Genomic DNA, 57,671 nt, shown 5'->3' on the forward strand with positions numbered 1-57,671 from the left:
GGATTTTCCTCTCCGAAGTCGGGAAAATAAATACGCACCATGCCCCATAGCGCGTAACGGGTAAATAATAAATCGGTCTGTGACCGCCACTAAAAGATTAATGTTATGAACGAAGAAAAAAGAGAACCCCGCAAACGGGGAAAGGGGGGCAGACCCCCGAAGAACGACCCGGCAAAGCACCGGCTGACGGTGAACCTGACGGACACCCAGCACGCCGGATTCCTTGCCATGTTCGAGCAGTCAGGCGTGAGTTCGCTGTCTGCTTTTATCTGTGCCCGCATCTTTGGCGATGAGTTCCGGGTAGTAAAAACGGACGCATCGGCAGTCGAATTTACTGCAAAACTGACCGCATTGCACAGCCAGTTTCGGAGCGTGGGAGTGAATTACAACCAAATCGTAAAGGAGTTGCACGCCAATTTCGGGGAGAAAAAAGCGTTGGCGTTGCTCTATAAATTAGAAAAAGCGACCGTAGAACTGGCGGGAATCGGGCGAGAAGTGATGCAGTTATGCGAGCAGTTTAAGGCGAAATACCTCTAAAAGATGGTCGCAAAAATCTCTCATGGAAGCAACCTCTACGGCGCACTTTCCTACAATCAGGAGAAAGTGGACGAGGGTTTAGGCAAGGTTTTAGGTACAAATCTGATACTTGAACCTGCCGATGGCGTGTTCAGTATGGGGGCAAGCATGGCAGATTTTGAACGCCTGATGCCCGCACATATCACAACTAAAAATCCCGCAATCCACATTTCACTGAATCCGCACCCGGACGATAAGCTGACCGATGAACAGCTATCGGAGATCGGGCGTGAGTATATGGAACGCTTGGGATATGGGGCGCAGCCTTACATGATTTTCAAACATGAGGACATCGACAGGCAGCATATCCACATTGTCGGCTCACGGGTGCAGCCCAACGGCAGGCCCGTTCCCGACAAAATGGAGAAACGGCGCAGCGCGGTTATTGTGGAAGATTTGGAGCGGAAATATAACCTGATTCCCGCTAAAGGTCAGAAGCAGGGCGAGGCGTGGCAGCTTGCTCCGGTAAACGTTAGCCAGGGGAATCTAAAGAAACAGCTGGCGAACGTTCTAAAACCGCTTTCGGGGATGTACCGTTTCCAAACGCTCGGAGAATACCGCGCCCTGCTTTCCTTATACAATATAGGAGTAGAGGAAATCAAAGGAGAAAACAAAGGCAAGCCTTACCGGGGATTGGTTTACTCGGCATTGGACGATAAGGGCAACCGTGTCGGTAAACCTCTAAAATCCTCCCTGTTCGGTAAGGCTCTCGGTATTGAAGCGTTGGAAGCGAAGTTTGGCACATCGAAAGAAACGATTAAAGCTGACGGCATAGCGGGGCAAACCCGTGCTACTGTTTCCGCGTCCCTCGAAAGCTCCCGCACAGAAAGCGAGTTCCGAGCGGCTTTGCGGGAAAAAGGTATCGACCTTGTTCTCCGGCGCAACAATGAGGGACGCATATTCGGGGCTACGTTTATCGACCACAACCAGCGGGTGGTTCTCAATGGTTCACGGCTCGGCAAGGAGTTTTCGGCGAACGTCCTGAACGAACGTTTTGCAGATAATTCGCCACAACAAGAACAGCGCGAGGATCTGCAAACACAATCGCCAAAGCAGACTGATAATGTGCAACAAAAAGAACAACCTGCTACCGGCAAGCAACAGCAACCACAAGCCGAACATTCTACCGTAGAGGATGCAGCAGGCAGCCTGTTATCTGTCCTTACTCCCGAAGCCGGAGGACAGGACAACAACCAGCCGACCATAAAACGCAGGAAAAAGAAAAAGCGCAGGTATGGCAGGCAGTTATAAAATGAAGTATTAACAATTTAATTTTTACAATTATGCAGAATGAAGATGATTTGAGAGGTCTGGCTAAGGTCATGGACTTTATGCGTGCACTCTCCATTTTATTTGTAGTGATAAATGTGTACTGGTTCTGTTATGAGGCAGTACATGAGTGGGGAATCAATATCGGGGTAGTCGATAAAATCCTGATGAATTTTAATCGTACCGCAGGACTGTTTACAAATATCCTGTGGACAAAAATCTTTGCGGTCGTGTTCCTTGCCCTTTCTTGTCTGGGAACTAAGGGTGTGAAAGAGGAAAAGATTACATGGGGTAAAATCTATGTATGCCTCGGTATCGGCTTCCCCTTGTTCTTTTTGAACTGGTGGCTGTTGGCATTGCCGCTACCTTCGGTCGCCAATGCAGGGCTGTATATCTTTACCATTTCGGTAGGCTACATATTGCTCCTGATGGCGGGAACATGGATAAGCCGATTACTCAAAAACAATATGATGGACGATGTTTTCAATACGGAAAACGAATCGTTCATGCAGGAAACCAAACTCATGGTAAACGATTATTCCATCAACCTGCCTACGAAATTTTGGTATAAGAAGAAGCAGTGGAAAGGTTGGATTAACGTTGTAAATCCTTTCCGGGCAGCTATTGTATTGGGTACGCCCGGCTCCGGCAAGTCCTATGCCGTAGTAAACCAGTTTATAAAACAGCAAATCGAGAAGGGTTATACAGGCTATATTTATGACTTCAAGTTTCCCGACCTCTCGACTATTGCCTATAACCACCTGTTAAACAATAGGGACGGTTACGAGAAAACGCCGACTTTCTACGTGATAAACTTTGATGATCCCAGCCGTAGCCACCGTTGTAATCCGATTAATCCTTCTTTCATGGATGATATTTCGGATGCTTACGAATCGGCATATACGATTATGCTCAACTTGAACCGGACGTGGGTACAAAAACAGGGCGATTTTTTTGTCGAATCGCCGATTATTCTGTTCGCGGCTATTATTTGGTACTTGCGGATTTACGAGGACGGAAAGTATTGCACGTTTCCCCATGCGATAGAGTTTTTGAACAAAAGCTACGAGGATATTTTTCCGATTTTAACTTCATATCCTGATCTCGAAAACTACCTTTCTCCTTTCATGGATGCATGGAAATCTGGTGCGGCTGACCAGTTACAGGGGCAGATAGCTTCGGCGAAGATTCCGCTTTCCCGTATGATTTCCCCACAGCTATATTGGGTGATGAGCGGCGATGAATTTACGCTGGATATTAATAACCCGGACGACCCGAAAATGTTAGTCGTTGGTAACAATCCCGACCGCCAGAATATCTACGGCGCGGCACTCGGATTGTATAACTCCCGCATTGTGAAGCTGATTAATAAAAAGGGGCAGCTTAAATCTTCGGTTATCATAGACGAGTTGCCGACTATTTATTTCAAAGGCTTGGATAACCTGATAGCCACTGCACGAAGCAACAAAGTTGCTGTGCTGCTCGGCTTTCAGGACTTTTCGCAGCTAAAGCGCGATTATGGCGATAAGGAAGCGGCGGTCGTGATGAACACCGTAGGAAATATCTTTTCCGGGCAGGTAGTCGGCGATACGGCGAAAACCTTGTCCGATCGTTTCGGGAAAGTATTACAGAAACGCCAGTCAATGACGATTAACCGGAACGATAAATCGACTTCCATTTCTACGCAGATGGATAGTTTGATACCACCATCCAAAATATCTAATCTGACACAGGGTATGTTCGTGGGTGCAATAGCAGATAATTTCGATGAACGGATAGAGCAAAAGATTTTTCATTGTGAAATCGTAGTCGATAACGAGCGGGTAGCCGCCGAAACGAAAGTGTACAAAAAAATCCCCGTTATTACCAACTTCGTAGATGAAAACGGAGTTGACCGCATGAAGGAAATGATTAAGGAGAATTACGACCGCATCAAAGCGGAAGCCAAACAGATTGTGGCTGATGAGTTGGAGCGGATTCGGAATGATGAGAATCTAAGGCATTTGTTGCCGAAGGAGGAATAGTATAATTGGAGCCGCAAAATGAAATGCGGCTCCGAATCATAGTTTGTTTTTCTTCAATTTTGACTTACGAGTTTCAAATGAAAGTGAGATAGCTTCAAGTCCATTTGTTTTCTGATAGTCAAACTGAAATCCTATTCTAATATTATTTACAATACAATAGTGTCGGTCAATTCTTTTTGATAAAATTTTTCCACCATTCAATATTTCAAATACTTGATTAAGTTTTTTTATATAATCCTTTGAAAGACTTTCTTTATTCTTCTCAACACGAGGTATTTCTATCCCATTTATGGTAAGGGAACCTTTAAATATACAATGAGGTATACTTTCTGGTCCAACAAATGATGGTTTTGGTGTGAAAATTAGTTCCATATAAGAGCCTTTTCCATGGAAAAATTCTATGGTCATGCCAAGTCTATCATAGATATAAGTGCCATTATATAATAAATACCCCTGTCTGTTATTAACTTCTCTATCAGGAATACCTATCACCTTTATCAGTTTATTCTCTGTGATACTATTTTTAATTTCAATCCCATTTATAGAAAACGATTCTGATTCTATCTTAATATTCAGTTCTTCCATACTGATCCTTTTATTGTTTACACAAGTCGGATGCAATTTTGATAAATTGCATTTACTAATATTTCTAATTTAGAAAAGTCATACCCTATTTTATCCTGTATCTTTTTGAATGGTTTAACATAGTTCTCTTTATTTTCAAGAGAGCCTTGATAATCATTATAATCTTTGAGATAATTTGTCCATCTTATTCGGTGAGAGGAACTTTCTGTTTTTGTAAAATCTAAAAAACACTCTATGGCAACCGCTCGTCCATTGATATTTTGCTGAGATTCTCCAGAAACACCTACCGTTGTGAAGTTCTCGAAATATTCACAGTCTGGAAGTTTCATTACTCCCATATTTTTAGGTAGTTTCAATTTTCGCACTTTCTTAAAGTTACTAACACCTTCTAAATCATTATCAAAAATAACTAATACTTTGTTTTGAATTTTAATACTCGACAATCCCTGACAAAAACGGAATAGATTTCCCGTACCACTAAATGGATAATTATCTTCCATATCAATGAAAGTAAAAAAATCGGCAATATCAGGCTTCAGTATTTCTAATGCTTTTTTTATGATAAATGTATCGGAACTACCTTCTGTTACTATTAAGAATTTATCACTATCATCTATTCCTATACACATAGAATCTTCGTCCACATATCCACCTTCTATTACGTCTGCTGTCCTCCATTCCAAATCTAAGTCTAAATTTTGGGGATTTTCCATTAATAAACGTAGAAGAAACTTAACATCAAAATTTTCAAAAAAATGGTCAGAATCAAAAGCGAAATCATCAGAGTATGGCTTTCTTAATGGCTCAAATAATTTGTGATTAAGAATGTGTTCGATTGCGTATTTTCTCACTGCATCATCAAGATTTTCCCTATAATCTTTAATAGAAATATTTGAGAAAATATTTAATAATTCTTCATATGTTAGAGATACAGCAGAATAATCTTCAAAGTAATCTATTAAATATTTTTGATAGATATTTCGCAAGTTATGAATAGAATAACCCAATAACTCCAATCTATCTTTTATCTTACTCATTTTTCTGGAATATCCCGGCTTATATTCTATTATATCATAAGCATAATAATAAGGAATATCTTTTTCATCAGCTGGTAGAAATAAATTTGAATAATCGTTGAAATACCAATTTTTGCCCCAATCAACTTCCATTTCTCCTATTCCTAATGTTATCATTGATCCCATAACACTATTCTTTTTCAGGAATTATTGTAGCTAAATCATCCTCAATATCTACTCCATAAGCTGCCGATATTTGAGCAACCATATTACCAAAGGTTCCGCGCAATTCTCCTAATGCAGAACCAAATACCCAACTTGAAAAATTGCCATTATACCTTGCTTCGTCTAAAAAACGATCATCTTTGGAACTAAACCTATTCAAGAATTTTCGGCAGGCGATTCGCATTGCTTTCAAGTACGAATACAGGTTTGAATCACTATCTATCTGTTGCATTTCAGATGTAAGATATTCTCTAATTCTACAAACAGATTCTACACAATGTCTGGGTACTTCTAAATCCGAGGGATTATATAAAACCCGTTTATCTTCCAAAAAGCGAATTACTCTATGTGCAATTTTACGGTCTGATTCAGGCGGATTCCAAGATATTCCGAAAAAGGGGCAACTAATACCTGTTAATCGTTCCTTAATATCATTAAATGATAACATATTACTCAATTTTAGTCTTTGATTACCACAAAGATACTTTAATTAAGTGGCTTTTTTAAGAAATTTGAAACCATAATTTTTCACATTTCTAATTCAATACAATTCTCTACTGAAAATTTATGTTCTAAATGACAAAGGCGGGAGGAAAAAACATCCTGATTTTCAACTTCACCCCAGACAACCCCGGACACAAGCATCCACCATCTTAAAACCTTGCATTCAATTCATTAGATAGGCTTACTTTCGTTCTGCATTAATGTTAATGCAGAATAAAAACATATTTATTATGGACGAAAGTAAAGTAAAAAATGAAGAGCCTAAAGTCTTACTGACACAGGGCGAAGATGGCAAATTGAAAGTCATCGCAGGGGAACAGGACGGCAAGGTGAAAACCGTCGATCCCAAGAAAGAGAATGCCGACCAGTTTATGAAGATCGACACCAACGGCAATGCGTTGGAGAACTTCTTTAAGAAATTTGCGGCACAGTTCAAGCATCCCTCACATACGGGTGTTTATGCTGTCGGGCTGTCAGCCGCAGATAAAATAGCGGCTTTCCTCGACAAAATTATCCGTATCGACCACACCGACAAAGTGCTTGACCCGTACCGTATCAAATTCGACGGTAATATGAAGGTACAGATACAGGTAGAACTTACAGGTAAGTTTCAACCCTTAGACCTGAATAAGCTCGACTGGAAAGAGGTTGAGAAATTAGGTCTTTCCGGCGATAAATTGCAGGATGCCCTCAAAGCGATGGTTTACGGGCATAAGTCGCCCGGATTGGTCGAAATCAAGCCTGTGATCGACGGGCAGGAGCTTCCCATGCAAGCCCGCTTATCGTTGGAGAAACAGGAAGACAGTATCAAAATCATTACCCACCCCAAGCAGGAACAGCCCGATTTTGAAAAACCCTTTATGGGCGTAGCCTTTACCGAACAGGATAAAGAACAATTCCAAAAGACAGGACACGGCGGACGTGTGTTCGACCTTGAACCCGTAGCCGGAGGCGAAAAAGTTCCCTCGCTTATCTCCCTTGACAAAATGACAAATCGTTTTGAGGCGGTGGCATTGAAGGATATTTATATCCCGCAGACCTTGAAAAACGCTCCACTTTCCCCCGAACAGCAACAGGGATTGAAAGAGGGTAAAGCCGTTTGGATAGAGGGCATGGACAAGAAAGTCAAACAAGGCGAACAGCCCGAAAAAATTTCCCGTTTCGTGCAGTTCAACGCCGCAAACAAAAACTTCGATTTTAAGTTCAGCGATGAGCAACGCCAGCAGTTCAACCAAAACCGCCAAGCCAAGCAGGGCGAGAAAGCGGGAGAGGAACAGGAACAGAAGATACCCAAAGCCCGCAAACTCGGTGAGATATGGGTTTACTCCAAACAGGGCGGCGTACAGTTAAGCCGGGAGGATTTTACCAAGCTGTGTAACAAAGAGCCTGTCTTTGTCGAAGGTATGCAGGCGCAAAAGTCCAAGCAACAACAGCCGGATGCTTCGGGAGCGCAGAAAGTGGAAGCCACCGACCAGAAAGGGCAAAAGTACAATGCGTGGGTGTGGATTGACGAAGACAGGGGTAAAGTTCGCCATAGCAGCAAGCATCCCGATCAGGTACGGGCTATTGAAGCAAAGCAAGCGGTAGCCGGGCAGAATGTGAAACCCGCCGCCGAAAGCAAAACACAGGTAGCGGTCAATAACGAGGGTAAGACCAACGAAGCGACCAAGCATTCTACCGAGCCGCTAAAGAAAGGTCAATCGCAGCCTACCGAGAAGCAGGCGGAGAAAAAGGAGCAAAAGCAACAACAATCTCCCGCCGCCCCGAAGAAAGGGAAAGGGCGAAAAATGTAATCCGATTTATCAACCACTAAAAAATCAATGTTGAAATGAAAATTATAATTGCGGAAAAACCGTCTGTGGCTAAAAGTATAGCAGCCATAGTCGGCGCAAACAACAAACAAGACGGCTATATAGAGGGCGGCGGATATGCCGTTACATGGGCTTTCGGACATTTGGTAGGGCTTGCCATGCCGGAGCATTACGGTATTGCAGGATTCAGGCGGGAAAACCTGCCGATACTCCCCAATGAATTTAAGCTGTTGCCCCGTCAGGTAAAAGAGGGTAAGGAGTATAAGAACGACCCCGGCGTAATGAAACAACTTAAAGTAATCAGGGAGTTGTTTAATCGCGGGGACAGTATCATCGTGGCAACCGATGCCGGGCGGGAAGGGGAACTCATATTCCGCTATATATTTGAATATATAGGATGCACCCTTCCGTTTGAAAGGCTTTGGATAAGCTCACTTACCGACCGTGCTATCCGTGACGGTTTCCAAACCCTTCGTCCGGGTAGCGATTACGATAACCTCTATGCTTCGGCAAAAGCACGCAGTACCGCTGACTGGCTCGTAGGTATCAATGCAAGTCAGTCACTTTCTATCTCCGCCGGATATGGTGTCTGGTCGCTCGGCAGGGTGCAGACCCCGACACTGGCGATTATTTGCAGCCGTTACCTTGAAAACAAGGACTTCAAACCGCAGATCTATTTCCGTTTGAAGCTGCATACGGCAAAAAATGCTGTCGCATTTCCCGCTCTCTCGGTAGATAAGTTCGTTACCCGAACCATTGCCGAAGAAGTTACTGCACAGGTAAAGGCTGCCGGAACGGTTACCGTTACAAGCGTGGAGAGCAAAGAGGTTAAACAAGAACCACCTTTGCTGTACGACCTTACCACGCTTCAAAAAGAAGCCAACAGTAAATACGGATTTTCGGCAGATAAAACGCTGACAATAGCACAAGCGTTATACGAAGCAAAGAAAATCAGCTACCCAAGAACAGGAAGCCGCTATATTTCCGAAGATGTACTGGAGGAAATACCACACCTGATCGCTATGCTCCGCTCACATCCGCTTTTCGGGGCATATATCGACAGCAGGTTCGACACTACGCTTAATACCCGTAGTGTGAACGACAGTAAAGTAACCGACCACCATGCGCTGATTATTACGGAAGATCCCGCTTCGGGATTATCCAAAGATGAACAGCTTATTTATGATATGGTTGCCGGGCGTATGCTTGAAGCCTTCGGCGAGGGTTGCATCAAAGAGAACACCACCGTTTCGCTTGATGCGGGCAGCGTACACTTTTCCTGCAAAGGAAGCGTTACGCTCGTCTCCGGTTGGAGGTCAGTGTTTAATTTCAAAGACGAGCCAAACGACGAGGACAATACGGCAGTTCTGCCCGCCCTCGTTGAAGGTGATAGCCTATCTGTTCGCGATTGCGAAATTCAGGAGAAGCAGACCAAGCCCCGACCGCTTCATACGGAAAGTTCATTACTTGCGGAGATGGAGAGTGCAGGTAAGGAAGTAGAGAACGAAGAAGAACGCGAAGCGATGAAGGATTGCGGTATCGGAACACCCGCTACTCGCGCAGCCATTATTGAAACGCTATTTTCCCGTGAATATATCGTAAGGGAAAAGAAATCCCTTGTTCCGACCAACAAAGGGCTGATAGTCTATCTGGCTGTAAAAGATAAAAAGATAGCCGACGTTGCCATGACAGGGCAATGGGAGCAAGCCCTGAATAAGATTGCTGCGGGCGAAATGGAGGCATCTACATTTCATAAAGCAATAGAAGTTTATGCTTCACAAATAACGTCTGAATTGCTGGATATGACTTTCGACAGGCAGGATAACCGACAATCATGCCCCTGTCCGAAATGCAAGAGCGGGAATGTGGTTATCTACCGGAAAGTCGCCAAATGTCAAAATGAATGCTGCGAACTTACCGTGTGGCGTTCCATTGCTAAAAAGGAATTGACGGACGGGCAGCTGACAGACCTTTTAATGAACGGCAAAACCGCTCTTATAAAAGGTTTCCAAAGCAGTAAGACCGGAAATACATTCGATGCAGTGGTCAAATTCGATGCGGACTATAAAACCGTCTTTGAGTTTCCGCAAAATAAAGGCGGTAGCAAAAAACGACGGAGTAAGTAAAATCTTCACTATCTTTGCCACTGAAAGACTTTGTTTTACGATTCGGAATAGTCGTTTAACATTGATCTTTTAGTGGTGGGCATCCGGGGCAAGGCTTCGGATGCCTTTTTTTCGTCCATACCGTAAGGCTCGCATAACAAGTATAGCGGCATTGTTTCCCCAATACGCAGGGTGTTTTATTCCCAATCCTTATTATTAAAGGTTCTTCTTCGTCTATCAATAACGGCAACCGTTCATCTTCCTTATCGGTTATGAAAGATCACTTTCCCAATAAGCACCTTCATTCATAGGCGTAAGCATTAAAAATCCGGCATCTTACATTTTCCACCTTAACACATACGGCATCTGCCCCGGTGGGTTATTTTCTATCATGGTGCAAAGGTGCTTACGGAATCTTAACGGGAAGTAAAGCAAAAGCCTTGCAGGTTCCCGAAAAAATCTCCACACCATATAAGTTCAGGGTAGTATTTTATCCGTGAATACTTGACATCCCTAATTCCTACACCGGAAATGCACCTGAATAAAAAATCAACCCGGCAGATGCCGATTAAAAAGTTAAGGTTATGGAAAATATATCAGAAGCACGGATTTATGTAGGTACTTACGCTAAGTATAATGAAGGTTCAATTTTCGGTAAGTGGTTAGACCTTTCAGATTATTCCGATAAAGATGAATTTTACGAGACTTGCCGCGAGTTACACAAAGACGAGGAAGACCCGGAATTGATGTTTCAGGATTGGGAATATATACCCTCCGGTCTTATAGGGGAAAGCTGGCTGTCCGATAATATATTTGAAGTTATCGAAGCCATAGAGGATATGGACGATGATAAAAGAGCGGCATTCGAGGTTTGGCTTAACCACGAAAGCTACGACCTTAGTTCTAAAGATATAAATGACCTGATTTCCTCTTTCGAGGATGACTTTCAGGGCGCATACAAGGATGAAGAAGATTATGCGTATGAAGTCGTTGAAGAGTGCTACGACCTACCGGAATTTGCAAAAACTTATTTCGACTATGAAAAGTTCGCCCGCGATTTGTTTATGACCGACTACTGGTTCGATGACGGTTACGTTTTCCGTCATTCATAATACTTGCCGAAAACGGTTTAAAGGTGGAGCAATCCGCCTTTTTTAGTGTCTGTCACTATCAATCTGGAGATTGTCAAAGTGTATTCTCTAATTCTGGATAAAGATCATTAAATACCTCGTCAAAATCATATTTTTGTATTGGCATTTCTGAGTAAAATTGTTCTACTTTCCTTTGAAAAGTATTTTTTGTGTCAAGTTGGATTAGTTTATCCCAAAGTCCAAATCGCTTAAATGCTAATTCTATATATTCCCAATACTCGCTGTAATATTGAATTGCATTGTTTGCAAAAGCAACCCATTTATTCCCTTTATAGTTAAATGTTATCAATTCGCCTTGACGTGCAGACTCTATAATGAAAATCAATTTTGAAAATCGGAACACATCAGGAACAAGATTTCTATCATTTAAATTATTGTAGATTTTATAAATATAAAAATCGACAACCGATATTTCTTTTTTTTCGTGAAGTTCCGAAAGGGTTAGATTGTCATTTTCTGTTAGTTTGTAACCAGCTTGAAATAAAGATAGTGTTGGTAAGTATTTATGAATATTCTTATTGACAAATATTGCCTGCAATGGTGTTCTTCCGATATTATCAGCCGTATTTATATCAAATTCAATTTCTTTTGCTTTTAGAATAAATTCAAGAAAAGAAACGTCTTTTTGTTCAGCTTCGTCTATCCATTTGATTAAAGGCGGTTTCCCATCAGTTACTTTTCCTTTTAAATTCAAGTTTTTATTCAAAACGTCAATTTCGAAATCGCTCATTTCTTCAAGCTCGTCTGAAATGATATTGAAGACTTGAACATTCCGTTTTCGGAAGTCAGCAATTTTAGCAATTATATTTTTTACCTTTTTTTCTGCTTTTTCAAGTCTTTTTTGTTCCAGTCTTTTTCTTTCACATTCTTTAATTTCTTCAGCTTTTTTCTTTTGTCGAGCCTCAATTTTTGCTTTATTATCTCCAAAATTGTAGAAAAACGCTTGAAAAACATCGCTGTCAAATTTTAACTCATCTAACGAAACAGATTTTTTGAGCCATTTCGTAAGAAGTTTATTGTCATCAGTCAAAAATGGAAACTTGTATTCACATTCAAGTTTTAGCATTTCTGATTTCTCATCAAGTTTGAAAAAGTTTTCATACTTAGTTAGATATTTTATATCTCGTTCTAATGTTCCTTGATTATGTATGTCAAAATTGTCAAGTATCCAAATTAAATACATCCCGTGTTTCTTGTAGAACTCATAACGACTTAATATGTAGCCAAGTGATAAATCTGAGAGTTGAATTTCAAATACAAGTTCCTTATCTCGAAATTTACAATAAACATCAGGTTTTCTTTTGCCATCTTCTTTGACAATAAACCTGTTATCAATAGAAACAGTACTTACATCAACGTCGGGTACGCTTTTTAAAAGCTCTCCAATTTTGTTTTTAAGTTCTTTGTGTCTATCACTTTCTTTGGATTTTAATATTTTCGTAAATTTTTCGTGTTCTTGCGGTGTTAGTTTTCCATCAGCTAAAATACAATAACCGTGTCCCGGTTTATGTTTGAAATGCAATCTGTCATATTTACTTCCCGAAACCATTAAATCCTGCTCACATTCACAACAGGAAAGGATAAGGTTTTTCTCATGGTATTTTTTTCTTATCTCAAAGGCATCTTTAGTTATATCAAACACTTCGTCAGCATCAAGTATTTCTCCTGATGTCTTGTCAAATGCGATTTTTATTGAGCGGTCATAACGTGCCATAACTATAATTCAATTCACTATTTACAAAAATAGCAAATAATTGAAAACCAATAGTTATTCATCGTCATCTTTAATTACAAGCCCTGTACTGTTTCACAACAGTATGGGGCTTAACAATGGATAAATCAGAAAAGCTAACCGGATGGTTCAGGTTCTTTCTCGCTGTTATTATCACCTTCGGAAAAATGCTCGCGGATGAATTTTTCTACATTTTTCTCTGTGTAAAATATTTTGTGATGAATGGTTATATAAGTCAGTTCACCCGCCGAGCGATAACGTTGCAATGTCCGCTTACTGACGTTCAGCAGTTGGCACAAATCCTGATTATCCAAAAGCCGTTCGCCGTTCAATACATTATGTCGTCCGCTCATTATATCCATAAATTTATCCAATCGGTCGAAGCGACCCATGAAGCGTTCAAACCACTCTCGCATGAAATTTCTTAATTCGTCGTCCTCACTCATGGCTTGCCTCCTTTTGCTTGCTTTTTTACACAGGAATATATCCGGTCGATCTTCTGCACCAGCTTTTTATATGCTTCCGATTCTATGATTACTACTTTCATGTCTGCAACTATTTGATTCTCTGCAAAGTTCAGCTGTTTTTGCATCGTTGATAACGGGGTCGGTACGATTTTGTTTGAATATTTTTTGTAAATAATTTATTTACAGCAATTTAAAAAGTAATTTTTCCCCAAAATCAAGAAGAAAAAAAACGTGAAAAGGTCGGTATTTTTACGATATAAGCGATTTATATAATAAAATACCCGATTTTGACCTGAATTAGCATCAAAATCGGGTATCTGGGGAATAAATACCGACCCCGGTATTGTTACTCCCGACCCATACGCCGAAGTAAAGCCTTTTTCAATTTGTCAATATATGGTGTAGGGGATAATCGTATCTTCAAATCGTCCAGAACCCGCGAAAGATTACTGTCCAACTGGATATTGAATACATTTTGTATGTAATTGTGAAGTTGAGTAAGCGGTACATCGCCAAATGCACTATCGCTATCCCAAGATAAGATTTGTTCCTGCAATTCGGCTTTTGATCCTTTCCATGTCAGTTTGATGGCAGGGAAACCGAATGAACTCATTATTTTATTGTTGTTGTCATTTAATGCTTCTATTTCCCGCATTAGATAATCGGAAAGCATATCATTCGCTAAAATTTTAGCTACTTTAAAATCGCAGTTTGTTGTAAAATTAGGGTCAAATTCATAAGAGAACGTTTCCATATATTGCTCTGTATCTGTTTGCCCCCGCAAAAAATAAAGAGAATCGAAATGAGAAGAACCTGATCGGTAATAGCGAATAAAATCGAGCCGCTTACTATTATACTTATTTATGCCATTTAATAAATCGTTTAAATATTCCCGCTGTCTGTCTATTCCGGTAGGCCGATCCAATTCGACATTAAATAGTTTGCGGTAATAGATCAGGCGGAAACACAGTCTGGGCTTAATTTCCTTAAAGAATAAGATTTCTTCTTCCTCGTTCTGAAAATTATATGATAAGATAAATGTTTTTAATTGAGTGTATGCCTCTCTAAGTACACGGGACGCTTCTAATGACTTTGTCATTGAACTAATTTCCGAGTATTCTATTTTCTCAATTTCTGCATCAACCTCTTTTTTAAGACGGGAAGTAAATCGCAGCATATTTCTATTTTAAATTGTGAGGTTTCATGCAAATTTATTTTTTATGTACTGGGACTACAATAACAGGTATTAAAGAATGTAAGGTTATATGTTGGGTTGTACTTCCCATTGCCCAAAGGCTAAATCCACTCTTGCCATGTATTCCTACCACTATCAAATCGGCCTCCCATAATTCAGATGTTTTGAGAACATCCTGTTTTGGTAAGCCTTCGGGCATGAATTTAATTGTATCTTGTTTTTGATTACTCAAACGGATTAACTGATCTAAAGTATCTTGGGCTTCTTTTTTTAATACTATTAATGCCTCATTGGGCATAATTCCGGCATCGGGATTGCCTACTGCTTTCGATTTATCCACAACAAAAACCAGTGCTGACTCTGCTTTTAGTTGTTTGGCCAATTCAAATCCTTTCTGTGCAACAAGTAGCGAATTTTCGCTACTATCCACTGCGATTAGTATTTTCTTGTAATTCATATTCCTTTTCTTAGGCTAAAATATTAAAACCTGTATTTCGCTTTTTACAATTATAACCTCTGTATCTGATAATTGATCCCTGTGTTTTTGCAGGAAAGCCATTATTTTATCTTCATTGTCGGTCAATTCTATACATTGCGGATGATTCAAAGGTGTAACTTCCGCATGTCCCCATTGAATATTCTTATGATGCGATAAGTAACCTGCCGGGATATTGAAGCAAATAGCTTGCTTTATTCCTTCCTGCTTCGCTTCCTTTATCATAAAATGTGAAAAATTGTGATGGAATAGTTTCTTGAAAAAGGACAATCCTTTAACCTTTTTTCCATGCTCAAAATAAAAGCGTATTGTTATATCCTCTGTCATTTTCTGTTTTATTTAAGTGTCTGACCTTTTCTTTTTCCGTAAATAAGATGCTTGGGGCTTCCCACAATTTGCGAGGCATAAATACCTGTATGTCCCGAAAACATATATGATAGCACACAAGCTAAACCGATGTAAATACCACTTTGAGCACCGAATAATTCAATACCCATTAGCGTACAGGCTATCGGAGTGTTTGTCGCTCCCGAAAATACAGCTACAAATCCCATCCCCGCCAGTAATGCCATTGGTAGAGGTATGATGCCAAACAAGGCACTTCCTAAAGTTGCCCCGATAAAGAACAATGGCGTTACTTCACCGCCTTTAAATCCCATACCAATAGTAAATGTTGTTAGTAATATTTTCAATAAAAAACCGTACCATTCCTGCTGAACAGTAAATGATTCTATAATAGTCGGTATTCCCAGACCAATATATTTGGTTGTTCCCAATCCCCATACGGCAATCGCTATAACGACTCCACCAAAGAAAGGACGCAAGGGTGCATACTTAACTTTATCTTTTGCCAGTTTCGACCAGAAATGTACCATATGCGAAAAAAGCATCGCTGTCAATCCACATAGCAAACCTACGGCTATAGCTAATAAAATATTTGCAACACTCAATTCGGGAACATCGGGAATACTGTAATGTGCGTGAGCCACTCCCCAAGCATGGCAGACAAGGTGTGCGAAAGCTGCGGCAAGGAAACTCGGCAATATAGCTTCATAACGTATCCTGCCAATAATGATTACCTCTAAAGCAAAGACTGCACCTGCCAATGGTGTACCGAAAACAGAAGCAAATCCGGCACTGATCCCGACTATCACCATAATTTTATGGTCTCGTTGCCTCATCTTGAATATACGGGAAAACTGATCGGCGATAGCACCTCCCATCTGTACGGCGGTTCCTTCACGCCCTGCCGATCCTCCGAAAAGGTGTGTTATAACCGTACCTATATAAATGAGTGGAGCCATTTTGAACGGGATAATATCACGAGGCGAGTGTATTTCTTCTATCAGATAATTATTTCCTTTAGCCACACTGCTACCCCAATAATGATACATCAATCCGATAAGTAGTCCTGCTACCGGCAACAAGGCAATTATCCATACATGGCTTTCCCGGTAATTTGTTACTAATTCGAGCGATACCAACAGCAACGCTGACGCAGAGCCAATGAGTGCTCCTGCGACAAGTGTTATTGCCAGCCATTTCACTAAGTAGAACAATAATGGAATTTGCTCTACTTTTATCATCAACCTTTTATATCGGTTTGTTCTGTGCATATTATTATTTACATAAAGAAAGTGGACTAATTTTTCAGGTTAGCCCACCTTACAATAAAAAGAATCCTTTAACTTTTCTTTCCCTGATTGGCTACGGCATCCATAAGTTCCTTTATCTTTTCCTTATCTCCGAGAAAATAATCTTTTACCAGTTTCATGTCATCGTCGAACTCAAAAACATAGGAGATGCCTGTCGGCATATTCAGCGATACAATTTCATCATCGGGAATATCTTTCAGATATTTGATAATACCTCGCAAACTGTTACCATGCGCTACAACCAAAATCTGTTCATGCTGTATCAAAGAAGGGAAAATCACTTCTTTCCAATACGGCAATGTCCTTTCTACATTATCTTTCAGCGATTCGGTCAATGGTAAATATACTTTAGGCACATCCTTATAACGTACATCGAGGTAAGGAGAACGAGGATTATCGGAAGCTATAGCTTCAGCCGGAATATCATAGCTGCGCCTCCATTTCATCACCTGCTCTTCCCCAAACCTTTCGGCTGTTTCCGTTTTATTCAATCCTTGCAGTATGCCGTAATGCTTTTCGTTCAACCGCCACGTTTTCAATACGGGAATCCAGTCCAGATCCATTTGGTCAAGAATGAGGTTTGCTGTTTTGATCGTTCTTTTCAGAACTGATGTATAAGCGATTGTGAAATGGAAGCCTTCGCTTTTAAGCAGCTTACCTGCTTCAATAGCTTCTTCAACGCCTTTTTCGGTTAAATCAACATCCGTCCAGCCTGTGAAGCGGTTTTCTTTGTTCCACAGGCTTTCTCCATGTCGGACTAGGATAATCTTCTTGTTACTCATATCCGGTTGTTATCTGTTCTTAAATGTTTTAATTCCGGCAAATACCGAGTTTTCGGCCAATTCATGTTCGATTCGCATAAATTGATTAAACTTTTCGATACGTTCGCCACGGCATCCGCTACCAGTCTTTATATGACCGGCATTCAGCCCTACGGTTAGGTCGGCAATAAAAGTATCTACTGTTTCTCCGCTGCGGTGGGAGATAAAAGTATTATACCCATTCTTGTTAGCCAGCTCCATTGTTTCCAATGTTTCTGTCACGGTTCCTATCTGGTTCAGTTTGATAAGAATAGAATTGGCAACCCCTTTATCAATGCCTTCCTGTAATATCTTCTTATTGGTACAAAATATATCATCGCCTACCAACTCAACTTTATTACCTAAATCTTTCGTAAGAGCCTGCCAGCCGTTCCAGTCGTTTTCTGCAAGACCATCTTCGAGCAACACAATAGGATATTGCCTTATCCAGTTTTCCCACATCTTTATCATATCATCGCTGCTAAGGAACTTACCTGTGCTTTTGAACAGTTTATATTTACCGTCTTCCCACAATTCACTGGTAGCAGGATCGAGGCAGATACTAACATCTTCACCGGGCTTATACCCTGCTTTTACAATAGCTTCAAGTATAACTTCGACAGCTTCTTCATTTGATTTCAGGTCGGGAGCGAAACCTCCTTCATCGCCAACTCCAGTACTCAACCCTTTTTTATTCAGAACAGATTTCAGGCTATGGAATACTTCTTCACCCATACGGATAGATTCGCGAAACGTAGGTGCATTATGTGGAGCAATCATAAATTCCTGAAAGTCCACATTATTATCGGCGTGTTTCCCTCCGTTAATCACATTCATACAGGGTACAGGAAGCAGATAGGCATTGCTACCACCTAAATATTGATAAAGAGGCGTTTTTGTACTTAATGCTTTAGCCCGGGCATATGCCATAGACACGGCAAGGATGGCATTGGCTCCGAGTTTCGATTTGTTTGGCGTACCGTCGAGGTTAATCATCAGATAATCCAATTCACGCTGACTATGAAAACATTTGCCTGTGATTTCTTTGGCAATAATGGTATTTACATTCTCTACGGCTTTGAGTACGCCTTTTCCGCCATAGCGGTTTTTATCGCCATCGCGCAGTTCTGTTGCTTCGCGTTCGCCTGTAGATGCTCCGCTGGGAACCATTGCCCGTGCCTGTGTACCGTCCTCCAATGTAATATTGGCTTCTACTGTGGGATTACCCCTTGAATCGAGAATCTCTAAAGCTTCTACTTTTGTAATTTTCATAACTTGAAATTATTTATTGTTAAACATTCAGGAATAAACAGAGAAAGCCCATGCAAAAACTTGCATGAGCGATTATATTTCCGATATACTTTCTAATTTGGATTGTTCCGCTAATACTGTGGTATATAAATACAAAATCCCTGCTCATAATCATTGTTGATTAAGTTAAGCAGGAACTATCAGCTATTCTAAATTAGCGGTTTATAACAGGGAAGTCCCATTCCCTTTGTGATATAACAGTACAAAAGTAAAAAATGTTTTTGATATAGAGTTGGAAAATCAAATTTTCTTTTCTGAACCAATGATATTTATCTAAGACTTATAATTGCCTTTGGTATTCAACCACTAATACTTTATAATTATAGGTTTTACTTTCTATCAATTTCCACTTTGACTCTTTAGGTTGTTTGGGAAATAAGGGTATGCCCTCACCGAGAATCACAGGAATATAACAAATTCGCATTTCATCTATCAGATCGGCTTCCAAGAGTATAGCGGTTAATTTACCTCCGCCAAACAACCAGATATTCTTCCCTTCGCCGTTGCGTAATTCCCTGATGCGGTCGATTACGTTGTCCGTGATGAAATCCACATTGTCAACAGTTCTCTCTGTCCATCCGCGAGTTACAACGTATATCTGCTGGTCTTTATAATGTCCAATAATATCCATATTCAACACTTCCCGGTAGGAACGTCCACCCATAATGATTGTATCGACCGAGGCCGTAAATTCGTTATAACCATAATTCATTTCTTCCGTTATGGGATAATCTTCGAGCCATTCAGTAGAGCCTTCAGCTTCGGCGATATAGCCGTCGATGGATGCAGCTATGTAAAGGATAATCTTTTTCATACTTTTTAATTTTACGCGTTATTAAATCTCTGCTTAATTCGCTGATAACACGCAAAAAAAAGAAGCGTGGCAATTACACTGCTCCGACGTAGAGGTACTGGTATACCCAAAGAAGAAAACAGGCAATGCCACGCTATACTTTCGCATAGCATGAACACTGCGCATCTGTCTCTTCTTTTTGAAAATTACCAGTTTTCTACATCGAGACGTTCAGCGAACGTTATGTTATATATGCCAGAAGCAACTTAATATATGCTCCTGTTTTTTAATTTCTTATGTGCGCAAAGATAATGATTCCAGCCAAATTATAGGTAATTTGAGGTGCAATTTGTTCTTATACTATTATTTATGAGTACGTTGTTATGATAAAGGTTTTGAAGTGTAGTACAAAAATCCGATAAAAACAATAGGATTCAATAAAAATGCGTATATTTGTACTAGGTTATTTGAGAGATGAAAACCAGCACATTCTAATCGTGCAGATTTAGTTTCTAAATCGTTACCTATTTCTTTTTTTTGCACTATATCTATTTGATATATAATCTACTCCACATTAGTGCAACATCTGTAAAGGCTGAAAAGATAAACGTTCTGCGAGCCAACTCTTGTCGTTCGTAGGGCATTGGAGTATCCATGATCTTTTTCAGCTCATTTCGGGTAATATGCCGTAATTTAGGAGGATTTTTCTTCTCATACTCCACATCCTCAATCGGACTACTTCTTAACACTTCCTGATCAACTGCAATATAAACCAACCTGTTCAGCCAGCATAGACAGTGATTCACATGGGTTGTAGCATAGCCTAAATCCTTTTTCAGAAAACTTTTGAACGATTCTCCAAACTCTTCTGTAATATCTGAAAAGGCAATATCATCCATCCCCTGCGAAAGGACAAAATCACGCAGATTGCTCTGGGTTGTTTTTGATTGTCGGTAGGTGGATGTTGAATTAATCTCCAGTGAGCGTTTTCTTAGTCGTTCACGCTCCACTTCACCTGCCTGTAAAAGAGACGTGGACACACTATTTACTCCTAAAATTATATTTTTGAGTAATTCTGCACTGATAACACCTTGCTCTTTAAGTGTTTCTTCATAGGTCTGTTCGATACGTTCCCGAAGTTTATCTAATTTATGATTAGTTGCTCCGTCTCGCACTTTTCCTTTTTTGCTGTTCCACTCCTTCGGTTCACAATAGATTCCGGTTGTCAGAACGGTCTGTTTATTATCAACCGTGATACGGCACAAAATAGGAGTAGTACCATCGGACTTTATTTTATTGCGGTTGATGTAGAATAATATTTTAAATGTACTACGCATGATTGTTGATATTATAGGGTTAATACTAAATCTTTTGTTGTTTCAATATACTTATCCATATCCTCAAAGAGCTTCTTAGGAGTCACACGGGCATAAATTTGTGTTGTTTTTATGTCGCTGTGACCGAGCATTTTTGATACTGTTTCGATGGGTACACCTGCTTCGAGTGTAATCAGACTGGCAAAGGAATGACGGCTCATGTGATAGTGGAGACGCCCTTTGACATCTGCAAGAATGCGTATGCCCTGCATATTTCTTTTAATCGTTCCGTTATGTATCATAGGGAAAAGTGTTTCCCTATTATCGTCCCGATATTTATCAATAAGGGCAATGGCTTCCGGTAACAATTTGATACGGGCAAGTTGTCCGTTTTTGCCCCGCTTGTATTTGAGCCACCATGCACCATCATCATCCGTTGATAAATCATCTTTGGTAACGGATACCGTATCAATGTAGGCAGTACCCGTGTAACAGGAAAACAGAAACATATCGCGTGTAATAATATGTGATCGGCGACGTTCAGGAATTTCTAAATCCCGAATTTTCTCAAAATCTTCCCGACTGAGGGTTTTAGGTGTACTTTCTTTTTGTTTAGGTAGCTTATAATAAGCAAAATAGTTTTTATCCGAGTTACCTTCTTTGAAAGCTATCTTGCAAACTTTTTTTAGGATTGCCAGATAGTGTCGTAAGGTATCAAGTGCAAGTCCTTTATCCTCCAATACAAAAGATTGGAAGTCTCGGATAAACTGTTCGCTTAACTGACCGAAAGCCAAATCGGAAGCATTAAACTTTTCCTTGATAAATTCTGCTACAACTCGTTTGGTATAGAGATGATTGGGAAGTGTTCTGGGAGAACGATCAACGCCAATACGCTCTTTAACGCTTTCGATATGTTTATCGAATTGTTGTAATAAAGTTGTTTGAGCAGACATTGCTCCTTGAAATAAGTTCTTGATGGCTTGGGCATCGAAAGGTTGTTTCCGGTCAATGAATGTGTCGTAGGCTTCGTTGATGGAAAGCATCAACTTATCCAACTGAGCGTTGGTCGTTATGGCTTCTTTACTTTTTCCATTCAACCGACTTTCACGCGGATTCCATAGCGAAAATGTACAAGAAAGTTTACAACTGAATTGTACCATCGACTTGCCGACAGTGATACGTCCCATTATCGGAGTTTTACCCGATTTGTCGGGACTACTCTTTTTGAGGTAGAGTAATACCTTGAATTTTTCTGTTTTCATACACTTATATTTTTATTATCCTTTGCCGTTGTTTTGCAACGGCAAAGTTACTTGTTATATAAGTGCTCTTTAGTGCGTAATTATAAGCAAATCAGAACATAAGAAGTTCATTTGTTCGCATCTTGTTACCTGTTTTAATTTAGTAACTGAGAGGTTAACGACTTAGTAACTGAAGTCTGTCTAAGATTTGCTTAGATTCCAATTTTACGAACTTCCTAAATCTAAGCAAATATGCTAATTTCAAGACTGTTACCTATTGAAGTGTTGCGATTTGCGTATATCCCTTTTCTTGTGTTTTTTTCATTGTGCTAGGCACACTGCTGCTACTTTAAATCTTAGTTTAGGGATACCTATTGAAACTGTATCAAAATTATTAGGCCATACTAAGATCAGTACGACTCAAATTTACGCCAGAATAATTGACCAAGCTAAGAAGGATGCTGTCAGTAAGCAGAATGGTATATTTGATTAGCGGTTAAAATATTCTTATCAACGACGATGTTTTATCGATTTGTATTATTCTAAACTGGTTTTACCTAAGAAGATACCTACGACTAGCCCCTTAGTCAGTCCTAGTTCTTTAACCATTGTTGAAAAAGATGTTCCCGTTGTATATACATCATCTATCAGGTAAATGTATTTACCCATAAGTTTATCCCTGTCGATTTCGAGATGATCAATATTAATTTTCGTTTTCGTACCTGATTGTAACTTATGACCGATCATTTTTATAACATCATAACCGTTTGGTATTCCTGTATACCAGGAAAGAAGTTTACAGAATTCAGCATATCTCCAATAAGATTCAACAGGGTCAGAGGCATGTATGGGTATGATGAGGTGATTTTTCGTCCGCATATTTTCCGGGAACTGTAAATTCATAGCAAATGCCAATCGTTTGACTGCGTCATGGCTTGTCCAGCCATATTTCATTTTATAAATCAGGTTCCTGGCCCTTTTTTCATGATCTGACCGAAGATGTCTTGTGGATTTCCGGTAATAGTCATATAAGTAATAACATTTGTATCCGTCTTTTTCAAAATGCGTTAAAGATACATTATCCGGGAAATAACTGTCGTCGTATGATAATGGTGCCCAGGTATTGTCTAGTATGTGCTCAATTTCGCGGCTGCGTTCAAATGAAGGACATTGCCAGAAGAGAGCTGTAAATCGTTGGGTTCGGTAATAACCCTTTCCGGTAACAATCCCGGACTGATCTATGCGGGTTTTACTAAGCAACCAGTCAAATTGTTTGGATAACTTCTCTATATCTTGTGGTTTAGAGCAATAATAGCCAAAGCTGCCATCATCATAAAAACTTATAACCAGTTCTGTCATTTTACGAACTGATTCTTTAATATTATCCAGTACAGAAAAAGCATTCCCTTCAACTGCTGATATTAAAAAACTTCCCAATCGTCTATCTTGTTGCATTTTATTTAATGTAGAATGGCAATATAATGACAATTATTTATGCAAGCAAAATAGTTAAAGAAAAAGATAATCAGTACTTGCAGAATATTATAAACAGATGTTGAACTTTATTCACTCTTTTTTTGTATTCAGGTATGAATAATGGGCAAATTAAAAAGTTAACAACTTTATTTAAATAAACAGTTAAAATAAAATATGTTTTATAATGGAACAGGTTTTAGAACGTGCAGGAATCTCCTGTTCAACATTATGGCAAGTCGAAAAAGGGCAGCCTTCTGTCTCCTTTGGGATATACACTCAGGTTTTATTTGTTCTGGGCTTGGAAAAAGATATTCTTAAACTTGCTGGAAATGAAATATTAGGAAGGAAATTGCAGGATACAGAGCTTCTTTTAGGTAGAAGTTCCACAAAAATTAAGATATGGAAATATATATGTTTAAGCAGATTGGGTAGGTTTAGAGCACCCGTATTTTATGGGAGCCATGACTGTAAGGCATATAAAAGGAAGGGAGGTCTTTGCCTTCCAGTACGATGGTAGGTGGTGAAAATCAGGTAAAGCCAGGGATCTGGAACCGGATCTGTCACTTTTTTCAGGTTTTCAGCATCTGGGTGAGGAGAAGACGAATTTCAGTAAATTTCTTAATTCTCTCCCAGGTAAATATACTTAAAAACGGCTGTAATCCAAAGGATTCGGTTCTTTTTACTGGCTGATTTTTTTATAAATATCCGGCATGAATAACCATCATACCGGATTTAAAAGTAAGTTTTTCAATTTAGATTTTTAAATGGATAACATTAGATTATATAATTATTAAAAATTATTCTGCATTTTATGACTATATCTCTTTGTTTTCTTATCCTTAAGTACTGATATCTGACTCTTTAACAGTATCAATTTTATTTATGATTTTCTCTTTTTGCTTTTTTATCTTCTGAAACTTTACATTGTATGAGTCAGTGTATTTACGACTTATATCATTCGTTTCCTGTGGGAAATGCAGGCGGGAAAACTCGATCAACAGTAATGATTTTGAATTTGAGTCCACCGATTTTACCAAATGTTTGATAATGAAATCACGTTGTATAATTATCTTTAGCTGATCAGTTAAAGTCTTTGATAATTTGTATTTCATATCATCGGTAAGGAACTTTTGATTCGTATCTTCAATACCGAATAATGCATAGTTTTTTATGCTGAGGCTATCAAGCATCAGAAATAGCAAAGCTTGTTCTTCAAACGCAGAAAAACCGCTGATAGGCAGCATACAGGTTTGTATAAGCTGGCTCAGGTCTTTAATTACTCCCAGTGCCGCCTGCTTTTTATTTTCCGCATCTTCCTGATCCAATGTTTTTAAGGGATCTCTGACCATATCATTATTAACTGCTATATAACCTAATTTAGGGTTGTTATTACCGATATAGACAACTTTCTTAAGTTCACCCAGGTCTACTTTTTCCTGAATTTCATCCATTTGCTGATTATAATCCAGAACCTCTATTTTGTGATTATCGAGTGCTATTTTAAATTCCTCTTCCGAGTTAAATTCCTCCATTATAGGCTTTTGAGGCTCTTCGGGAAAATCTTTTGCGATTGAAGTTATTATTTTTATGCCCTGCTCTTCTAATTTTTCACTCATTCTGTCATCAAGTTTATCGTATGGAGCGATACAAACTTCAACATCTTCATATTTTTCAGCAACTACTTTGCAGAAGCCAAGTGTGAAATCAGTTCTTTTATGTCTCAGACATTCGGAATTTGTGCATCTGCCATTCTCTGCATTGGTGAATAAACTATAAGTGCCTGTATTAAACTGGCAGGAAGCACATTCTTTTTTATCGAATTTATATTTAGACAGATCGGATGTATAGGTGCTTTCTATCCGGCGTGCAAGTTCCTTAACTCCCAAATCCCTCCAGTTAGATGTGTCATCATTCAGGAAATGTTCTTTAAATATATTTTCCTGAGATTTGAGATCGTATTTTGAGATTTCAAGACTACTACTCAAAGATATATCCATGTTATCCAGAAGAGTCTTAAAATCATCAGTGAGATGTTGCAGGCGTAGTCTGCTTTTGATATAGCTATCTGTTTTACCAAATGTGGTCGCCAAATTCTCTATCGCATAGTTGCCAGTCAGAATAAATTTTTGGAATGCATTGGATTCTTCCATTGGTGAAAGGTTCTTACGCAGCAGATTTTCTGCTAGGCACATCTCCATTACCTGTATATCGGATAATTCCTTAATATAGGCAGGTATTTTCTCTTCCCCATTCTTTATAAAAGCCAGGCAGCGTCGCTCCCCGCAAACAATCTCATAATAATCAGCTTTTGGTCTCAAGGTAATGGATTGCAGCAATCCACTCTTTTTTATACTCAGGGCGAGCTCCTGTATTTCCTCTTCCCTGATATTCTTACGGTGGTTTTCGGGGTTCGGTTTGATACTGGCTAATGGAACAAGGTATATTTTTTCATTTTCATCCGGTTCCATATCCTTTAATTGAGGCTGTTGGATTTCTTCTGCTTTCATTTCGTCTATCGATTTATTCATTTCAAGTGAGTTTTTAAATTCTTCGGACAATTCCAGGAAATAGACCTGACTTTTACATTTTGAGAAATGCGGCTCTTCACAGACTTCTCCGGTATAAAGGCTTTTAAAACGAGCAAATAGCTTCACTACTGATGCCTGGTGCTTCTTTACCATATAATCTGTCGGGAGTAACAATATAGCTTTGCCGTTAGTTGCCAACGCTGTTGATAACCACTCAAAGAACTGAGGTAGGTATTTATGTTCGTGCGGAGGATTGGCAACGATCAATTCCCAACGCCTTTCACTTACGGCTTCCCTGAAGTCCATCCGGAAGAAGTTGGATTCCGGATAGATGATTTTACATAGTTCTACCATTTCTCCGTCACCGTCAAAACCTTCTACATTAAACCCTTTTTCCAGCAGGGCTTTGGTTAATTGTCCCGTTCCGCAACAGGCATCCAATACCTCCAGGTTAGCCGGATTAAAGTTCTCAGCCAAAACAGCAATTTGTTCGGCTGTCTTATTAGTCGACAGGTATTGACTACCTAACACGCCTCTTTTTCTCTGGCGTTCGATCATCGTATCATATACCCAATCATCCCCCGGGTAAACAAAAGGAAGTTCTCCGAATTGTTTCCAATATTGGGCTATTTCGAGCATTGTATCCGGGTATGATTCGTCTTTATTCTTAAAATAAGAGTTATTCAACGAATACTTCTTTGCTACTTTTTCAAAATTCTTATTCATAATTACAGCATTTTTGATGTTAATGGTTTAGTCCATTCCCCATCCTTGTATAGATTATATTCTACATAGTTCTCGTAAAAAGCATAGCTGATGATACCCAGTTGTATCATAGGGGTTTCTAACCTCTCTACCACTTCCTTTACTTTCGTTTCCGGAAATACTTTCTCTGAAAAGAAGCCGATTTCCATCCATCCGATATTCTCATCCACATAAAAGCATTTTAGCTTTTCGTTTATTAGAGAATTGATTTTTTCCATTTCAACCTTATTCTTTATTCCTCCTATAAATAGGATATTTGTACAATTTAAATCCATGTTATTTATCCGTTTTTAATCAAATTCTTATAAAATTTCCGCACTCGTTTTACCTGTATATTATTCAGGTATGAGTGCCAGTACCTCTTCTTCCTGCTCCAGTTAAATCCGATAAAGCGCAGATGGCTTCTGATATGCGCCGGTGGTTTCTCCCTGAAAGAAAGGTTCAACTCTCTATTTTGCCTGTTTATCAATAGTTTCAGGAAGTTTTCGTTTTCAAGCAGGTGACAGGCGGTTCTTGCCATGTACTTTAACTCTTCATACATATTTCAAAAATGGCAAGTCCCGTATGGTTGTCATACAGGGCTTATGTTATTAATTAATCTTTTTGGGGTATCAGTCTATCACAGCAACTTCTTCGACAGTCTTTACCGGAGTGTTTGTTTGTACTTTCTTTCGCCGGCTGGGTGATATTTATTTCATCCGGTAACTCAAAACCGGTCTTATCTATTGTGTAATTAACCACTTTAACCACATCGCTAAGCACATCCATCAGAAAGTCTACTTCTGAGTTTAGTTCTTCTATCCAATACTTCAGGTAAGCGGCATTTTCCTGACTTATATTCGTTTCAATTCCCATAAAATAACCGAGCAGTGCAGATGACAGCTCTGCAATAAGCTCTTCTTTTGCATATCCGGGTGTGCATCTCTCACCCATTTTTCTTTTCAGCCTTTCCTGATGGCCTGTAGAATGTGACATCTCATGCAATAGCGTACCATAAAAGCTTTCTCCGGACGCAAACTGTCTTTTGACCGGGAGCCATATATGATCTTCTGTCAGGTTATAAAATGCCCTGTTTTGTATTTGCAGGTTTATCGGACAATCCCAGCTTTGTTCTTCGATTAATCTATCCAGTAAAGGAAAATCAAACATTTCCGCTTCATTTAGCTTCACTTTCTTCTGGTAATGATCCAGCAGCTTCGCCCAGTCTTCGGGATATTTCTCCGGATAATCCGTTAAATCCAGATTAAAGACATTGTAGTATTTGGCTATGGGGTATCTTCCATACTGATCCTGCTCAAAATCGGGCAGCATGTTATACTCTTTCTCACTTATCCTTTCTTTTGTATCCCTGTGCAGGTACATATAATTAAAATGATATACCGGAAATGCACCCTCCCGCACTTTTAGACCCAATTCCATAGCCTGGTTATAAGTCATAAATACCGGGGTCCGGAACGGATTAAATATCATATGTATCAGGATCATAATGGTATTTCCTCCGCTATACCTGCGTCCTGATATATTACGCGGGTAAAAATTCTTTCTTCTGACTGGTATCCATGGTTTAGTCCAGTCATTACTTATCTCCTTAATACGCTGTATCATCAGTTCGGTAAACTTTACAGCAGCTTTTTCAATACCTTTATACTTTCTTTTCATGATTATTTTTATTTAAAATTTGGTAATTCTCCGATATATTGCCAGATAGCGAAAGTGCTTTGTCCCCATTCTTTAAAAGCAATACAGCCTTGGGTATAATCGCTCCAGCCAGAGTGTTTTTTCGTAAAATGTTCCTCAAATCCATCGCTGAAAAACAAAAAAAGAATTGTTTCCAATTCCTTCCGCTCTATATTATATTCTGCATCCCAGTAGACAATAAATATGTCATTATCATCTTCGATTTTAATAAAAAGATAGTCATCATCCCTGATCTTAATCTTACAGGTATCAGCATCAAACATCTCACCAATATCCTTTATATCGTTTTTATCAAGATACCGGCATAAAGCATCATTTTCATCTGCATGGTCGAAATCAAGGACAACTACATTCTTGATCGTTTTATCAGGCAATATTATTGGCTTCATTTAGTATTGGTATTTATTATGACCATGACAGGTCTGTCCCGCCAAGTTCTTCTATACGGTTGAATATCTTATTTATATCCCTCATTACTTCAGATGAATTAAAGATCTTCTTTTCCGTATTATAATCACGGATTAGCTCTATGAGTTTCTCATCATGACATGGTACGACAAAAGCATATTCAAAATTGTAAATCAATTGTTCCTCGTAGGGAACAAGCCTTACATCGAGTCTTTTTCTTTCTTCATCATAGAGGTTTACTTTGCCTAAAAAGCATTGTCCGTGTTTCTTTTTGAACTGGTAAACTGTAGCCCTGGATATGTCATTTATTGAAGTGTCAAACTCGGATGAGCCGCCATTATCCTCATGTATTTTATAATACCTTTCTGATAGTTTCAGTAAATTCTCATAGGACAGTGAGTAATAAGTAATGAATTCCCTAATATCAGCCGCCAGATATTCTTCTTTATATTCCAGATCGCGGATACCCTGATAGTATTTACCCTGATGTGAGAAATAAAAATTCTGTAAGCTAAGGGTTATTTCACCTCCACCCATAAAAAAAGAAAAAGCGCCGTATCTTTTCTTAACGCGCTTTGGTGGCATACATTCGTATTTTTCTTCAAACTCTTCTTTGGTGATCTCCTTAAAGACTTTCATTTGCGACCGCTTATACCTGTGAACCCTATTTTCGAGTTCATCATGGTCAATAACTATAAGGTCAGGATTATTCACTTCTTTCTTATACTCTTCAAAGTTCAGATTATCGGTATATTTGACAATCCCGTCTTCCCCTATTTCATTTTCAGGTATTCCTTTAAATTCTTTTTTACCGTCTATGATGTACTTTATTTTTTCGTTACGGTAAATCAAATGTGATACATCTCCAAGTTCATGGTCTTCCTGCTTTTCATTGGAAAATAGAAAGTGTTTTTCGGCGTAATAATTCCCATCTTTTTCAAACTGTATCTCTGTAGCGGCTACTTTACCATCCCTGCCCATTACCTGGATCAGGATATCCGTTCTTATCGGACAGTCCGGTTCTTCCCAGTCAGGAGTAACGCTAAACCAGCCTACATATCTGCCACGACTTTCCATCCTGCAATACTTTCTGCTTGTATAAATATCCCTGAAGATATCACGGCAATTGCCCGATTCGTCATACAGGAATTTTACTCTTAATGCAGGCATCAGCATCTCTACGGGTATATTTATACCAAATACAGAAGCATCCCTTTTCAATGTATTGCCTATTTCCGGATATTGCTTATCTATCCAGTCAAACTCACATACGAAGTTATATTCCGGATTATCCACTGTCGGGGTTTTATGGCTTGTCATTGTACCTATGGGTACCTTAATTTTACCATACTCCCTGAAGTCAATCGTAAAATCATCTTTTAGTACTTTCACTAACATAATCTTATATATTTAGGTTTTCAAAAATTACAAACATCCACACATCTTTATTACTATGTCTTATTCTTAAATCCTTACCGGCAAAATGTTTAGCCAGTTTCAGGCAGGCAAGTTCGGAGCCAAAAGCATAAATGTCATCGCTAAACTCCATAGCTATTACCCTGATATCCTCACTGGCAATTTTTGTATATTGCTTTCTGACCCTCTCCAGTTCTTTTTCCGTAACTCCCAGTGGTCGGAGCATTACAAATTCAGGTTGTGACACTGACATCCTTACATTCCTTTTCTTTGCAAACTCTCTGATGATTTTTACTGCTTCTTTGGAGAGGTATTTATCCTGTATACTAACCTTACGTTCCCGGTTTATATGGGCAACTATTTTAGCATCACCAAATTCCTGTCTGTTCCTATCCCACACAGTTACACCGTTGCCTAATGAGGCAAAAAATAAATCTTCTTTCATGTATTAAATGGTTATATGAAAAATAAGAGGACTATCAGGATAATCACTGCTATTTTTACCAGCAGCTTGACTATATTCAGCGTAATACAGAATACCTTATAGGCCAGATATACTCCTATTACCGGAATCAGTGTCATTAACGACAATTGCTTCATAAAATCTATTGCCAGCCATACAGCCGCAATCCCCACTGCTATTATTGCTATTAACTTCAATAAAGCCAAGATACCCTTACTGAATGCTCCCATAATTCGGTCATTTTATAATTTCATGAGCAGGGCATGCCGGCTCAAGGTGTGCATGGTTTTCGCAGAAAATACTACCCGAGCCGGAGCGAGGTGTGGAGATTTTTAGCGAAACCTGAAAGGCTTGACCTTGCAGCAACCTGTAAAAGACGGCATAGCTTCGCGTAATGACATAAAATGATTGAATTATCCTTTTCAAGGAAATTCCTCTCCTTCCTCGATTTTATGATTTAATATGGATGAAATCTTTTATATTTGTTATTTGATGCAAATTAAAGTATCTGATCATACTAGGACATGAAGCTGAACTTAACCAAATTACAACTGATTAAGAGCAAAAATTATCTGGAAGGGATAGAAAGAGGAGAAAAGTATCCTTTTACAGAAATTGTTTTTATGCTTTTCTCTACTTACCGGAAAGGCACTAAAGACTGGAACGACGTACAAATCCTATTAAACTTTCTGGAACTTGATAATATAGCCAAGGTAGAAAAACAGGACATTCCTGCAATCAGACAATGGTTGACAGATAATGAACATAAATTTGAGATAGAAAAAGATATTGAAATATTAGTATACAGACTATTAGCTGCTATAACTGACAAGAAAATTATTGTATATATTGATCACCATCTGATAGAAGATGTGAATGAGAAGATAAAAATCAAATACACTTCTGTTATAAGCTTCATTGATACAACACGAATAGATCAATTTAAATTCACTACTATATAAAACTAATACTAGAATGGATATTTTGAAACGGCTTTTCGGTAGAGAGGAGAAAAATACCCCACAAGAGGATATACCAACACATGTAACAAAAATTACAGACCAGATAATAGATTGGTTCAAAGCAGATAATTTATCTGTTGCCGATTTTCAGAAACTGTTTGAAGAAGAGTATTGGAAGCCTCTCTTGATACGGACAGCAGAACACAGTTACAAACCACCTTTTCATGAGCATTTTGTACCTTCGGTACTGTATTTTTTGATAGCTTCTTCCGATTCTCATCAGAAAAATATAGAACGTCTGGCAATAATAAGTTCTATTTTGAAGAATGCCGACCTGTCCGAATATGAAAAGGATAACTTTTTCATTTCATTCAGATACTCAGAAGATACAGGAGACTTAATAGAAAAACTTAAAAAAGGAGCTACAATAGTAAATGATTATCGGAATCTAGAAGAAAAGAATCGACTTAGCGTCTATGCCCTGAAAAGAGATCTGGATTACTATATACCTTTTATAAAAGCACTGTCAACAAACAGACTCTATATCTTTTCTAAATTGTATATTGACAGAGACGACAAAGAATATCCCCGTATGGAAGACATTCCTGCTCTTATAAAAGAAGAAGTAGATTTGCTGAACCAAAATAAGGATGTCATGCTTGATTATGATATTGTTATGGATTTCCTTCAAATACTTAACTATGGCAATACGAAAGAATGGGATGCAGTATACGAGTCTAAAAAAAGGAAGACAGATATTTCCCTGATTCCGGTATTTAAAAGCTTTATGGATAAGGCAAAGGGTAATGAGCAGCAATACCTGACAATTGCTTTTTACTTTATGCAAAAGAGCGATATGATTCCATACAGGCTGAATAAGGCACTGGATCAGATGGTGTTGGAAATAATCAATAATAACAGGTTTGATAAAGAATGGGTGTATAATCAGTTCAAACTAAAAAACGAAGCCTTTAATCCTTTCTTCGGTCAGATTGTGAATAACATTAATGATGAACTGCATGTAGGTGACAAGTTGGTTACACTATATGAAGAATGCTGTTTTGAAGGTAGAGATGGTCATTGGCGACTGGATAAGAAGTTAATCGCCATTTTAGAAAATATTTACCAGAAAGTGGAGGATGAGCACGTCCGTGACCTTTATCTGCAACGAATTTACGGCATAAAGGTGATAGGGAGTAGAAGTTCTTCCGGTTATGACTTTACACGTATAGATAGTGATGAAAAGCTGGAAAAAACAAAGGAACTGTTTGCAGAATTGAATTATATTCTACCCATCACTATCAAAAATATTCTGAATAAAGGGTATTATTCAGTAGATGGAGATAATGTAGACCGCGCACTCATTGTTTGTGAAGGCCAGGAAATGACTCTGACTGATGAACGTCTGGATGAACTGAACAGAATACTGGACAGCAAACGAACAGGCTATCAGCTTGTTCCTATCCCGATATCAGAAAGTAGCGTAAACTACTATACATATACCTTGGGAACTTTGACTCTTTGCAATTATGAAGATTATACTTTTATACAAAGTATGTATGGTACTTCGGGTGCATTCCGATCGATGTATTCCAATATAAATTATTCGAAGAAAGATACTATTCCACTCAAACTATTGAAGAATACTAAGCCGGCAGGTCTTGCCGAACTTGATACTGATATTGGTTTTGTTTCCAGTACCGACTGGCAATGGTTTAAGGATAGTTACATAGATAAGCTTTCAAGTAAAGAAAAATGGTATGAGGTGATGGATATTGCCATACAATGCAGTGGAACTAAAACTGCAAATAAAAAATGGTTGGCGGAATTATCATCTTTGATTGACAATTTCCCGTCGGAAAAATATTATCAGGAACTACAAGCATTGCTAGCCGAATCGTTGAAAGAAGATTTTTGGTTTTTTGATACGTATGAAAAAGGGCTGAAAGGATTGCTATGGTCGTGCACTATACATCCATCCGAACTATCACTGAATATCCTGCGTCTGGTAATCGAAAAAGCGTATACAAAAGTATCGGGAATAGGACCTAAAAGTGCAGCATTGGGTAATTTTGCTATAAACCTGCTGATAGGAACTCAAAAAGAAGAAGCATTCGGCATGTTGAATATTATGCGCAACAAGACGAAATATAATCGTTTTGCCGTGGCACTGGATAAGGCTATCGATAAATTCAAAGAGACAAGTGACTTACCCGAACAATTATTGGCTGATAAGACTATTCCACGATTCGACTTTGTGAATAATGAGCGTATTGTCACGCTGGGTGATTATTCATTGCAGTTATACTTCGAGAAAGGAAAGTTGCAAAAGAAGTGGATCACACCAGAAGGTAAATCTCAGAGTTCAACACCTGCTACACTATCAGAAGAATACGAATCTCAAATAAAAGAACTGAATAGTGAAATAAAACAGATAAATCAAGTTTATAAAGACCTGAGTAAGCGCATCCGAACATACTGGCTTTACGATCGTTCGTGGAGTGCTGCCGACTGGAAACGATTTATATTGGATCATCCGCTTATCAATCCTCATATACAGAATCTGGTATGGATGAATATTACAAAGGGCAATGATTTTATTATAGCAGATGATAAATTACTTACAGCTGATGGTAAAGAATATACGTTGAATGATTCGGATACTATTGTATTATGGCATCCTGTACTTAATAGAATAGAGAATATAAAAAAATGGCAGGACTATGTATGGAAACACAAAATAGTTCAGAGCGAGCGGCAAATTTTCAGGGAATACTATCCATTCTCACCTTCTGAAAAAGAAATGACAGATAGTCCGCGTTTTGCCAATCATTTTCTGGAAGTAAACAAACTGATGGCTATTGCTAATGGACAGCGCTGGATATTTACCTATGTGCATGAAGGTTACAACTGGCCCCGGATATATATTAAACAACTGGATATCACTTTCCACCTGAAAAGTGATTATTCACGTAATGAGTTTGCAATGCCTACTCAGGAAATATTTGTGACAAGAGGAAATACCACAAAGATAGAATATACGAATAAGTTTGATAAAATGAAATTCGTGGAAATACCTGCTGTTGTTTTGTCAGAGTTATGTCGCGATATTGATTTGTTTATTGCTACCACTACAGTAGCCAACAATCCGGAATTAGCCAGGCGGCAGATCTATCAGTCTTACTACCAGAGTTATGAGAAGGGACTATTCTCAGAAAATGCTACAGCTAAAGTCCGTCATGATATATTGGAAAAGGTATTACCTGCTATGGGTGTTTCATCTTTTAGTTTCGAAGGTAATTTCCTGTTGGTAGATGGTACGTGCAATTCATATAAGATAAATCTGGGTAGTGGTTTTGCTCAGACACAGTCGGGTAAACATCTTAACTTGTTGCCTTCGGTGGATAACATTAAAAAGAATAAGAAGGTCATATTACCTATCGAAGACGATGATATTCTTTATCTTATTATAGCCAAAACTATATTTCTGGTAAATGATAACGAGATAACGGACGAAAAACTTCAGCAACTGTTGGATTAATACATAGAATTAGAACTACTGGAAATTATTTCTAATATTCTAAGTGGTATAGTCGGAGGGTTGGATTTTTACTGATAATCGGGCTCGCTGCTTCCGAAAGATTCTATTTTATGATGACCTTCTGGCAAAGTATCAATGATCACTCCATCTTTACGACAGAATGTTGGTGAACCGTTATCGATATCAGTAACTTGAAATATAATAGAAAAGCCACTTTTATATACCGCTGAGTACCAATTATTTTTAATTAAATTTTTTGCGTCCATAATTTTTTAAGTTATTGATTGACAAAATTAAGGCAATTAAATGTTGTAGTCAAAAAAGAAGTGAATGAGTTATGAACATTATTCATTAAAGTCTATGTTTTAGAAATAGCTCTAATAAATTTCGCCTATCCTACATTTACAGGACAAAAGTTCAATGAGATTATCTCTGAAAGCTTTCTATCCTGTAAAGGTAAGACTTATTTTAGGGTTTTCACGATCCCAATAAGAATAGCCCTTTCTTAATAGATTCACTCTCAATTACAAACAATAAAATACATCATACTGCTTCCTGTTTTTTGCTTTTTTACCGTGAGTAATTAGCGTTCTGCACGTTTTTATATAAATATTGGGTTCAAGGATCGCGAACAGGATAATCTAAGAAAATTACTTTCATGTAAAAGTATATGTAACACTAAAATAAGAATCTAACAAAAGTATTATGAAAAAAACAATTCTATTAATTATGCCTCTATTTGTGTTCTTTTTTTCAGGACATCTTTGTGCGCAAGAACCAGGAAAACTAACTTCCAGAAAAATAGGTGAGAATATTGCTACAGAAAATGAGTGTTATAAAAATTTTCGTTTTACAGTAGGAGGAGGATATGCTTATGGGCTAGGGAAATTGATGAAAACAGGTGATAAGAAACTAGACAAATTTTCTTCTGATTTGAGAAATGGTTACAATTTGGATATTGAAGGTCAATATTTTTTTAAAGAACATTTCGGAATAGCATTAAACGGAAATTTTATAAAACAAAGCAATACTGCGTCAGGTATAATAGATATTCCATATATAGGCAGTATCAGTAATTATAAAGAGTCAAACAGGTTAATTTATGTTGGTGCATCTTTTGTATTACGTTATGAAAATGAAAAATGGGGATTTTATACCAGTGCCGGTCTCGGACCAATATTTTATACAAATACTGCTGAAATTAATTTAACTCAGTTAAGTGTTGATAAAACAGCGTTTGGCTTTTATTATAGTGTCACAGGAGAGCATCGATTCAATCATAATATAGGTGCCGGCCTAAAATTAGCATTTACATCGGGAACTATAAAAATGGAAGGGTTGGATGACAGGTTGAGTGTTTCGAATTTAATATTAACTGGATTTATAAGCTTTAGAACAAAATGAGAAATATTTTATTCTTATTATTAATTCTCTTTTCTTTACAGATATATTCGCAAGAAGAAATACAAGTACAGGCTACGGATATAATGGTAAAACCAGGTCGGGGAAAATGTATTGTATATTTTGCCAGGCGTGAGACAGCAGCTCTATTAGCAAAGTTCAGTGTTTATGATGGTGATTTGTTTTTAGGTAAGTTAGGAGCAAAGAAATATTTTGTATATGAGTGTGATCCTGGAGAACATGTATTTATTGCTAAGGGAGAAAATACTTTCTATGTTGATGCTAATCTGGAAGAAGGTAAAATTTATGTAATCGACATGAAAATAAAAACTGGAATAATTTCTGCTCGTGTGGGTCTTGTTGCCTTGGATTCATCCAACAAAAAATATGAAAAAGAGAAGAGAAAATTCATAGAGTTTATAAATAAAAAAGAAGGGGAATTGCTTTTAGGAGAAGATATTAAAGAAACTGATGATACGAATGAGGAAGATATATCTTCAGCGGATTCCATGAGTAATAGATTAAAGAAATTTCATGAAATGAAACAAAAAGGTAAAAAGATCACTGCAATAAGCCCTAGTATGAACTTTGACTGAATATAAATAAACAATTATCCAAATGATATTATTATTTTAGTTCCTACATTTATAGAAGACTCTATTTTGTATTTAACTGAATTTTTTTCGAAGATACGGAGCGCTAAAGATAAACCGATTCCGCTGCCTTGTATGTCACTGGTATTGTCAGCACGGTAAAAAGGTTTGTTGATATCAGGAATTTGCTCTTGTGGAATCCCGATGCCCTTATCTTCGATTGACAGGCAGAGAGTATTATCCTTTTTGAAAAGATGAATCCTTACATTCTCTTTCTGTGAATATTTAACAGCATTTTCTATCAGATTATATAATGCGATCAATAACTGTGTACGTTCAATATTTACCAGCATCAATTTCTCATCTTCAGGAGCAATATCAATATTTACTAAAATCTTTGAAGAGGGGTGAATGTCTTTTATCTTGTTTATGATTTCCCAGATGAGCTCATCTATACGGGTTTGAGTAATCCCTTTTTCATCTTTTTTCAAGTCAGATATAATAATAAGAGTATCCAATATCTCTTCCATTTGAAATATCTGCTGCATGAGTTTTTCCGATAACTGTCTGTATTCTTCCGGAGTTCGGTCTTTTAAAGAGAACAGATCGACATTGCCAAGCATAGATGCAAGAGGAGTTTTAAATTCGTGAGAAACGTAGCGTACAAAATTCTTCTGGATAACTACGGTTTCTGATATTTTGGCCAACAGGCTATTGAATGTATCGATAAGGTCTTGTAACTCATCTTTTGTCTGCGGAGACTTTATCTGAACTTCCAGATCTTTTGTCGATATATTTTTTACCTCCCTTATAGCTTCACTAAACGGCCGGTATGCGATGTTGGCTACCCACCTGCTGAGTATTATTATAGCCAGTACCCCGGCTAAAAACAATGGTATTAATATCCAGAATAATATATTGATTTGTGTTTCCAGAACAGATTTGTTTTCTTTAGAAATTATCACAAAATCGCCCTGATTATCCTCATAAAAAATGCCATGGCATAGATAATCATCAGTTCTAAAAGACAGAGAATGATTGTGTCTTATTTTATCCAGAACTGCGGAGGGGATCGGGACTGATTCCCTGCCATATACCATTTGATTATCCCAACTATAAATCTGATAAGAGGAGTCTGAAACGATTTCTTCGAATTGTTTCTTAATTTTCTCAAATTCTTTAGCACTTAATTCGTCTTCTTCCAGATAGAACAGTGCTGATATATGAGCTGTTTTTTTCAGGTTAGAATATATTGTATGTTCCGTATTTTTGTAATATAGTCCGTATATCAAAAAAGCTAATATCACAAATACGACACTAAAGATCAATGAACAAAATAAACTAAGGCGCGTTTTTACTTTCATCGTAATAGTTAATCATGTGCTTGTAAAATATAACCCCGCCCTTTTATTGTTTTGATCAGTTTTGGCAAGCCTGCTATATCTATTTTATTTCGCAGATAAGAAATATAGACATCCACTACATTCGTATTTGTGTCATAATTTAGCCCCCATACCGTGTCTAATAATTGTGTACGGGATAATACTTTATCCTTATTTTCTAATAATAGTTTAAGGAGTTTAAATTCTTGCAATGTCAGTTTTATCTCATTTCCGGCCCGTTCAACCCAATGTCTGTCGACATCCATTTTTAGATCATTACAGACAAGTATTTCGGAGGAAGAATCATAGTTAATCTTTGCCCGTCTATACATAGCATTTATGTGTGCTATTAATTCCCTGAAAAGAAAAGGTTTAGTAAGGTAATCATCGGCGCCATAATCTAAGGCTTTTATTTTATCTTCGGGGTCACCGAGTGCGCTGATTACGATTATTGGCGTATGTATTTTCTTATAGCGGGTATATTGTAGTAATTCCAGTCCATCAATTCCCGGCAGCATTATATCAAGTAGGATGATATCCCATTCCTTCTGGTTAATAAGGGTACGGGCTTCAATTCCATTATTAGCTAAAACAACAGAATATCCGTTCTCTTCCAAGCCTTTGATAACAAATTCGCTGATCCGGCTATTATCTTCTACTAAAAGTAATTCCATACTATATACATTCAGACTATAAAGATAGACATTTCCGGGTATTTATTCCTTTAGCCTTTTATCTCTTCTGTATACAAAATAAAATACCTGAGGCAGTACTGTAAACGATAAAACCATGCAAATAAGTATTCCGCCTACAATCATAATGGCTAGCGGCTTTTGTATTTCAGAGCCCATGCCATGTGAAAGTGCGGCGGGAAGTAGTCCCATAGCACCCATAAGGGCAATCATAAGCACGGGACGAATCCGGTTACTTACAGCATCATCGATTGCCAGGCGTAAATTTTTAGTACGTTGCATCCGTTCTTTCATCATCACAATAAGTAATATACTATTGATTGCAGTAATTCCGAATAAGATAATAAAACCTATGCCTGCCGATATACCAAAAACAGTTCCCGTAATCCAAAGAGAGATAAAACCTCCAATAAAGGCATATGGTATAGCACTGGCCGCAATTAGTGTGTCTTTCACTGTACCAAAGTTGAGGTAGAGTAAAAATAATATAAGTAAAAGTACAGCCGGAATAATGACCATAAGACGGCCTGTTGCCCTTTGCTGGCTTTCGAATTCACCAGCCCAAACCATCTTATTCTCTGTGTTGAGTTTGACTGCTGAATTTACTTTTTGCTGTGCTTCAGCTATTGTCGAACCCAGATCCCTGTCGCGGATGCTGAATCCGACGCCTACATAGCGGCTACTGCCTTCCCTATAAATAAAAGTTGGTCCTGTTATGAATTTAATATCTGCTATCTCTTTCAAAGGGACATTTTTTCCATCCATGGTAGGAATAAGGATATTCCCTATCTTATCTTCATTATCGCGATATTCCTTTTGGAAACGGATTTGAACATCGAAAGTACGTTCTTCCTCATAAAACTTAGTAGCTGCTTTTCCTCCTATTGCCATTTCTACTACGGCCTGTGCGTCTGCCATCGAAACGGCATAACGTGCCATTTTTGACTCTTCCAGTTTAATCTGTAATTCCGGTAATCCGATACTACGGAATACATTTACATCTTCGATGCCCTGAATATCCTTTATTGATGCTGCTGTCTTATCTGCAAGGTCTTCCAATTGTTGCAAATCGTTGCCGAAAATCTTTATAACAAGAGCACTTTTCACACCTGCAACATATTCTTCTACATTGTCTTGTATAGGCTGGCTGAATGCTAAGATAATCCCGGGATAAATATTGATGGAGTCGTTGATTTCAGCTATCAAATCATCTTTTTTTATTTTACGCTTCCATTCTTTTTCGGACTTCAATTGGGCATGAAATTCGATGTTAAAGAATCCTGTTGCATCTGTACCATCATTAGGGCGTCCAGTTTGTGAAAGAATAAATTGAATCTCATCGAATTGACGAAGTTTCTGCTTCATCTCTTTTGTTATTTTCACCGATTCATCAAGGTTAACACTGTTGGGTAAAGTTGCCCGTATATATATAGCTCCTTCGTTCATGCTGGGAATGAACTCTGTACCCCAGAAACTGAAACGTACTACACATATTAGCAATAGCAGGCAAAAAGCAATTATTGTGCCTTTCCTGTACTGAGAGCTGAATACGTATACTTTGTGTAAATTGCTTATAAAGAATCTACTAACAATATTCGACTTTTCTTTTACCGGTTTATTTAGTAAAACCTTACACATAACAGGTACGTATGTAAGAGAAAGTATCAGGGAGCCGAGCAAAGCATATCCGAGTGTAAAAGCCAATGGTGAAAACATCTTGCCCTCAACTTTCTGAAAAGAAAATATTGGGAATAGGGCAACCACAAGAATTATTTGTGCAAAAAAGATATGTGCAGCAACGCTCCCTGCACTTTTTTTAATCAATCCGTTTTTTGATATCAGGGCAAAACGGGATCCCAGCTGTTCCGAACGCCGTTCCATTGCCACAAATATGACTTCGACTATAACCAATGTGCCTTCGAGCAATAATCCGAAATCCAGTGCACCCATCGAAATCAAATTGGCTGGTAGGCCTTGTATACGTAACATAATGATGGCAAAAAGAAACGATAGTGGAATCACAGTAGCTACAATTAAAGTTGTGCGCCAGTTGAAAAGGAAAATGAAAACAACTATGGAAACTAATATAATACCTTCCAATAGGTTTTTCATAACTGTATTCACTGTAGAATCCACTAACGTTGTCCTGTCCAGGAAAGGTTCAATCTTGACATTTTGGGGCAATATTCTGTCATTGAGTTCGTCTATTTTTACTTTCAGATTGTTGATAACCTCTCCCGGATTTTGTCCTCGCAGCATGATAACAATACCCTGTACCACATCGTCTTCATTATCCAGTCCTACTTGTCCCAAGCGTGGTTTGGATGATATACTCACTGTGGCTACCTGTTTGACACGGATAGGAGTTCCTCCTTTTACTTCTATCAGTATATTCTCTATATCCTCTATACTTTCAAGCAGTCCGATACCTCTTACTACATATGCCTGGCTACCTTTCTGAATGATATCTCCTCCTACATTGATATTACTTTTAGATACAGCCTCATACACTTCTAAAGGGGATAAATCGTAATTACTTAGTTCTGCAGGATTTACCTTTATCTCGAACATTTTTTCCTCACCACCGAAACTGGCTATGCTGGCCACACCCGGTACAGAGAGTAGTTCGCGTTCGACAACCCACTCATTAATTGCAGCCACTTCCCTGATGGGTAAATCGCTTTTTAGTATATAACGATATATTTCGCCGGTTGCTCCGGAAGGAGGTTCGATTGAAGGATCGGCACCTTCAGGTAGCTCAAGGCCCTGCATCCTGTTGGATGAATATTGCTGGGCAAAGAAATCATCGACACCGTCTTCGAAAATGACTGTAACGACCGACAAACCAAATAATGAAGTCGAACGCACATCCGTTTTTCTGGGAATAGTATTCATTTCCTTCATTATGGGCAAGGTTACAAATTTTTCAACCTCTTCGGCACTTCTTCCCGGCCATTGTGTAATAATTCGTACCCTGGTATTTGTTACATCGGGATAAGCCTCTATCGGAGTATGGATATAGCAGATAATTCCCGTAATAAATAATAATACGGTCATGAAAAGCACCAGAATATGGTTTCGTAAAGAGAATGCTATTATATTTTCTACAAATTTGTGCATAATATTAAGTAACAGATAATTATTATTACTGTATTTTAAAATCAGAATTGCTGTTAGAGTTATACCAGATTGGCCAATAAATAGATCTGCAACCTTACTTTTCTTTTAGTCCGGCATATATGAGCAACTGGTTGTTAACAACTATCTCTTCATCTGATGATAAGCCGGAGTCTATATATGTTGTTTTATTATTATGTCCGCGAAGCATTACTTTCCTGATTCGGAATTCGTCTCCCGGTTCTTTAACGATGACAAAATATTGGTCATCGTCAAAAATCAGGGCATCTGATGGAATAGCCATAAACTGTTCAGAGGCCATATTTTTAAGTTTTATAACGACTGACATCTCAGGCTTTAGTCTTAAATCCTTATTGTCCATTACGATGCGGGCTTTCAGTACTTTCTCTTCGGGGTCGAAAATCTGAGATAAGGAACTTATTTTTCCATTAAATATTTCGCCGGGATAGGAGAGAGTTGTGATGGCAACTTCCATGCCTTCGTTTACAAACTGCAGATTACTAGCATATACATTAGCTGTTATCCAGACTGTTGACAGGTCAGCAACGGTGAATAACACATCTCCATCCGCAGAAACAGTGCTCCCGGAAGAAATATTTTTTCCTACTATATAACCTGTCATCGGAGATTTAATCGCAAACTTACCATTTCCCTTATTTGTACCGTGCACACCCATATCAGTCTGAACCTTACTAAATGTGGCCTGTGCCTGTTTTACTTTTGCCTGTGCCTCTAGCAGTTCACGTTCCGACAGCATATTATCCTCATACATAGACTGAGCCGTCTGAAGTTCCCGTTGTGCTATTTTTACCTCCGACTCCGCTGAAATTGCATCGGACTGGAGAGAACTCAGGTCGGAGCTCCTTATATCCAGAAGGGTTTGCCCTTGCTGTACCTTATCACCGAGTGAAAAGTAGGTGCGTTCTGCGATTCCATTTACGAGAGAAGCATAATTAATAACTTTATCCGGGTCATAATCAACTTTTCCTGTAAGGGTAAGTTCCTCGTTCTGATTATCAAAACCAGCCTTTATGGTTTTTATATTGTTAAGAAACGACTGATTCATTTTTCCTGTATTACCCTGTTCCTTATTAGTATCATTGCTTCCTGAGCATGATATCAAAAAAACAGCACATACAGCGACTGCTATTTTCATTGTACCCTTTTTTCTCATTTTATTATATATCTGTTCCTACGGTATATTGTAATTCTTCGAATTGCATGTTTACTTTTTTCCCGGCATTCAGCATAGTCTGCTTATTTGTTTTGTAAGCATCCATAAAATCAATATATTCCAACATGCTTATATTTCTGTTCATAAGGTTTTTAGTGTAAGCCTCCAACATATTGTCCAGTTCCGGCAATAAACTGTCCTCACTTATTTTTTTGTAAAAATTATATGCATATCTGTAATTGTTGTATGCAGCGACTATTTCGTGCCTTACTGTGTTTTGGTATTGTTGTGCCAGGTATTGGCTTTGCTCTATGTTGAGTTTAGCTGCCTTTATATTCCCCTGATTACGGTTAAAGAAAGGAAGGTCGATACTTACACCCAATCCGATAAAATCTTTCCATACCCCTCCATATCTGTCATAGGTCGCACTTATGGTCAAATCAGGTATTCTTAATGATTTCTCGTAATCCAGTGATTTTTGATGTAGCTGCGTTTGTAACCTATACATTTTCATGTCAGGTCTTTGTTCATCCGCTTTCTCTAGTAAGCCGGAAAGAACGAGTAAATCCGGGGCTTTCCCTATTTGTTGATTATCTGTAATGGAGATATCTGTAAGAGGGGGTATGTTAAGCAGTATTTTTAACGTTTTTGATTGTTCGTTCAGGTCAGATTGCGTTTCATTTATTTCATTCTCTAATTCGAGCAAGGAAGATTGCAGACGGAGCAATTCGTTTTTAGCAATGTTGCCCTGTAGGACTTGTTTCTTATAGGATTCAACCAGCTGGTTAAGAGATTTCTGCTGATTGTTTAAGATTGCAAGATAAAACTGAGAGTATTGTATTTCGAAAACCGCTTTCCTCAGTTCGGTCTTGAGGCCTCTCAACACCTCTTCGAATTCCTGCATAGCAATTTCCTTCGAAACTTTTTCCCGCCGTACTAACTTTCCTCTCTTGTTGGCTGTTAGAATCAGTTGGCTTAATTCTATGCTTAATTCGGTGTTTTTGGCAAAGGATGAGGAGATATCGCTTATTGCATCACGTTGCGATTTTGTACTCCATAAGTTAACATCACTGATAGATAAACTTGGATTATCCCAAAGTTTGGCCTGTGAGATGGCTGCATCGGCAATGCCTATATTATATTTTGTAGCTATTAGCTCCAGATTATTTGAGAGGAATAAAGACTCTATTTGTTCCAAATTCAGGTTCAGGATTTGTTTTTCCTGGGTAAAGCCTGTTAATACGCTGAAAAAAAACAATATAGCGGGCAAATACTTTTTCATTGATGCGGTTAATTTTTATCACTGCAAATTTATTCTCTAAAGATTAGAGGTTTATTGGAGTTACATTAGAATGGTATTAGAATGAGGTTTTTATAAAAAATGAGGAAATGTTTGTATAAATTAATCAAAGATTATGGCTGCATAGGTGTTTAATTAGAGATAATTGTCTGATATTTTACTTTTCTGTACTACAAAGAAAAACAAAAAAGGCCGTTACCAGATGATAACAGCCTTGGGTATATTCAATATTATAATTTATATAATTTACCTTCTCAATATCCGGGATTCTGGCTTATTACTCCCGGATAATTTATCAGAACATTGCTAGGAACTGGAATGATTTTATTTTTCTCAATGGCTCCATATCCTCCCATAACATCTAAGAATGTATTCCAACGTTTGGTAAACATGTATCTCAGAGCCTGGTGGTTAAATTCATATTCATAAGTATTAATAATTTTCATCCTGATCTCTTCCTGGCTTAGTGATGGCTGTAATCCTGTCATATTGTGTTTGGCAAGAATCTGGTTTGTTGCTGAAATCGCTTCCATTTCTTTAAGGGATTCCGTTAATCCCAGAATCTCCTCATTGGCTCGTAATAATTGTTTATTCTTTTTTAATACTATCTGAAAATATATTACTCCGGAGATAGCTATTATCATCAGGGCCAGAAAAAGCACTCGCTGTGTTTTAAGTTGTTTTAATTGGAGAGATATAATTTCTTTCTGTGATTCTTCGAATTTATACTTCTTTTCGGCTTCTATTACAGCATAGTTTCTATTTTCAGAAAGCAACTTTGAAAGATAATAGCTATATAGTTTATGGTCTCGTAGAGCTTCCTTATAGTTTTTAGTTTCTTCATCAATCTCGGCTAGAAAGCCATATATTGATGCTATTATTCCGGAATTTTCGGATTCATTCGAAAATGCGGTTTTTAGTATTGACTTTTATCCTGTAATCTCTTTTGAGCTCGTTACTTACCTGAAACACATCGGGATTGTGTCCAGGCACTGTTTCCAGCTTTGTAGAGAAGCAACCCCAGTTTCCAACTTTTGAGGACTGCTTGCCTGAAGTACCTGAAGTCCCGTATAAGCCACATAATTCTGTCAACTGCTCATCAGTTATTCCTTTTATATCAATATAATCTTCACTGGTATCCGATATCGTTGCCTGATACCCTTTATCTCTTAGAAACTTTATAAACTCTTCTCTTGTCATAGCTTTTATTTCAAGCCTGCCCGGTGGTTCGTTCATATTTTCTAATCATTATTAAATTCATACTTTACTTTCCTGAATATAAAGCCTCTGTCAATGATGTACAGGTCTTCAAACAGGTACTTATTGAAGGTTATAAAATCAAAATGGGGACTACCTTCTTTGGTAATTCCCAGTTCCTGTTTCGCATAATATTCTGTAAACTTTTGCTTAAACCCGTAATATCCCTGATAACACAAATGAAATGCTTGCAATATTGTTTTTGCATCCGTATCGGGTATAGTATACTGATGCCTGCCCAGCCAGATCCCAAAACCAATTTTATCTGTAGGGCTAAGCTCCCTGAAACCAGTTATGAGTGGAAACAGATTATCGGATATACCTGTTTCGCCGATAAAACAGGAAGGTATGTTCTGCCAGTCCATACAGTATATCACGGGTTTACCTTCATCCCTGTACAAATCTCCGAAAGCGTCCATCAATTCCTTTTTACTGGCATGGTTTTCCAGCTCCAGCCAATGTCCCATCCGGTTACCCAGTGTAAAATTCTGTTCCGTTGTTACATATATCCTTGCGTTTTCCAATTGATATCTATCCATGAGTATGGTGTTTAATTTTTTATCATACATATTTTTTCGAGTGCAGGAAAAGGTTCGTCTCACCAGCCGGCAAGTTTTTGAGCAAAATACTACCCGAGCAGGCAGCGAGGTGTGGAGATTTTGTATACAAAAATGGAGTGTAACTTGCCGGCTGGTGAGACGTAGTTACCTTTGCCGATGAAAAAATGTGGATAAAAATTAATACCTCTTATTACTCCTCCCCTTATTATTAAACCTTCAAAAGATAGTATATCCGGAGATTGGTGTAATGGGTAATACGAAATAATCAAAAAAATATATGCAGAGGCCTAAGACCGGCAGCTTTTATCCCCGCTACTCCCTACTTAACGATACCCAAACCCCATTTTTAATATTCCCGGAGAGTCCTGACTATAGGGTCTCCCTCCTGATGTATATGCGTCGGCAGCGACACTGCATGCTATATCCCCTTTGCCGCATACATGAAGACGGTGAAACGTCAAATTTTTAACGGGAAATACTACCCGCAGCATCGCCAGGGTAGAGATTTCCACGCTAAACCGTCAGGCTGGAATTTGACCAGTGAACCGGCAAATATATATTTGCAAAGGGGGATATAAGGCAGTGTCCATGCCATGCAGAAGGATGGACGAGTATATAATTACTTATGTAAACATTTAGATGAGAGGCTATTTGGGGATTCAGTCGCATAAAAATATTACCTTTACCTTCAGAAAAATTGTTGATAATTATGACAGAACGTTTTTATTCCATTAAGCACCTTTCAACAGCTCAACTCCAGGAGCTGTATGCTACCTATATAAAAAGGGGATGGAAAGACGCTGAATTTCATGATCTTTTCTTTGAGGATGTTACTCCGCCCCAGATAACAGATGAGGAGATTATTCTAAATATTCAGGCTGGCAGAGATACTAATTACTGTGTCTATATGATAGGCGTAGAAGGAGAAGAGGACGGTATTATGTTTGGTTTCGGTATGAATTACAACCAACGGTATGACTATTCTGTTTACCTGCATCTGCCTCTCGGATTACTCGATGAACTGATTGAGAAATATCAGCTGGCCGAAATCAGTCCGGTAAAGAATTACGATTCCATAGAAGATTATATAATAGATGATCTGTTGAATGGTCCGATGAATTAAGTCTGTATGGGACAAATGGGTGATAATCAAGCGGTTTATATTCAATCGGTTATATGAGAATTAAAATGTGATTTATAGAAATTTCAGTATGTTCCTTGATTCCTCGTCCGACAGACGTTGACGTGTATTAATGAAACACCGTGATATAGCTTTGGCAAAGCAGGAAGAAAATAAAGCAAAAACTCTTTTTGAATCAGATTTTTTACTCGGTGTTTATGATCCACTCCAAATGGGTGCTTTCCGTCTCAAAATAGGTAATGATGGGGATTTTTTAGATAACAATAAAGATTATGCCACACCTCCATGGATTGTATAAATTGCTGCTGACCAGAGGTATATAAATATTCAGTCAGACAAGAAAGATATAATTTGAAATACCATTCGCTCGAATGATGTTATTCTGTATTTGATTTTTATGAGTTATTTGAAATATCCGTTTTGTACAACTTCCATAATATTTGCAGGAGGACGTTGGTTCTCCAGTTCGTTTTTCATAAAATCCATATATGGAGTTACATGGTTAAAAAACTTATAATAGCCTTTACACAGGTAATTCAATCCTTTCTCCCTGGTCTTTGTCTCTATAATCCTGTTTTTAGGGCATTCTCCATAACAGGCAAAAAGATATTTGCACTGTTTACACTGACTTGGTAATGATTCGTATTTATCATTGCCGAAATTTATTTGCTTATCAGAATACATCATTTCGGTAAGGGTATTTCTATGGATATTCCCGATTTTGTATTCGGGGTATACAAAGTGGTCACAAGCATAGACGTCTCCGTTAAATTCCATTACTCCTGAGTGTCCGCAAGTTTTAGCTAAAGTGCATACGCCCGGTTTTTCCCCTACCCAATTAGCCAGTGTAGAATCAAAATACTGAATATAATAGTTTCCGACATCCTGTTTTACCCATTCGTCAAAAATGGCAATCAGGAAATCCCCCCATTCTTCGGAGGGTACGCACCATGGTGCCAATTCTCCATCAATTTGTTCTACTATCGGGGTAAACTGGATATAATGGCAATCTATACTCTTAAAGAAATTATAGAAATCTAATGGATAATCAACATTGTAATCATTTACAACTCCCATTACATTAAATTCCACATTGTGTTTTTTCAGAAGGGACAGTCCATTCATCACATTAAAGAATGACGGGCGGTTATCTCTTGTTCTTCGGTAAACGTCGTGACAATGCTGGGGGCCGTCAATAGATATTCCTACAAGAAAATTATTGTCCTTAAAGAATTTACACCAATCATCGGTTAATAACGTTCCGTTTGTCTGGATAACATTGTCTATCTGCCTACCTCGCCCGTATTTTTTTTGCAGTTCCAGCGCTTTCACATAGAAACTCTTATTGCGCATCAGTGTTTCACCACCATGCCAGGCAAACATAATTTCGTTTGTTGTCTGCGAATTAATATACTCTTCCGTAAATTTTTCGAGCAACTCTTCGGACATAGTAAACTTAACGTTATCCGGGTAAAGGTCTTTTTTTTCCAGATAGTAGCAATAACTGCATCTGAGGTTGCAGACAGCTCCTACGGGCTTAAGCATCACATACAAAGGTCGGGCAAAAGGGGCAAAAGTTTTATTATACATTGGTTTGATTTATTATATACTCTTTTATACGTTTAAACTTGTCATGTGTCTCCCTTTTTCAGGTATTGTGAAGGTGTTACTCCAAACTCTTTTTTAAAGCAAGTGCTAAAATAACGGACGTCTAAAAATCCGACTTTCTCGGCAACTTCCGATATGCGCAAAGCATCTGTTGCCAGTAATTGAGTAGCCCTCTTAAGTCTTATACTTTTTATTAATTCATTTGGTCCCAGATTTGTAATATTTTTTATCCGTCTGTAAAGCATCGAAGTGCTTAAATTTATAGCACCTGCAAATATCTCGACATTGAAGTCTTCGTTTTCCATATTCTCTTCGATAATGCTCATGCATTTCGAGAGGAATTTTTCATCGGAAGATTGCATTTCTATTTTTTGCGGATTAGTAATGAGTTCCAACTTTATTTTTTCACGGATATTTTCCTGATTTTCTACAAGAGACTGAATTCGCCTTTTAAGAAAACTGATATCGAAAGGCTTAAATATGTAGGCGTTACAACCTGTTTCATATCCGTTTTTTTTGTCCGGATCTGATGTATAGGATGTAAGGAATACGAATGGAATATCGTTTAGCATATGGTCCCCTTTGACCTTTTCGCATAATTCCAAGCCCTGTTTCTTTCCATCGAAAACAACTTCAGAAATAATTAGATTGGGCTTTACTAACATGACCTCATTAAATAAATCACTGGTGTTCACAAATGTTTTAATCATCAAAGAAGGAGCGAAGACATTTTTTATAAAACGTGCCATTTCCTTGTCTGTATCAGCCAGATACACCAAAGGAGCATGTGGCAGATAATCTTCTATTGTGGTATCGTCCAGCGATTGATACTCAATATAATTAGCATAAAGGTCAGAAATTGCCTGGCTTTGAGTTTCGTCAAAGATTGCAATATTACCTTTGAGATGTTGTGTTTGGGTCGATATTGAAAAAGAAACAGTATTGGTTTTATCGTTTATTATTAGTTTCGAATGATGGAGTTTCAGTAATTCTCCGGCAAGAGGTATCCCTACATCTATGGATGAATTTATATTATTGAGGATTCTGTCCGATTCTGGTTCCAAATTTTCTTTCTGGATAACTAAAGCAACCTGAAGTTGATGTAGTGACTCATCTAAGATGCATTTGAATGTTAGCTGTTCTCCTTCTTTAATAACTTTATAAATATTGAAAAGAAGGTTGAAGATTACAGTCTCCATTTTTGATGGATCAAAAACCAGAGTTTGCTTTTCTACATTGGAAGTAAAAGAAAAATCAATCTCCTTTTTCGAGAACAGATCATAGAATCCGTCATAGATATTTTTTGCAAAAGAAATAAAGTCGTCTTCTACAAGCTCGAGTTTGGCGTCTGTTTCCGATACCTGTTTAAATTCGATTAACTGATCAACCAACAGAGATAATCTGTTGCTGTTGCGCAGCATTATGGCGAGCATGTATTTAATCTCTTCTTCCGACATTGCATTATAATGCTTCGTCAAGTTGTTCAGTGGCGTTTGCAGCAGTGCCAACGGTGTTTTTATGCTATATGATATGTCTGTATAGAGGTCCAATTTGCTTTGGGCTATTTTTTCCTGAGCTTGCAGGTTTTTCTGCGTTCTTTGGAACCTGAAAGCTATCCAACCCAGAATGGCAAGGCATATTAGTAGGAGAGTATAAAAATACCCTGTCTGATAGAAAGCTGGTTTGATCAGGATATTTAGTGATTCTGTATTGTCCAGCCATATGCCGTTCAAGTCAGTGCTTTTTATGTGGAGAGTATATTCTCCTGGCGACAGGTTATTATATGAAATAATGGGTACAGTTGCTCCGGCATATATCCAGTCTTTATCTACACCATCGAGTTTATATGCATGTTTCAATCTGTTATTATCGTCATTGTAGGCCAATGCCGCGAATGAAAAAGAAAATTGGTTTGTCTTATGATCCAGATAAATTTTATCGGTAAAGTTCAAGTCTTCCTTTAAATATTCGGACCCGACTTCCAAGGCTTTATTATTTACCCTGAAATCGGTAAATCTTACTTGGTAATGCGTCTGATCCGTAACAATGTTTCCGGGATTGAAATAAGTCAGCCCATTGACACCGCTCATGTAAATGATGCCGTTCTGGTCGATATTGCAACTAAAAACAAAGCCTGGACGCGTAAGTTGTCCGTCATACAGCGAGAAATAGTAGCTTCTGGCTTCCGAAATATTGTATTTATACATTCCGGATGTGCAGGCAATCCATAGATTCCCCCTAGTATCGCTGATTATGCCTACTATATTTATATTCCTGCCAGAATCATCTATTTCCATGGCGATAAATCCATCTTTCTCTTCGCTGAACTTATATAAGCCGGATTCTGTACCGGCCCATACATTGCTGTACTTATCTATATATAAGCAGTTGACAGTAATATTGGATTGAATTTGATTAAGTATTTGATATTGTTTGGTTTTGAATTTTTGTTCTTCGTTGTCAAATTCTATTTTTAAAATGCCGTTAACCTTACTGCTTGCCCAGATCACATTTTTCATATCCTCTTGTATTGCCGTACAGTTATCCCAGTTTATTGATTGAAAATCGATTCTCTCTACCGAATTTTTCAGCTCGTCAATAACATACAATCCGCCATTTTGGTAGCCCACCCATACTTTATCGTTGCGATCTCTGTGTAAAGCTTTGACAAAATTCTTACCCTCAAGGGCCTTTTCTATAATTGGTTTTGAGATGTAAGTATCAGCAGCAGGATTATAAAATTTCAGATTTCTCTTTGTCCCCAGCCACATAATCCCCTTAGAGTCAATAGCTATCTGTTCTATTTTATTATCCTGAACATGATTGATTGTGGGCCGGTTATCAATATACTTTTTGATTGAATAGCCTGACCCTTCATGTTTCAGTTTATTCAATCCGTAAGCTGTTCCTACCCATATATTATTTTTATCATCTGCAAGAATACTTGATACTGTATTGTGGCTCAGTGTTGCATGGTTGTTGACATCATTCGTCAATGTGTGTACTTTATTTCTTCTGCCGAACGGCAACATGAACAGTCCATCTCTTGTACCTATCCAGATGTTTTCCAGTTCATCTACATGGAAAACATTTGTTGTATTTGTAAGATCATCATATTGGAGGGTTGCCAAATACTTTTCAGTTTGCACATTGAAACCGTTTTTATCCCTGTACAGGATTTCGTTTCCCTGCCCTCTTTTACATAATATTAAATTATTATTTGCCAGCAAATGAATTGCTGTTATTTCAATATTTTGATGTTTAATATCCTCCAACGCGCTTGAACCGGATATTTTAGCTGTAGTCAGCTTTTCTTTATCCCACATCCAGATTATATTCAGGCTATCGATAAGGATGCGCTGATTTGTTGTATATGTCAGCAAGGTATCTATTTGTATTGTTTCTTTTTTATCAAAGGACTTTTTTAAAGCAGCAAAACCGGGAAACCTCAACAGGTACTTATCTGTAGCAAACCAGCAATAACCATTCATATCCACTGCAAAAGACGTATTACCCCTAGTTTTGAGGGCATATAATATATTCAGTTTCCTTTCTTCGGGAAGGTATTGCATAATTCCCCTGACAGTATTCAGGTAAAGAATATTGTTCTCTATTATCAATGAGTTTACCCGCAACCCTGCCAGTTCTTCTATTGGCTCTAATTGGTGGGTACGTATATTGTATGAAAATAATCCTATATTGCTGCATATCCAGAGTATATCGGGTCCTTGGAACGATAATTGATAGATACTGTTCTTTCCGTCAAAAAGCTTTATCAGTTCTTCTTTGTTTATTATTGAATATGAGCTACCATCGAATCTGATTAATGCTGCCGGTGTAGCGATCCATACAAATCCCTTGTTATCTTTAGTGAGTGCTACGATCGTATTATCTTCCAGAAGATCTCTTGATAACATGTTTCTGTAATCAATCAGTTTACCGGCATTTGCAGTGCCGCAGATTACGAGAAGAAGTAATAGCATAATATGCTTTTTCATAAAGTCAGGCTCATTCTTTTATCCGGATAATCAGGTCAATTGTAGATGAAAGATAGCTAACTAAATGCGATATACCAAAAGGGATATTTTGACATAAACATTCTTTAATGATATTTAATGAAAAAACGATGTGCCATCCCATGTTTCAATAGGAGGCATTGGACTTATTTTTTCATGTGAAGCAGCTTCCGGTATAAGATAAACATTTATTTCAGCTTTCTCACCCGGTTCGAGAGTTGTTGTAAAACCAACCATGACAGTACCCGGGTTAGCTTCGTCGAATCCGAAGCGTGGCTCTGTAGACCATGTGCCCATTATAACATTACGGCCTTCTACCTTTATATTCAGTTTTTCACCATTCATGTGTAATTCGGCTGTATTTGAACCTGTAATCTTCACATTGGCAGAGGTCAGCATAGCCCATCTGCTATCTGTGAGGTTGTTATTGTTTTCTATCTCGTCACGGACAACTACATACTTATCATTCACGATTGCTACTCCTCTCAGGTGTTTTTTTATACTATTGCTTTCTACAAGTGAAAGATCGGTAGCGGCATATACAAAGTTTTTATAATCTCCAAACTTGTTGATATATGCTTTTTGGGTGACAAGTTGATTGTTTCCATTGAAAGTCATAATATTGTGTACATCTTTGCTTAGTCTCAGCACATCCCATCTTTTTGAATACTGGCTTCTATCTCCCATATTTATTCCATATTTATCAATCGAATAATAATTTTGAATGCCTAAGTCTGCTGCCCACTGGTTAATTCCTCTGTACATTACAAAACTGCCTATGTCGATATGTCCGTGATTGGTACTGGACATACCTCCCTTTAAACCGACAAAAAGTTCGTCATTGCCACCCCAATGATTACGCATTATTGCAATAGGGGTAGTTCCCTGTCCTACATACAGGCGTTGGGAAGGCCTCTCCATATTTTCAAATGTGTTTTCAGAAGCCCAAAGCATAACAGAAGGAAGGAAGCGAACATTAAATATACGGTTTTCATTGTATCCTCTGTTCTTCATTGTCATAAGTCTTTCCCATTCACCCCAAAGTAGCGACTGATTATTGAGTCGGGAAGCAAACCAAAACATGGGGAAAGAAAGAGTTCTGTCCAGGCCGCAATCGGAATAGGCAAAACATCCCATATTTTGTGTAGACATCTGTAATATATAGTTAGGAGTCAACATGAAACCCTGATTGTCTGTCATACCAAACGAAGTACCATAGAGATTTTCAAGGGTATTGATAAACATTAACGTAAAAGCCGTGCCGTAGCTCCAGTATGTATAGCCTTCCGGATAATTGCCATCGGGCAAATATTCTTGCAAAGCAACTTCACTGACAAGCTCTACCGATCTTTGAATAATTTGACGGGAACGTTCGGGATTCAGTTCGTAAGTCACTATTGCTCCGAAAGCCATTCCGGTATTACAAACAGCATTCCAGTTATTCTTTTTCTTGAGCCATTTGTAATGCTGTTCATCGGTTGCTGTTTCGGGCATTGATTCGTCTAACCCTTTTTTTATTATTGAATCAAGTATAATTTTTTTTTCGGCATCACTCAACTCGTTATAAAGCCAATCGTATCCAATCGATAAGGCCAGAGTCATTTCAGCAACACCTAAAAAATGAGATGGTTGCCAGTTGTCGAATGTGCATACGTGCATCATTTCCTGCTTTGCACGGTCCGCATAACGTTTATCTCCTGTCATTCTGTACGAATAAGAGAGGAAATATATCCTGCTTAATGCTTTACGTGATACTGAAAGAAAAAGGTCGGCGATAGGCTCATATTCAACAACGGGCTCCTTAATATACTTTTCACTGCTGGAGATAATTTCATTATGAACCCGTTTTAAAAACTCATTGGACACTGTTTTCTTCATAATTTCCTTTTCAGCAGCTTTGGAAAGCATCAGGCGTGGATGTGTCTGCTTAAAATGATATACTGGATCATCGGCAAGAATATTTAAAGAATATAATGTTGCAAATGCAACTAAAATCATGGTGGATTTCCATTTAATCATATCGCGGTATTATTTTATTAGTTACTGGTTACAAGCGCTACGTATAATGGGCACGAAGCGAACTAACATTACACACAAATTTACTATTATAAAATAGAGATGGTATTTCTTAAATATTGCATATTATATACATATATAATGAATATGTTCCGAACAGGAATGAGTGTTTTGACAACTTACTCCAATAATGTTTTAATCCATCCTTATTTAATTCGGCTTATAAATGTTGCTAGATTATGTAAAAAAACGTAAGTAAAATAACTGAGGGAAATTACTGTAACAGGGCTTTTTCATTAAAAGCACAAATGCTTCCAGGGCAAATATAGTCAAGTTCAAAAGAGTTATAAATTCGTTTTATCTCCTGATTTTTGAATCTTTCAATAAAATAAATTTTGAAATCTAATTAATTAACACCCAGTTGTTTATTGTTCTTATTGAATGATTTTTCAACATTTATTCAAGATTTTTAATCGTTTACAAAACTTATTTGCATTGCTAAGCTACCAAGTTTTCAGGATTTGCCGGATATAAAGTTTTTTTGTATTCTCTACATTTACAATAAGAAAAACACGCGGAATTATACTACAAAAAACACCAAACAAAAATGAAACTGACTACTTTACTTCAATTGTCACTTATGTGTTTTGTATCTATCTCAATGCATGCTCAAACTTTTAATCCGCAGGAAGTAAGAAATGAGGTAGTTATAAACAGGGAATGGACATTCAACTACTTTCCTTCGGGTAAGGAAGATACAACAACAATTCATGACAACTATAACGATCAGCAATGGATGGCAATAGCATTGCCTCATACATGGTCGACCTACGAAACGACAAACGACATCCATCCTTATATAATGTATGCCTCGGAACGCGAAGACCCGTATTGGTGGAACGGATGGGGGTATTATCGGAAACGTATTGTTTTAGGAAAAGAACTTGAAGGAAAAAAGATTTTTATCGAATTTGACGGCGTACAAAAGTATTGTAAAGTATATCTTAATGGAAATCTGTTAGGAGACCATAAAGGAGGTTACAGTGGTTTCTATTTCGATATGACATCTTATGCAAGACTGGGAGAGGAAAATATACTCACTATTTCGGTATCTAACCGGCGCGATGACAAATTCGGGGTAATTCCACCGGCAACAGCTGGTAATTTTAATGTGTATGGAGGAATATACCGCAGTGTACGTTTAGTCGTAAAAAATCCGGTACACATACCTTTTCAGGGCTCATACAAACATGAGGGCGGAACCTTTGTCACCACTCCGAAAGTAAGTAACGATCAAGCGACAGTTAATGTTAAAACATATGTAAAGAATGATGAAACAGAAAATAAAAGTATAGAACTAAAAACTATAATTACAGATGCCGACAGGAATATAATAGAAAATATCCTGTCTGCGGCAACTGTTGCTCCGGGTACAATACATGAATTTTCGCAAAAATCGGAAACGATCCTTAAACCGAAACTTTGGAGTCCTGAGTCTCCTTATCTATACAATGTATATACCGAAGTGTGGGCAGACGGAAAACTCTGTGATACATATCTTTCGCCGTTAGGATTCCGTTGGTTTGAATGGGACTTTACCGACAACAAGCTTGTGGTGAACGGAGAGAAAATACATATTCATGGTACAAACCGCCATCAGGAGTACCCGTGGGTGGGCGATGCCATGCCTTACTGGATGACTGAACGAGACATGCTGGATATACGTGTTGGTATGAATACAAACTTTATGCGTACCGCACATTATCCGCACGATCCTTTGGTGTATCATTTTAATGATAAACAGGGAATAATAACTGTCGTGGAAGTTCCCAATATTAAACCGATAAATTTCGGACGTAATATA

Annotated in this window: 49 protein-coding genes, 1 pseudogene and 1 riboswitch (1 of these 51 running past the window's edge); of the genes and pseudogenes, 15 read left to right on the forward strand and 35 right to left on the reverse strand. The window is 38.1% G+C overall.

Annotated features, from left to right (window positions below; translation table 11 throughout):
* Window positions 1–105 precede the first annotated feature (105 nt).
* Genes mobA through mobC form a run of 3 tightly spaced genes read left to right on the forward strand, consistent with a single transcriptional unit; the run spans window position 106 to window position 3,869 of the window.
* Window positions 106–537: a conjugal transfer protein MobA gene (mobA, locus tag GGR21_RS06095; RefSeq protein ID WP_183306315.1), complete on the forward strand. Its 432-nt coding sequence runs from the start codon at window positions 106–108 to the stop codon at window positions 535–537.
* Between the two features lie 3 nt (window positions 538–540).
* Complete coding sequence (mobB, locus tag GGR21_RS06100; RefSeq protein ID WP_183306316.1) at window positions 541–1,827, forward strand: conjugal transfer protein MobB; 1,287 nt, start codon at window positions 541–543, stop codon at window positions 1,825–1,827.
* A gap of 32 nt (window positions 1,828–1,859) precedes the next feature.
* Window positions 1,860–3,869, forward strand: coding sequence for a conjugal transfer protein MobC (mobC, locus tag GGR21_RS06105; protein WP_183306317.1), 2,010 nt, complete (start codon window positions 1,860–1,862; stop codon window positions 3,867–3,869).
* A 36-nt stretch (window positions 3,870–3,905) separates the two neighbouring features.
* Here mobC and GGR21_RS06110 read toward each other — a convergent pair whose 3' ends face one another.
* From GGR21_RS06110 to GGR21_RS06120, 3 genes are read right to left on the reverse strand one after another with little or no spacing between them, the layout of a single operon-like run.
* Window positions 3,906–4,454 (reverse strand): DUF7738 domain-containing protein, encoded by a 549-nt coding sequence (locus GGR21_RS06110; protein WP_183306318.1) that lies wholly within the window; start codon window positions 4,452–4,454, stop codon window positions 3,906–3,908.
* 17 nt (window positions 4,455–4,471) lie between these two features.
* Window positions 4,472–5,656, reverse strand: a complete 1,185-nt coding sequence (locus GGR21_RS06115) for a HEPN/Toprim-associated domain-containing protein (protein WP_183306319.1) — start codon at window positions 5,654–5,656, stop codon at window positions 4,472–4,474.
* A 4-nt stretch (window positions 5,657–5,660) separates the two neighbouring features.
* On the reverse strand, window positions 5,661–6,143 hold the full coding sequence (locus tag GGR21_RS06120) for a DUF6650 family protein (protein ID WP_183306320.1): 483 nt from the start codon (window positions 6,141–6,143) through the stop codon (window positions 5,661–5,663).
* A 286-nt stretch (window positions 6,144–6,429) separates the two neighbouring features.
* On the opposite strand from GGR21_RS06120, the gene GGR21_RS06125 reads away from it, so the two are divergent.
* From GGR21_RS06125 to GGR21_RS06135, 3 genes are all read left to right on the forward strand, one after another.
* The gene (locus GGR21_RS06125) at window positions 6,430–7,992 is read left to right on the forward strand and encodes a DUF4099 domain-containing protein (protein WP_183306321.1); all 1,563 of its coding nucleotides are present in this window, start codon (window positions 6,430–6,432) and stop codon (window positions 7,990–7,992) included.
* Window positions 7,993–8,027: 35 nt separating this feature from the next.
* The gene (locus GGR21_RS06130; protein WP_183306322.1) at window positions 8,028–10,136 is read left to right on the forward strand and encodes a type IA DNA topoisomerase; all 2,109 of its coding nucleotides are present in this window, start codon (window positions 8,028–8,030) and stop codon (window positions 10,134–10,136) included.
* 563 nt (window positions 10,137–10,699) lie between these two features.
* A complete protein-coding gene (locus GGR21_RS06135; RefSeq protein ID WP_183306323.1) occupies window positions 10,700–11,227 on the forward strand; it encodes an antirestriction protein ArdA in 528 nt (175 codons plus the stop codon).
* Between the two features lie 73 nt (window positions 11,228–11,300).
* On the opposite strand, the gene GGR21_RS06140 is transcribed toward GGR21_RS06135, so the two are convergent.
* The 11 genes and pseudogenes from GGR21_RS06140 to GGR21_RS06190 all read right to left on the reverse strand — a co-directional run bounded on the left by GGR21_RS06140 (window position 11,301) and on the right by GGR21_RS06190 (window position 22,293).
* Entirely contained in the window at window positions 11,301–12,980 is a 1,680-nt protein-coding gene (locus tag GGR21_RS06140) for a DUF6035 family protein (protein ID WP_183306324.1), read from the reverse strand.
* A gap of 134 nt (window positions 12,981–13,114) precedes the next feature.
* Window positions 13,115–13,444, reverse strand: a complete 330-nt coding sequence (locus tag GGR21_RS06145) for a helix-turn-helix domain-containing protein (RefSeq protein ID WP_183306325.1) — start codon at window positions 13,442–13,444, stop codon at window positions 13,115–13,117.
* Between the two features lie 367 nt (window positions 13,445–13,811).
* A complete protein-coding gene (locus tag GGR21_RS06150; RefSeq protein ID WP_183306326.1) occupies window positions 13,812–14,642 on the reverse strand; it encodes an RteC domain-containing protein in 831 nt (276 codons plus the stop codon).
* Between the two features lie 34 nt (window positions 14,643–14,676).
* A complete protein-coding gene (locus GGR21_RS06155) occupies window positions 14,677–15,117 on the reverse strand; it encodes a universal stress protein (protein ID WP_183306327.1) in 441 nt (146 codons plus the stop codon).
* 15 nt (window positions 15,118–15,132) lie between these two features.
* A complete protein-coding gene (locus tag GGR21_RS06160) occupies window positions 15,133–15,483 on the reverse strand; it encodes a DUF190 domain-containing protein (RefSeq protein WP_183306328.1) in 351 nt (116 codons plus the stop codon).
* A gap of 8 nt (window positions 15,484–15,491) precedes the next feature.
* Window positions 15,492–16,742: a voltage-gated chloride channel family protein gene (locus tag GGR21_RS06165; RefSeq protein WP_183306576.1), complete on the reverse strand. Its 1,251-nt coding sequence runs from the start codon at window positions 16,740–16,742 to the stop codon at window positions 15,492–15,494.
* 98 nt (window positions 16,743–16,840) lie between these two features.
* A complete protein-coding gene (gpmA, locus tag GGR21_RS06170; RefSeq protein WP_183306329.1) occupies window positions 16,841–17,593 on the reverse strand; it encodes a 2,3-diphosphoglycerate-dependent phosphoglycerate mutase in 753 nt (250 codons plus the stop codon).
* 9 nt (window positions 17,594–17,602) lie between these two features.
* Window positions 17,603–18,883 (reverse strand): phosphopyruvate hydratase, encoded by a 1,281-nt coding sequence (gene eno / locus GGR21_RS06175; protein WP_183306330.1) that lies wholly within the window; start codon window positions 18,881–18,883, stop codon window positions 17,603–17,605.
* Between the two features lie 163 nt (window positions 18,884–19,046).
* A riboswitch (Fluoride riboswitch) is annotated at window positions 19,047–19,117 on the reverse strand.
* An 85-nt stretch (window positions 19,118–19,202) separates the two neighbouring features.
* Complete coding sequence (locus tag GGR21_RS06180) at window positions 19,203–19,736, reverse strand: dihydrofolate reductase family protein (protein WP_183306331.1); 534 nt, start codon at window positions 19,734–19,736, stop codon at window positions 19,203–19,205.
* Window positions 19,737–20,293: 557 nt separating this feature from the next.
* Window positions 20,294–21,052 (reverse strand): annotated as a pseudogene (locus GGR21_RS06185) (phage integrase SAM-like domain and Arm DNA-binding domain-containing protein); the annotation flags it as partial.
* 11 nt (window positions 21,053–21,063) lie between these two features.
* The gene (locus tag GGR21_RS06190) at window positions 21,064–22,293 is read right to left on the reverse strand and encodes a site-specific integrase (protein ID WP_183306332.1); all 1,230 of its coding nucleotides are present in this window, start codon (window positions 22,291–22,293) and stop codon (window positions 21,064–21,066) included.
* A 289-nt stretch (window positions 22,294–22,582) separates the two neighbouring features.
* Between GGR21_RS06190 and GGR21_RS06195 the strand changes: the two genes are divergently transcribed.
* Entirely contained in the window at window positions 22,583–22,765 is a 183-nt protein-coding gene (locus GGR21_RS06195; protein WP_246348018.1) for a tyrosine-type recombinase/integrase, read from the forward strand.
* Window positions 22,766–22,809: 44 nt separating this feature from the next.
* Here GGR21_RS06195 and GGR21_RS06200 read toward each other — a convergent pair whose 3' ends face one another.
* The gene (locus GGR21_RS06200) at window positions 22,810–23,727 is read right to left on the reverse strand and encodes a hypothetical protein (protein ID WP_183306333.1); all 918 of its coding nucleotides are present in this window, start codon (window positions 23,725–23,727) and stop codon (window positions 22,810–22,812) included.
* 205 nt (window positions 23,728–23,932) lie between these two features.
* Between GGR21_RS06200 and GGR21_RS06205 the strand changes: the two genes are divergently transcribed.
* On the forward strand, window positions 23,933–24,265 hold the full coding sequence (locus GGR21_RS06205) for a hypothetical protein (RefSeq protein ID WP_183306334.1): 333 nt from the start codon (window positions 23,933–23,935) through the stop codon (window positions 24,263–24,265).
* A gap of 322 nt (window positions 24,266–24,587) precedes the next feature.
* Here GGR21_RS06205 and GGR21_RS06210 read toward each other — a convergent pair whose 3' ends face one another.
* From GGR21_RS06210 to GGR21_RS06245, 8 genes are all read right to left on the reverse strand, one after another.
* Window positions 24,588–27,002 (reverse strand): ParB/RepB/Spo0J family partition protein, encoded by a 2,415-nt coding sequence (locus GGR21_RS06210; protein WP_183306335.1) that lies wholly within the window; start codon window positions 27,000–27,002, stop codon window positions 24,588–24,590.
* 2 nt (window positions 27,003–27,004) lie between these two features.
* A complete protein-coding gene (locus GGR21_RS06215; RefSeq protein ID WP_183306336.1) occupies window positions 27,005–27,316 on the reverse strand; it encodes a hypothetical protein in 312 nt (103 codons plus the stop codon).
* Window positions 27,317–27,321: 5 nt separating this feature from the next.
* Window positions 27,322–27,561, reverse strand: a complete 240-nt coding sequence (locus GGR21_RS06220) for a hypothetical protein (RefSeq protein ID WP_183306337.1) — start codon at window positions 27,559–27,561, stop codon at window positions 27,322–27,324.
* 74 nt (window positions 27,562–27,635) lie between these two features.
* Entirely contained in the window at window positions 27,636–28,700 is a 1,065-nt protein-coding gene (locus GGR21_RS06225; RefSeq protein WP_183306338.1) for an ArdC family protein, read from the reverse strand.
* Between the two features lie 8 nt (window positions 28,701–28,708).
* Window positions 28,709–29,128 carry a hypothetical protein gene (locus GGR21_RS06230; RefSeq protein WP_183306339.1) on the reverse strand — a complete coding sequence of 140 codons (420 nt, stop codon included), beginning with the start codon at window positions 29,126–29,128 and terminating at the stop codon, window positions 28,709–28,711.
* Window positions 29,129–29,144: 16 nt separating this feature from the next.
* Window positions 29,145–30,545, reverse strand: a complete 1,401-nt coding sequence (locus tag GGR21_RS06235; RefSeq protein ID WP_183306340.1) for a hypothetical protein — start codon at window positions 30,543–30,545, stop codon at window positions 29,145–29,147.
* Between the two features lie 4 nt (window positions 30,546–30,549).
* Complete coding sequence (locus tag GGR21_RS06240; RefSeq protein ID WP_183306341.1) at window positions 30,550–31,008, reverse strand: hypothetical protein; 459 nt, start codon at window positions 31,006–31,008, stop codon at window positions 30,550–30,552.
* A gap of 11 nt (window positions 31,009–31,019) precedes the next feature.
* Entirely contained in the window at window positions 31,020–31,256 is a 237-nt protein-coding gene (locus GGR21_RS06245; protein WP_183306342.1) for a hypothetical protein, read from the reverse strand.
* A gap of 294 nt (window positions 31,257–31,550) precedes the next feature.
* On the opposite strand from GGR21_RS06245, the gene GGR21_RS06250 reads away from it, so the two are divergent.
* Window positions 31,551–31,988, forward strand: a complete 438-nt coding sequence (locus tag GGR21_RS06250; RefSeq protein WP_183306343.1) for a hypothetical protein — start codon at window positions 31,551–31,553, stop codon at window positions 31,986–31,988.
* Window positions 31,989–32,001: 13 nt separating this feature from the next.
* Complete coding sequence (locus GGR21_RS06255) at window positions 32,002–35,529, forward strand: DUF4132 domain-containing protein (protein WP_183306344.1); 3,528 nt, start codon at window positions 32,002–32,004, stop codon at window positions 35,527–35,529.
* Between the two features lie 68 nt (window positions 35,530–35,597).
* Here the strand turns inward: GGR21_RS06255 and GGR21_RS06260 are convergent, their stop codons facing one another.
* Entirely contained in the window at window positions 35,598–35,795 is a 198-nt protein-coding gene (locus GGR21_RS06260; protein ID WP_183306345.1) for a hypothetical protein, read from the reverse strand.
* Window positions 35,796–36,234: 439 nt separating this feature from the next.
* On the opposite strand from GGR21_RS06260, the gene GGR21_RS06265 reads away from it, so the two are divergent.
* Together GGR21_RS06265 and GGR21_RS06270 are read left to right on the forward strand one after the other, a co-directional pair.
* Complete coding sequence (locus tag GGR21_RS06265) at window positions 36,235–36,933, forward strand: outer membrane beta-barrel protein (protein WP_183306346.1); 699 nt, start codon at window positions 36,235–36,237, stop codon at window positions 36,931–36,933.
* Complete coding sequence (locus GGR21_RS06270) at window positions 36,930–37,526, forward strand: hypothetical protein (protein ID WP_183306347.1); 597 nt, start codon at window positions 36,930–36,932, stop codon at window positions 37,524–37,526. Before GGR21_RS06265 ends, GGR21_RS06270 begins: the two co-directional genes overlap by 4 nt.
* Window positions 37,527–37,540: 14 nt before the next feature.
* Here GGR21_RS06270 and GGR21_RS06275 read toward each other — a convergent pair whose 3' ends face one another.
* The 8 genes from GGR21_RS06275 to GGR21_RS06310 all read right to left on the reverse strand — a co-directional run bounded on the left by GGR21_RS06275 (window position 37,541) and on the right by GGR21_RS06310 (window position 47,005).
* Window positions 37,541–38,887, reverse strand: coding sequence for a sensor histidine kinase (locus tag GGR21_RS06275; protein WP_183306348.1), 1,347 nt, complete (start codon window positions 38,885–38,887; stop codon window positions 37,541–37,543).
* Between the two features lie 8 nt (window positions 38,888–38,895).
* Entirely contained in the window at window positions 38,896–39,579 is a 684-nt protein-coding gene (locus GGR21_RS06280) for a response regulator transcription factor (RefSeq protein ID WP_183306349.1), read from the reverse strand.
* A gap of 42 nt (window positions 39,580–39,621) precedes the next feature.
* Window positions 39,622–42,717, reverse strand: a complete 3,096-nt coding sequence (locus GGR21_RS06285) for an efflux RND transporter permease subunit (RefSeq protein WP_183306350.1) — start codon at window positions 42,715–42,717, stop codon at window positions 39,622–39,624.
* A gap of 94 nt (window positions 42,718–42,811) precedes the next feature.
* A complete protein-coding gene (locus GGR21_RS06290; protein ID WP_246348011.1) occupies window positions 42,812–43,891 on the reverse strand; it encodes an efflux RND transporter periplasmic adaptor subunit in 1,080 nt (359 codons plus the stop codon).
* 22 nt (window positions 43,892–43,913) lie between these two features.
* Window positions 43,914–45,191 carry a TolC family protein gene (locus GGR21_RS06295; RefSeq protein WP_183306352.1) on the reverse strand — a complete coding sequence of 426 codons (1,278 nt, stop codon included), beginning with the start codon at window positions 45,189–45,191 and terminating at the stop codon, window positions 43,914–43,916.
* Between the two features lie 272 nt (window positions 45,192–45,463).
* Window positions 45,464–45,985 (reverse strand): hypothetical protein, encoded by a 522-nt coding sequence (locus GGR21_RS06300; protein WP_183306353.1) that lies wholly within the window; start codon window positions 45,983–45,985, stop codon window positions 45,464–45,466.
* A 121-nt stretch (window positions 45,986–46,106) separates the two neighbouring features.
* Complete coding sequence (locus tag GGR21_RS06305; RefSeq protein ID WP_183306354.1) at window positions 46,107–46,445, reverse strand: hypothetical protein; 339 nt, start codon at window positions 46,443–46,445, stop codon at window positions 46,107–46,109.
* A gap of 5 nt (window positions 46,446–46,450) precedes the next feature.
* The gene (locus GGR21_RS06310; protein WP_183306355.1) at window positions 46,451–47,005 is read right to left on the reverse strand and encodes an antirestriction protein ArdA; all 555 of its coding nucleotides are present in this window, start codon (window positions 47,003–47,005) and stop codon (window positions 46,451–46,453) included.
* Between the two features lie 730 nt (window positions 47,006–47,735).
* Between GGR21_RS06310 and GGR21_RS06315 the strand changes: the two genes are divergently transcribed.
* Together GGR21_RS06315 and GGR21_RS06320 are read left to right on the forward strand one after the other, a co-directional pair.
* Entirely contained in the window at window positions 47,736–48,149 is a 414-nt protein-coding gene (locus GGR21_RS06315) for a hypothetical protein (protein ID WP_183306356.1), read from the forward strand.
* A 130-nt stretch (window positions 48,150–48,279) separates the two neighbouring features.
* Window positions 48,280–48,465 carry a hypothetical protein gene (locus GGR21_RS06320; RefSeq protein ID WP_183306357.1) on the forward strand — a complete coding sequence of 62 codons (186 nt, stop codon included), beginning with the start codon at window positions 48,280–48,282 and terminating at the stop codon, window positions 48,463–48,465.
* A 104-nt stretch (window positions 48,466–48,569) separates the two neighbouring features.
* On the opposite strand, the gene GGR21_RS06325 is transcribed toward GGR21_RS06320, so the two are convergent.
* The 3 genes from GGR21_RS06325 to GGR21_RS06335 form a co-directional block, all read right to left on the reverse strand.
* Window positions 48,570–49,757 (reverse strand): anaerobic sulfatase-maturation protein, encoded by a 1,188-nt coding sequence (locus tag GGR21_RS06325; RefSeq protein ID WP_183306358.1) that lies wholly within the window; start codon window positions 49,755–49,757, stop codon window positions 48,570–48,572.
* Between the two features lie 41 nt (window positions 49,758–49,798).
* Entirely contained in the window at window positions 49,799–53,773 is a 3,975-nt protein-coding gene (locus GGR21_RS06330; protein WP_183306359.1) for a two-component regulator propeller domain-containing protein, read from the reverse strand.
* Between the two features lie 114 nt (window positions 53,774–53,887).
* Window positions 53,888–55,810: a DUF4962 domain-containing protein gene (locus GGR21_RS06335; protein WP_183306360.1), complete on the reverse strand. Its 1,923-nt coding sequence runs from the start codon at window positions 55,808–55,810 to the stop codon at window positions 53,888–53,890.
* A 604-nt stretch (window positions 55,811–56,414) separates the two neighbouring features.
* Here GGR21_RS06335 and GGR21_RS06340 point away from each other — a divergent pair.
* Window positions 56,415–57,671, forward strand: partial view of a glycoside hydrolase family 2 protein gene (locus tag GGR21_RS06340; RefSeq protein ID WP_183306361.1) — the 5' end (the start) only. The gene runs 1,863 nt beyond the window's last position; 1,257 of the gene's 3,120 nt are visible here — the first part of the coding sequence; it begins with the start codon at window positions 56,415–56,417; its stop codon lies beyond the right edge, outside the window.

This window comes from Dysgonomonas hofstadii, from assembly GCF_014196915.1.
Lineage (GTDB): Bacteria > Bacteroidota > Bacteroidia > Bacteroidales > Dysgonomonadaceae > Dysgonomonas > Dysgonomonas hofstadii.

Excerpts from the sequence above, each read along its gene's own strand:
- mobA (WP_183306315.1), top strand. The coding sequence starts at position 106 with ATGAACGAAGAAAAAAGAGAACCCCGCAAACGGGGAAAGGGGGGCAGA.
- mobB (WP_183306316.1), top strand. The coding sequence starts at position 541 with ATGGTCGCAAAAATCTCTCATGGAAGCAACCTCTACGGCGCACTTTCC.
- mobC (WP_183306317.1), top strand. The coding sequence starts at position 1,860 with ATGCAGAATGAAGATGATTTGAGAGGTCTGGCTAAGGTCATGGACTTT.
- GGR21_RS06110 (WP_183306318.1), bottom strand. The coding sequence starts at position 4,454 with ATGGAAGAACTGAATATTAAGATAGAATCAGAATCGTTTTCTATAAAT.
- GGR21_RS06115 (WP_183306319.1), bottom strand. The coding sequence starts at position 5,656 with ATGGGATCAATGATAACATTAGGAATAGGAGAAATGGAAGTTGATTGG.
- GGR21_RS06120 (WP_183306320.1), bottom strand. The coding sequence starts at position 6,143 with ATGTTATCATTTAATGATATTAAGGAACGATTAACAGGTATTAGTTGC.
- GGR21_RS06125 (WP_183306321.1), top strand. The coding sequence starts at position 6,430 with ATGGACGAAAGTAAAGTAAAAAATGAAGAGCCTAAAGTCTTACTGACA.
- GGR21_RS06130 (WP_183306322.1), top strand. The coding sequence starts at position 8,028 with ATGAAAATTATAATTGCGGAAAAACCGTCTGTGGCTAAAAGTATAGCA.
- GGR21_RS06135 (WP_183306323.1), top strand. The coding sequence starts at position 10,700 with ATGGAAAATATATCAGAAGCACGGATTTATGTAGGTACTTACGCTAAG.
- GGR21_RS06140 (WP_183306324.1), bottom strand. The coding sequence starts at position 12,980 with ATGGCACGTTATGACCGCTCAATAAAAATCGCATTTGACAAGACATCA.
- GGR21_RS06145 (WP_183306325.1), bottom strand. The coding sequence starts at position 13,444 with ATGAGTGAGGACGACGAATTAAGAAATTTCATGCGAGAGTGGTTTGAA.
- GGR21_RS06150 (WP_183306326.1), bottom strand. The coding sequence starts at position 14,642 with ATGCTGCGATTTACTTCCCGTCTTAAAAAAGAGGTTGATGCAGAAATT.
- GGR21_RS06155 (WP_183306327.1), bottom strand. The coding sequence starts at position 15,117 with ATGAATTACAAGAAAATACTAATCGCAGTGGATAGTAGCGAAAATTCG.
- GGR21_RS06160 (WP_183306328.1), bottom strand. The coding sequence starts at position 15,483 with ATGACAGAGGATATAACAATACGCTTTTATTTTGAGCATGGAAAAAAG.
- GGR21_RS06165 (WP_183306576.1), bottom strand. The coding sequence starts at position 16,742 with ATGATAAAAGTAGAGCAAATTCCATTATTGTTCTACTTAGTGAAATGG.
- gpmA (WP_183306329.1), bottom strand. The coding sequence starts at position 17,593 with ATGAGTAACAAGAAGATTATCCTAGTCCGACATGGAGAAAGCCTGTGG.
- eno (WP_183306330.1), bottom strand. The coding sequence starts at position 18,883 with ATGAAAATTACAAAAGTAGAAGCTTTAGAGATTCTCGATTCAAGGGGT.
- GGR21_RS06180 (WP_183306331.1), bottom strand. The coding sequence starts at position 19,736 with ATGAAAAAGATTATCCTTTACATAGCTGCATCCATCGACGGCTATATC.
- GGR21_RS06190 (WP_183306332.1), bottom strand. The coding sequence starts at position 22,293 with ATGAAAACAGAAAAATTCAAGGTATTACTCTACCTCAAAAAGAGTAGT.
- GGR21_RS06200 (WP_183306333.1), bottom strand. The coding sequence starts at position 23,727 with ATGCAACAAGATAGACGATTGGGAAGTTTTTTAATATCAGCAGTTGAA.
- GGR21_RS06205 (WP_183306334.1), top strand. The coding sequence starts at position 23,933 with ATGGAACAGGTTTTAGAACGTGCAGGAATCTCCTGTTCAACATTATGG.
- GGR21_RS06210 (WP_183306335.1), bottom strand. The coding sequence starts at position 27,002 with ATGAATAAGAATTTTGAAAAAGTAGCAAAGAAGTATTCGTTGAATAAC.
- GGR21_RS06215 (WP_183306336.1), bottom strand. The coding sequence starts at position 27,316 with ATGGATTTAAATTGTACAAATATCCTATTTATAGGAGGAATAAAGAAT.
- GGR21_RS06220 (WP_183306337.1), bottom strand. The coding sequence starts at position 27,561 with ATGGCAAGAACCGCCTGTCACCTGCTTGAAAACGAAAACTTCCTGAAA.
- GGR21_RS06225 (WP_183306338.1), bottom strand. The coding sequence starts at position 28,700 with ATGAAAAGAAAGTATAAAGGTATTGAAAAAGCTGCTGTAAAGTTTACC.
- GGR21_RS06230 (WP_183306339.1), bottom strand. The coding sequence starts at position 29,128 with ATGAAGCCAATAATATTGCCTGATAAAACGATCAAGAATGTAGTTGTC.
- GGR21_RS06235 (WP_183306340.1), bottom strand. The coding sequence starts at position 30,545 with ATGTTAGTGAAAGTACTAAAAGATGATTTTACGATTGACTTCAGGGAG.
- GGR21_RS06240 (WP_183306341.1), bottom strand. The coding sequence starts at position 31,008 with ATGAAAGAAGATTTATTTTTTGCCTCATTAGGCAACGGTGTAACTGTG.
- GGR21_RS06245 (WP_183306342.1), bottom strand. The coding sequence starts at position 31,256 with ATGGGAGCATTCAGTAAGGGTATCTTGGCTTTATTGAAGTTAATAGCA.
- GGR21_RS06250 (WP_183306343.1), top strand. The coding sequence starts at position 31,551 with ATGAAGCTGAACTTAACCAAATTACAACTGATTAAGAGCAAAAATTAT.
- GGR21_RS06255 (WP_183306344.1), top strand. The coding sequence starts at position 32,002 with ATGGATATTTTGAAACGGCTTTTCGGTAGAGAGGAGAAAAATACCCCA.
- GGR21_RS06260 (WP_183306345.1), bottom strand. The coding sequence starts at position 35,795 with ATGGACGCAAAAAATTTAATTAAAAATAATTGGTACTCAGCGGTATAT.
- GGR21_RS06265 (WP_183306346.1), top strand. The coding sequence starts at position 36,235 with ATGAAAAAAACAATTCTATTAATTATGCCTCTATTTGTGTTCTTTTTT.
- GGR21_RS06270 (WP_183306347.1), top strand. The coding sequence starts at position 36,930 with ATGAGAAATATTTTATTCTTATTATTAATTCTCTTTTCTTTACAGATA.
- GGR21_RS06275 (WP_183306348.1), bottom strand. The coding sequence starts at position 38,887 with ATGAAAGTAAAAACGCGCCTTAGTTTATTTTGTTCATTGATCTTTAGT.
- GGR21_RS06280 (WP_183306349.1), bottom strand. The coding sequence starts at position 39,579 with ATGGAATTACTTTTAGTAGAAGATAATAGCCGGATCAGCGAATTTGTT.
- GGR21_RS06285 (WP_183306350.1), bottom strand. The coding sequence starts at position 42,717 with ATGCACAAATTTGTAGAAAATATAATAGCATTCTCTTTACGAAACCAT.
- GGR21_RS06290 (WP_246348011.1), bottom strand. The coding sequence starts at position 43,891 with ATGAAAATAGCAGTCGCTGTATGTGCTGTTTTTTTGATATCATGCTCA.
- GGR21_RS06295 (WP_183306352.1), bottom strand. The coding sequence starts at position 45,191 with ATGAAAAAGTATTTGCCCGCTATATTGTTTTTTTTCAGCGTATTAACA.
- GGR21_RS06305 (WP_183306354.1), bottom strand. The coding sequence starts at position 46,445 with ATGAACGAACCACCGGGCAGGCTTGAAATAAAAGCTATGACAAGAGAA.
- GGR21_RS06310 (WP_183306355.1), bottom strand. The coding sequence starts at position 47,005 with ATGGATAGATATCAATTGGAAAACGCAAGGATATATGTAACAACGGAA.
- GGR21_RS06315 (WP_183306356.1), top strand. The coding sequence starts at position 47,736 with ATGACAGAACGTTTTTATTCCATTAAGCACCTTTCAACAGCTCAACTC.
- GGR21_RS06320 (WP_183306357.1), top strand. The coding sequence starts at position 48,280 with ATGAAACACCGTGATATAGCTTTGGCAAAGCAGGAAGAAAATAAAGCA.
- GGR21_RS06325 (WP_183306358.1), bottom strand. The coding sequence starts at position 49,757 with ATGTATAATAAAACTTTTGCCCCTTTTGCCCGACCTTTGTATGTGATG.
- GGR21_RS06330 (WP_183306359.1), bottom strand. The coding sequence starts at position 53,773 with ATGAAAAAGCATATTATGCTATTACTTCTTCTCGTAATCTGCGGCACT.
- GGR21_RS06335 (WP_183306360.1), bottom strand. The coding sequence starts at position 55,810 with ATGATTAAATGGAAATCCACCATGATTTTAGTTGCATTTGCAACATTA.